Consider the following 57,671-nt stretch of genomic DNA (forward strand, 5'->3'; position numbering starts at 1 on the left):
CGATCACCGTGAGGACGACGACTACTACAGCCAGGCAGGCGCGCTTTTCCGTCTCTTCGACGAAGCGCAGCGCGAGCGGTTCTTCGGCAATATCGCGCGGCATATCTTCGGCGTACCGGATGAGATCGTCGCGCGTCAGATCGAACACTTCCGCCGCGCGGACCCGGCTTATGCGGCAGGCGTGATAGATGCTCTTATCAAGCTCGGACAGAAAGTAACCGTGAAGCAGGACGAGGAAGATACGGCGGCCGCGTGATCGGCCAGGGAGAAACGACCATGAATCAGGCATTCAACACCATCGAGCAGGCCATGAAACATATCGAAGCCACTAGCCGCAAAGTGCGCGTGACGCTTGCGTTTGGCGCCGTCGCGATGGGTTACGGGCTCGTCGTTGCCAGTGCATTGCATGGCGCGGGCGCGGGCGTTTTTGCCTGAGGCAGGACGTCTATCGACACGAAGACAGGCCGCTCTGTCAGCACCACGCGGCGGCCTGTCTTCCATGCATGCAAAGCCGCGCCATATAAAAAAGTGACCTTGTTTCTACGATAAACTAGCGGACGGTCTGTAGCTTCGCGCCTCGCTTGAGCAATAGGCGCACTCAACGTTCGAATCACACTTTCACGGAGTCAATATGGCGAACAAAGACGCTGCACCTCCCGTCAACATCGGCATCAACGACGAGGATCGCAAGAAGATCGCCGACGGGCTGTCCCGTCTGCTGGCCGACACGTACACGCTATACCTGAAGACGCATAATTTTCACTGGAACGTCACGGGGCCGATGTTCAACACGCTCCATCTGATGTTCGAGACGCAATACAACGAACTCGCACTCGCCGTGGATGCCATCGCCGAACGTATTCGCGCGCTGGGCGTGCATGCACCGGGCAGCTACAAAGACTTCGCGCGGCTGTCGACCATTCCGGAAGCGGATGGCGTGCCCTCGGCCGAAGAGATGATTCGCCAGTTGGTACAAGGTCAGGAAGCGGTGGTGCGCACGGCGCGCGAAATCTTCCCCGCGACGGACGCCGCCAACGACGAGCCGACCGCCGACTTGCTCACGCAGCGCATGCAGACGCATGAGAAGACCGCGTGGATGTTGCGCGCCATGCTGGCCTGACGTCTCGGCTTCAAACGCTTGGAAAGCTTCAAACGCTTCGATGAAAACCCCGTGCGCGGGGTTTTTTTGTGGGCGCAATGCGCGGGCTTGCGCCAGCACGCTGGTCTAAAATAGGCCATCGAACTTTCGCTGCCTTGCCATGCTCGCCCGCCTTCCGCTGTATATGCGCCTCGTGCGCCTGGATAAACCCATCGGCAGCCTGCTGCTGTTGTGGCCGACGCTCAACGCATTGTGGATCGCGTCCAACGGGCATCCTTCGCCAATGCTGCTCGTCATCTTCGTGATCGGCACCATTCTCATGCGCTCGGCGGGCTGCGCCATCAACGACTACGCCGACCGCGATTTCGACCGCTACGTGAAGCGTACGGCCGAGCGTCCGATCACGTCGGGCAAGATCAAGGCATGGGAAGCGGTGGCGCTCGCGGCGGCTTTATCGCTCCTTGCGTTTTTGCTGATACTGCCGCTCAACACACTCACGAAAGAACTGTCGGTGTTCGCGCTGTTCGTCGCGGGCAGCTATCCCTTCACCAAGCGATTCTTCGCCATACCGCAGGCGTATCTCGGCATTGCGTTCGGCTTCGGCATTCCCATGGCGTTTGCCGCCGTGCAGAATCACGTGCCCGCGCTCGCGTGGATCATGCTCGCGGCCAACGTGTTCTGGTCGGTGGCCTACGACACCGAATACGCCATGGTCGATCGCGACGACGACATCAAGATAGGCATCCGTACATCGGCGCTCACTTTCGGGCGATACGACGTGTTCGCCGTCATGCTTTGCTATGCCGTAACGCTCGCCATCTATGTGGGCATAGGCGTGGCGCTTGGCTTTGGCTGGGCGTACTGGCTTGGCTGGCTTGCCGCCGCGGCATGCGCCGTCTATCACTACGCGCTGATTCGCGAGCGCGACCGCATGGGATGTTTCGCTGCGTTCAAACATAACAACTGGCTCGGCGGCATGTTGTTCGTGGGAATTGCGCTGCATTACGCGCTGGCTTGATGCGCCGTTAATCTTGCCGACGCATCTTTATGACAGTTTTCGGGCCATCGACTGATTGCGCGAAGCCGTCCAATGGCTAGACTCTTGCGGATTTACTTACACGCTTAAAACCGCATGAGTCACATCGAGCGCCCCATCGCCTTCATTCTGGCCGCGTCAAACCATGGCACGCTGATCGTCAATCGCAACGACTTCAACGCCGTGCAGAACGCCGTATCGAACTACACCTACGGCGTCGGGCATCAGATCCTCAGCAAGTCCAGCTTCGATCCGCAAGAAGTGCAGTTCGTGCTCTCTCTTCTCGCGCTGCGTCGTCGTTATTTCGGTGACGGCGTATTCGCCATAGACGGCGGCGCGAATATCGGCGTGCATTCCGTGGAATGGGCGCGTCACATGAACGGCTGGGGACGGGTGCTGAGTTTCGAGGCGCAGGAGATCATCTACTACGCGCTGGCCGGCAATCTCGCGCTCAACAACTGCCTCAATGCGCGGGCCAGGCTGGCTGCATTGGGTGAGTCCGTGGGCGAGATCGGCATTCCGCAACCGGATTACTTCTCTTCGGCGAGCTTCGGCAGTCTGGAGATCAGGCCGCGTGAGCACACCGAGTTCATCGGCCAGGCTATCTCTTACGATGCCGCCGCAAGCACGACGGTGCCGATGATCAGTATCGACTCCCTGTAGCTCGAACGCGTCGATCTTCTGAAGATCGACGTCGAAGGCATGGAAATGGATGTGTTGAGAGGCGCGCGCGAGACCTTGCTTCGATGCAAGCCTGCGCTTTTGGTCGAATGGATCAAGGGCAGCGAGAACGATATTCGCGACTATCTGAGAGGCGTTGGCTACGAGACGTTTTATTCGGTCGAACCGAATGTGCTTGCCATCGCCAAGGGTGATCCGCTGCATGCTCATTTGAACGAGCGCGATGGCGTGCTCAATATCGGTTGAGCGAGCTCGCGCGGCGGCGGTGAGCGCGAGCGAATCCTTCAATGCGCGGGTGCGAAGCCCGCGCACCTCGAAAGATTTACGTGTTGCCGTGCCGCCAGTTCCTTTTGTGCGCATGCGAGTTGCCAGCGCACCGCGCACGATTCACGTTTTCACAAGCCGCCCAACTCGTCACCCATCTCCTTCGCGCGCGCCTGCGCCGCGAGCGCGCCACGCACGATGGCGTCCTTCACACCTTCAGCCTCGAACGATGCCAGCGCCGCCGCCGTCGTGCCGCCTTTCGATGTCACCCGTTCGCGCAGCACGCTCGCCGCTTCGCCCGATTGCGCGGCAAGCTGTGCCGCGCCGGTGAAGGTCGCCACCGCGAGTTCGCGGCCCTGGGCTTCGTCAAGGCCGAGTGCGCGCGCGGCTTCCTGCATCGCTTCGATGAAGTAGAACACGTAGGCCGGACCGCTGCCGGAAATAGCGGTGACGGCATCGAGTTTCGCTTCGTCGTCGAACCAGACGGAGGAGCCCACCGCTTCCAGAACTTGCGATGCCAGCGCCTTCGCGTCGTCGCTCACGCCCGGCAGCGCGGCGAGTCCGGTCACGCCCATGCCGATCAGCGCGGGCGTATTCGGCATGGTCCGCACGATCTGCGTATAGCCGTTCAGCCAGCGCGACAGATCCATCGCGCGAATGCCCGCCGCGATGCTGATGATGGTTTGCTTCGACAGATGCGGCGCGAGCGATTCGGCCACGCTCTTGAGCACTTGCGGCTTCACGGCCAGCAGGATCGCGTCGTAAGCCGCGAGTTTCTCGTCGATGGCCGCGCCCGTCGCAATGCCGAACTGCTTCGCGGTGCGTTCGCGCGCTTCGTCGTTGATATCGACGGCATAGATATCCGCCGGCGCGACGCCGCGCTTGACCAGACCGCCGATGAGCGCGGCAGCCATGTTGCCACCGCCGATGAATGCAATTTTCATGGTGAAGTAGTCGAGAGTGAAATCAATGCGAATAGTCGCGCGCGCCGAAGATCGCGGTGCCAATGCGCACCATGGTCGCGCCTTCGAGCACGGCGGCTTCGAGGTCGGCGGACATGCCCATGGAAAGCGTGTCGAGATCGAGACCGTCTGCGCGCAGCTTGTTCATGAGTTCGCGAAGGCGCGCGTGCGGCTCGCGTTGCGCGTCGAGTGTGTCGGCGGCTTCGGGAACGGCCATCAGGCCACGCAAGCGCAGGGCGGGGAGCGCCGCGACCGCATGCGCGAGCGCGGCGGCTTCTGCCGGTTCCACGCCGCTCTTCGAAGCCTCGCCGCTCACGTTGACCTGCACGCAGACATTGAGCGCGGGCGTGCCTTCGGGCCGTTGCGCGGACAGACGCTCGGCAATCTTCAGCCGGTCGATGGAATGCACCCAGTCGAACTGCTCGGCGACGAGCTTGGTCTTGTTCGATTGCAGCGGCCCGATGAAGTGCCACTCGATGTCGCTGCGTAGGTCGGCGAGCGAGGCAATCTTCGCGATGCCTTCCTGCACGTAGTTTTCGCCGAACGCGCGCTGGCCGGCAATGAACGCGGCGCGCACGTCTTCGGCGGGAAAGGTCTTGGAGACGGCGAGAAGCTGCACGAACGCGGCGTCGCGCGAGGCGTCCGCCGCGGCCTTCGCAATACGCTGCCGGACTTCTTCGAGATGTTGAGCGATAGACATGCTGGCCGCCTGAAAAGCAATCCAGCCATTATACGAAGCGCTCAACCGTAAAGCAGATGCTCGAGCAACTGAATCCAGTGCGCGACGGGCGTGGACGTGCCGCTTTGCAGATGCGCGATACACCCGACATTCGCCGACACGATCATCTGCGGCTCGGTCTTTTCCAGCCGGTCGAGCTTTTGATTACGCAGCGTGTATGAGAGCTTTGGCTGTAGCACCGAATACGTGCCCGCCGATCCGCAGCAGAGATGGCTATCCGCGGGCAAACGCACTTCGAGCCCGAGCGCGGTCAGCAGATGCTCGACGCGTCCGCGAATCTGCTGCCCGTGCTGCAAGGTACACGGCGGATGGTAGGCGACCGTATGCACGCTGCGGCGTCTTGCCAGCGCGATGAGTTCTTCCTCGTACATCGGCAGGATTTCGGCGAGGTCGCGCGTAAGCTCGACGATGCGCGCTGCCTTGTCCGCGTAGACCGGATCGTCGCGCAAAAGGTGCGCGTATTCCTTCACCGTCGCGCCGCAACCCGATGCGTTCATCACGATTGCCTCGACGCCGTTCTCCACAAACGGCCACCATGCGTCGATGTTGTTGCGCACGTCGTCGAGCGCTTCGTCGTTGTAGCCGAGATGCAGGCGGATCGCGCCGCAGCAGCCCGCATCCGGCGCGGTGACGATCTCGATGCCGAGCGCGTCGAATACGCGTGCGGTCGCCGTGTTGACGTTGGGCATCATGGCCGGTTGCACGCAGCCGGAAAGCATCAGCATCTTGCGCTCGTGTTTGCGCGTGGGCGCGGCGAGCGGCTTCTCCGGGACGGGAATCTTCGCGCGCAGATTGCGTGGCAGGATGCCGCGAAACTGCTGGCCGAGTTTCATCGCCGGCGTGAAGAGCGTGCTGTTCGGCAGAAAGCTCGCCAGCAAGCGCCGCTGCAAACGCTGGCGCATGGGGCGCTCGACTTTCTCTTCGACCACCTTGCGGCCGATCTCCACGAGCCGTCCGTACTGCACGCCCGACGGACACGTGCTCTCGCAATTGCGGCAGGTGAGGCAGCGATCCAGATGCAGTTGCGTGCTGCGCGTGACCGGCGCGCCTTCGAACATCTGCTTCATCAAATAGATGCGCCCGCGCGGTCCGTCGAGTTCGTCGCCGAGAATTTGATAGGTCGGGCAAGTCGCCGTGCAAAAGCCGCAATGGACGCATTTGCGCAGGATGGCGTCGGCTTCGTCGCCATCGGCCGTGCCGCGGATGAAATCGGCGAGATTGGTTTGCATCGAGGCGCCTAGAAATCGGGGTACAGCCGGGCGCGATTGAACACGCGCGCCGGATCGAACGCCGCCTTCAGCCCGCGATGGATTTTCATCAGCGGCGCGGGCAACGGCGTGAACACGCCTGCATTGCGGTCATACGCGGAACCGGCGCGGAAGATGGTCGCGTGCCCGCCTGCTTGTTTCGCGCTGATACGCACGGTCTGCGGGTCGGTGTCCGTGATCCACCAGCGCTGCGCACCGCCCCATTCCATGAGTTGCGCGCCCGGCAAATGCAGCGGCTCCGCAATGGACGGCAACGCGAGCCGCCAAAGCGCCGAGCGCGGCTGAATGACCGCGAAGAACGGATCGGTCTGCTCGCGCATGCCGATCCAGAAACGGTCGGCTTCGACGGCGTCGACCACCTCGCCGCCGAGCGTGTTGCGCGCGGATTTAACAGCAGCTTCCGCGCCCGCGAGACGTAGCGCGAGCGTGCCGTCGCGCCACGCGCTGCCGGTGATCGGCAAGGGATGACCGCCCCATTCGTTGAGCTTGCGCACGCCGTCCGTTGCATGCATGTCGAATTTGAGCGTGGCTTCGGCGACGGGGCGGGGCAGCACCTTGATCGACAGTTGCAGCATGAGGCCGAGCGTGCCGAGCGAGCCCGCGAGCAAGCGCGCGACGTCATAGCCCGCCACGTTTTTCACCACTTGGCCGCCGAAGTGCAGCACTTTTCCGTGCCCGTTCATCACCACCGCGCCGAGCACGAAATCGCGCGGCGCGCCGGTCCATGCGCGACGCGGGCCGGCAAGTCCCGCCGCGATGCAGCCGCCGAAGGTCGCGTTGCGGCCGAAGTGCGGCGGCTCGAAGGGCAGCATCTGCCCGTGCTCCCTGAGCGCTGCTTCGATTTCCGCGAGCGGCGTGCCGCTCTTCGCGGTGATCACGAGTTCCGCCGGATCGTATTCGACGATGCCGCGATGCGCGCGCGTGTCGAGAATCTCCCCTTGGAGCGTCTGTCCGTACCAGTCCTTCGTCCCGCCGCCGCGAATGCGCAGCGGCGTGCCGGTCTCGGTGGCGTGCGCGATCCGCTCCGACCAGCCGGCGACGATGTCGTCCTGTTCCATGGGTGTCCCGCTTGATTGATGCTTCTTCTATTCCGTCTCGTCCGGTCGATTGTACCGGGCGCTTAACGCAGCCACAGTCGGACAAACGTGGATAGCGGGATCGCGCACTCGTCAAAAGCGCGGAATCTCCGGGTGCGGCAAAAGCCCGCCGCGAATGTGCATCTTCCCGTATTCGGCGCAGCGCGCGCGCGTGGGAATGCCCTTGTCGGGATTGAGCAGGCCGGGCGGATCGAACGCGCGCTTGACCGCGTGAAAGGCGTCGCGTTCCTCGGGCGAGAACTGCACGCACATCGAATTGATCTTCTCGATGCCCACGCCGTGTTCGCCCGTCACCGTGCCGCCCAGTTCCACGCAGGTTTCGAGGATATCGCTGCCGAACGCCTCCGCGCGATGCCATTCGTCGAGATCGTTGCCATTGAAGAGAATGAGCGGGTGCATGTTGCCGTCGCCCGCATGGAACACGTTGATGCAGCGAAGCGCGTACTTCTGTTCCATCTCTTCGATCCGCTTGAGCAGCGGCCCGATGGAGCGGCGCGGCACCGTGCCGTCCATGCAGTAATAGTCGGGCGACATGCGGCCGGCGGCGGGAAAGGCGTTCTTGCGGCCCGACCAGAACTTGAGCCGCTCGCTTTCCGTGCGCGAAATCTGGATGCGCGATGCGCCGAACTCGCGCAGCACCGCCGTCATGCGGACGATTTCCTCGGCGACTTCGTCGTGCGTGCCATCGGATTCGCACAGCAGGATGGCGGCGGCGTCCAGGTCGTAGCCAGCGTTGACGAATTGCTCGACGGCGCGCGTCGCGGGCTTGTCCATCATTTCGAGGCCGGCCGGGATGATGCCTGCCGCGATGATCGCCGCGACCGCGTTACCGCCTTTGACCACGTCGTCGAAACTCGCCATGATGACTTGCGCTGTCTGCGGCTTCGGGATCAGCTTGACGGTGATCTCGGTGACGATGGCAAACATGCCTTCGCTGCCGATCAGCACGGCGAGCAGATCGAGGCCGGGCGCGTCGGGTCCGAGCGAGCCGAATTCGACGGCATCGCCGTCCATGGTGACGGCGCGCACGCGCAGCACGTTATGCACGGTAAGGCCGTATTTCAGGCAATGCACGCCGCCCGAATTTTCGGAGACGTTGCCGCCGATAGTGCACGCGATCTGCGACGATGGATCCGGCGCGTAGTAGAGCCCGTAAGGGGCGGCGGCCTCCGATATGGCGAGATTGCGCACGCCCGGCTGAACCGTCGCGGTGCGCGCGTACGGATCGACTTCGATGATCTTGCGAAAGCGCGCAAGCGACAACACGATGCCATGACGGATCGGCATCGCGCCGCCCGAGAGCCCCGTGCCCGCGCCGCGCGGCACGATCGGCACGTCGAGGCGCGCGCAAATCTGCACGACGCGCTGCACCTGCGCTTCGGTTTCCGGCAATGCGACCGCAAGCGGCAGACGGCGATACGCCGCGAGACCGTCGCATTCGTATGGCGCCGTGTCTTCCTCGCGAAACAGGAGGCAATGCGTGGGCAGCACGGCCATCAGCGCCTGCACGACATCGCGCTGACGCGCCGCGAGTTGTTCCTCGGAGAACCGCGGCGCGTCCGCGTGCGGCAGATTCGGCGAAGTGTCGGTCACGAGTGCGGTCTTGAGCTCGTCGGGTGCGTTCATGTCTCCTCCGGGCGCTCGGCGGCGCTTCGTTCGGTTTGATCGACGCAGATGCTCTTCGTCGACGAATGATTCGGATACCGCGGTCCATCTTGCCCGCTTGCGGCGACAGCGTCCATTGCCGTCGCCGTGTGCGCAAAATGAAGCGCAAACCGCGCGATTACTGCTCGAACGCGAAGATCTTGCCCGGATTCATGAGGTTTTTCGGGTCGAGCGCGTGTTTGATCGAGCGCATCACGGCGATCGCGTCCTCGCCGTGCTCCTCGATCATGAAGCCCATCTTGTGCAAGCCGACGCCGTGTTCGCCCGTGCAGGTGCCGCCGACCATCAGCGCGCGTTCGACGATGCGGTGATTCAGCCGTTCGGCTTCCGCTAGTTCCTCGGGCTTGGCCGGATCGAGCAGCATGGCGACGTGGAAGTTGCCGTCGCCGACATGGCCGACGATTGGGCAGGGAAGCGGCGAATCCACCAGGTCTTTTTCCGTTTCCTCGACGCATTCCGCGAGACGCGAGATCGGCACGCAGACATCCGTGGTGACGGCGCGGCAGCCGGGTTTCAGTTGCAGCATCGCAAAGTAGGCGTTGTGGCGCGCGTTCCAAAGACGACTGCGGTCTTCGGGACGGGTCGCCCATTCGAAACCGGTGCCGGCGTTCTCGGCGGCGATGTCCTGCACCGTTTGCGCTTGCTCCTTGACGCCGGCTTCCGTGCCGTGAAATTCGAAGAACAGCGTCGGCGATTCGGCGAGCGTCAGATTCGAATGACGATTGATTGCGCGCACGGCGAGCGAATCGACGAATTCGACGCGCGCAATCGGCACGCCCATCTGAATGGTTTCGATGACGGCGCGTACCGCATCGCCCATCGACGGGAAAGCGCAGATGGCGGCGGAAATGGCTTCGGGCTGCGGATAAAGCCGCACGGTGATTTCGGTGATGACACCGAGTGTGCCTTCCGAGCCGACGAAAAGACGCGTCAGGTCGTATCCCGCCGACGATTTGCGCGCGCGCGTGCCGGTTTTGATGACTCGGCCATCGGCGGTAACCACCGTGAGGCCGAGCACGTTTTCGCGCATCGTGCCGTAGCGCACGGCGTTGGTGCCGGAAGCGCGCGTTGCCGACATGCCGCCGATGCTCGCGTCCGCGCCGGGATCGATCGGGAAGAAGAGGCCGGTGTCTTTCAGCGCTTCGTTCAGTTGCTTGCGCGAAATGCCGGGTTCGACGGTGACCGTGAGGTCTTCGGCGTTGATCGAGATGACGTTTTTCATCTCCGACAAGTCGATGGAAACGCCGCCTTGCACTGCCAGCAGATGCCCTTCGAGCGACGAGCCGTTGCCGTAAGGGATGATCGGCGTGTCGTGTTCGGCGCAAAGTCTGACGATGGTCTGCACGTCATCTGTGCTGCGCGCGAAGACGACGGCGTCGGGCAGTTGCGGGTCGAACGGGGATTCGTCGCGGCCGTGGTGCTCGCGCACCGCTTGGGCGGTGGAGACGCGCTCGGCGAATCTTGAGCGCAGCGCATCGAGCAGGGCGGCGGGGAACGGGCGGCGGAAGGCGGTTCGTGCGGCTTCGGCGGGGTGGTTCACGGTGTCTCCGGGGCAGCTTGGGCGCTGCGATTGTTCGGTCGATTTTCGCGGCGGATTCGTCGCGCGTTGCTTATTCGTGTCACTAAACGCATCAGGCGACGGATCGAGCACGTTGCGTTTTGCGCGCCGGTGCTTAATCGTCGCGCTCGTTGGGCTGCTGCGCTCGGCGTGGTCGAGTGCTTGCTTCACGATTTCCATCTCATTTTACGCCGATGAGATGGAGGGCGGCAGGCGGGTAAAACCGTGGGACCGCGTGCCTATAATGGGTCGGAGTTTCGGCGCGGTTCAAAGCGTGAACGCGCGTTTCGAGCGATGAATCAACGAGCAAGGAGAAAACGATGGGCAACCGTCTGAGCAAGATCGCCACCCGTACCGGCGATGATGGCACCACGGGGCTCGGCGACGGCCGTCGCGTTTCCAAGGACGATGCGCGAATTGCCGCAATTGGCGATGTCGATGAATTGAATTCGACTTTGGGCGTATTGCTATGCGAACCGCTGCCAACGGACGTGCGCGATGCGTTGACGACGATTCAGCACGATCTCTTCGATTTAGGCGGCGAGTTATCGATTCCCGGGCATTCGATGATAGAGGAATCGCATTTGGCGCAGCTCGATGACTGGCTCGCGGAATACAACGGGACGTTGCCGCCGTTGGCTGAATTCATTCTGCCGGGCGGATCGAGAGCGGCGGCAGTGGCGCATGTGGCGCGGACGGTTTGCCGAAGAGCGGAGCGGTCGATCGTGGCGCTGGGGAAAATCGATAAAGCCGGAGTAAATGAAGCGCCGAGGCGGTATGTCAATCGGCTGTCGGATTTGCTTTTTGTACTGGCGCGGGCTTTGAATCGCGCGGATGGCCAGAACGATGTCTTATGGAAGCATCAGCGCAACGCGGCAACTGATTAACCGTGAACGAATAGACAGCGGCCGCTGAGTTAGCGGCCGCTGTCTATATCTTAATTACCACCGCCTCGCGCAATGCGCCGCTGTTTAACCGACGCTGCCAATCCTTCGAGTACAGTCACGCTCTCATCCCAGCCGATACAAGCATCCGTCACGCTTTGTCCGTAAGTCAGCTCGCATCCTGGCTTGAGGTCTTGCCGGCCGCCAACCAGATGCGATTCAATCATCACGCCGATAATTCGCTCATCGCCGGAAGCGAGTTGCTTGCCAATATCCTCGCAAACCGGAATCTGATTCTCGTGTTTCTTCGAGCTATTCGCGTGACTGGCATCGATCATCAAGCGCGCCGCTAATCCCGCCTTGCCGATATCGCTGCAAGCCGCATCGACACTAGCGGCATCGAAATTCGGCGATTTACCTCCACGTAAAATGATATGGCAATCCTCGTTGCCGGCGGTTGAAACGATCGCCGAATGTCCGCCCTTCGTGACCGACAGGAAATGATGCGGCTGCGAAGCGGCCTTGATAGCATCGACGGCAATCTTGACGTTTCCATCCGTGCCATTTTTAAAGCCCACCGGACAAGACAATCCCGATGCAAGCTCACGGTGAACCTGAGATTCGGTAGTCCGCGCCCCAATCGCGCCCCACGAAATCAGGTCCGCGATGTACTGCGGACTAATCATATCCAGATACTCGGTGCCGGCCGGCAAACCAAGCTCGTTGATATGCATGAGCAATTCCCGCGCAGCCCGCAATCCATCATTGATCTTGAAGCTGTTATCCATATACGGATCGTTGATCAGCCCTTTCCAGCCCACCGTGGTACGCGGCTTTTCGAAGTACACGCGCATCACGATTTCCAATTCGCCCGCGAAGCGCTTACGCTGCTCGATCAGTCGTCCCGCATATTCCATCGCCGCCTTGGGATCGTGAATGGAGCACGGTCCGACGATCACGATCAAGCGATCATCCATTCCGTGCAGTATGCGATGCATCGACTTGCGCGCGTTGTAGATCAGTTCCGACACGGGTTCGGCGCAAGGGAATTCGCGGATTAGATGCGCGGGAGGCGTCAGTTCTTTCAGCTCACGAATGCGGACATCGTCGGTATTGTGCGGGGGCATTTCTTTTCTCCTGCGTCTCTTTCAATCAAAACCAACGTGTGAAGGGCGAAAAAAAAACCGCCAGACTCGCTGGCGGTTTTTCGGGAATTTGGTTTTGCGTACTTACCGTACTTGCAACGACCCCTCTCCATCCGCCAGCGGCTTGAGATGCCAAAAGAAATAAAAATAAAACTTGGCGGTCATGGCTTAAGAGAGAAAAGTCTGTCGCAAAAAATCAGGTAGCTGCTTTTATAACCGCAAACACGCGGCGCTGGCAAGCCTTCCAATCGAAGAACGCGGGAATCCCGCATCGCCGGCCCGTGCAATCGCAAACCCAGCCCGAAGCGACGCGGAAAGCCCGCATCGAAAACATTAAACCGTGCCGCCCACCGTCATTTTTTCGATGCGCAACGTCGGTTGCCCAACGCCCACCGGCACGCTCTGGCCTTCCTTGCCGCACACGCCGACGCCCGTATCCAGCGACATGTCGTTACCGATCATCGTCACGTATTTGAGCGATTCCGGTCCGCTGCCGATCAAGGTCGCGCCCTTCACCGGATACGTGATCTTGCCGTCCTCGATCATGTACGCCTCGGACGCCGAAAACACGAACTTGCCGTTGGTGATATCCACCTGACCGCCGCCGAAATTCACCGCGTACAAGCCTTTCTTCACCGAAGCTAGAATCTCCTTCGGGTCCTTGTCGCCGTTGAGCATGTACGTGTTGGTCATGCGCGGCATCGGCAGGGCGGCGTAGGATTCGCGGCGCGCGTTGCCCGTCACGGGCATTTTCATCAAACGCGCGTTGAGCGAATCCTGAATGTAGCCCTTGAGAATGCCGTCCTCGATCAGCGTCGTGCACTGCGTCGGATTGCCTTCGTCGTCGATGTTGAGCGAGCCGCGCCGATTCGGCAGCGTGCCGTCATCGACCACGGTCACGCCCTTCGCCGCGACCTGTTCGCCGATACGACCCGCGAACGCCGACGATCCCTTGCGGTTGAAGTCGCCTTCGAGCCCGTGCCCGATCGCTTCGTGCAGAAGCACGCCCGGCCAGCCCGGCCCGAGCACAACGGTCATGGCGCCTGCGGGAGCCGGACGCGCTTCCAGGTTCACCAGCGCCGCGTGCACCGCGTCGTCGACGTAGCGGTTCAGGATGTCGTCGGTGAAATAGCCGTAGTCGAAGCGTCCGCCACCGCCGCCCGTGCCGATCTCGCGGCGTCCGTTTTGCTCGGCGATCACCGTGACCGATACGCGCACGAGCGGTCGCACGTCGGCGGCGAGCGCGCCGTCGCTGCGCGCCACCAGCACGACGTCGTATTCACCGGCGAGCCCGGCCATGACTTGCGTGATGCGCGGATCGCGGCCGCGCGCCATCTGCTCGACGCGCTCCAGCAGCTTCACCTTCGCGTCGGAATCGAGCGAATGCAGCGGATCGGCGGGCAAATACAGATCGCGGCCCGACACGCCCGTGAGCGTGCTCGCCGACTTGATTTTGTGCTTGCCGCCGCCCGCCTTGGCGATCGCGCGTGTTGCGTGCGCCGCCTGGCGAATCGATTCGGGCGAGAGATCGTCGGAGTAGGCGAAAGCCGTGCGCTCGCCCGAGACGGCGCGCACGCCGACGCCCTGATCGATGCTGAAGCTGCCCGATTTGACGATGCCTTCTTCCAGACTCCACGCTTCGCTGCGCGTGGACTGGAAATAGAGGTCGGCGTAATCGACGCGATGCGTGAAAATTTCCGCAAGCGTACGCGTGATAAGCCCCTCGTCGAGGCCATACGGCGTAAGCAAAACGTCCTTCGCCGTGACCAGATTCCTAATGCCGGGTTCGATGATGTTCATGCGGTGCCTGTTGCGAGTTCGGTGATATTTCAGACCATTCTAATGGCTGACGGGGTTCGGTCATGTGCGGAGAAAAAATCGCGCTTTCAAGACCGTCGGAAAACCTATTTTCAAGATACTTGGCGCGCGCGTCTCAGCCGATCACGCGATGCCGATACGCCGGCAAGCTCTGTCGCACTGACGCAATGCGCGCCGGATCGATCTGGCCGGCCACGACGCCCGCGCCTTCGTCGCGCACGTCGATGATTTCGCCCCAAGGGTCGATCAGGATGCTGTGGCCGAAAGTGCGCCGGCCGTTTTCATGTTTGCCGCCTTGTGCCGCGGCGAGGACGTAGCACTGGTTTTCAATGGCGCGGGCGCGTAGCAAGATTTCCCAATGTGCCTTGCCGGTCGTGTAGGTGAACGCGGAGGGGACGACCATCAACGCGCAGTCGCCCATTTTTCGGTACAGCTCCGGGAATCGCAGGTCGTAGCACACCGAAAGGCCGACTCGTCCGAATGGCGCGTCGAAAGTCCGCACTTCGCTGCCGGGGCAGATGGTGCGCGCTTCGTCGAACGATTCCTCGCCTTTCTCGAAATTGAAAAGATGAATCTTGTCGTAGCGCCCAACTTGCTTGCCGGCGGGGTCGAACACGAGCGTGGTGTTTAGCACGCGATCCGGCTCCGCCGACTGCAACGGCAAAGTCCCGCCGATCACCCACACGCGATGCTCGCGCGCTGCATCGGACAAGAATTGCTGGATCGGACCCGCGCCCGGCGTCTCGCGAATGGCGAGTTTGTCGGTGTCCTTGAAGCCCATGTAGCAGAAGTATTCGGGCAGGAGCACGAGTTGGGCGCCGTCGCGCGCGGCTTCCGCGATCAGCCGGCCGGCTTCGGTCAGGTTGCGATCGCGGTCCGGCGCGCTGACCATCTGCAGCGCGGCGACGCGGAAATTCGCGCTTTCGCTCGATTTATCGTTCATATTTTTGTGCGCGTTTGCCAAAAAAGGTGACGAAAATAGGGCGGAACCCTGCCGCCTTCACGGAGCGACTGCTGGTACGGCAGCAGGGACAGCGGCGGCGGCAGGTGTTTCGATCTTACCCTGATCGCCCCGCAGGCGCTGAACGACGGGTTTGGACCAGGGACCGGTGATCGAATAGTCGAGTTCGAACGCCTTTTGAATGGACTTCGACAATGCGAGATCGGCGGCCAGCGCGCCCAGACCGAGCAGCGGATTGATGACCGCCGCGCCGATTGCGACCGCGCCCGCGCCGACGGTCGGTATGACCTTAACGTGCAAATCCTGCGTGCGTTGCGGCAGGTCGACGAGTCCTTGCATCTGCACGCGCGCGGGCGATGTGATCATCACCAGATCGTCCGTCCTCGCGATGCCCTGTTCGATATGCGCGTCGCCCGTGACTTTCTCGAACGGCAGTCCCTTGCCGACGACATCCTGAAAATGCAGCGTGAGCAGATTCGCAAGGCTGCGCAAGCTGAAGATGCCGAGCCATTTCGCGGCGCCGGGCGCGCGCAGAATTTGGCCGTGACGCAAATCGACAGCGACGTTGCCATCGAGCGAATTTGGATCGACTGTCGTCGGGCCGCCGTTCCACGCCGCGTGACCGGACACCGTGCCCGCGCCGTGATTGACCGTGCGCGGCAGACCGAAGCGGTCGATCAACTGACCGGCGTCGTTCACGTCGAGCTTGAAGTCGAGTGCCGTGCGGCGCGGAAGGGTGTCGTCGTTCGCGGGTTTCACGGCGGTCGAGACCACGCCGCCCGGCAGCGTGCGCCACGTCGCGTTTGCGGTGAGCGTGGCGTCGGGGTTCGCGAGTTCGAGCTTGTCGAGCGTCCAGACGGGCTGATCGGCGACGACTTCGTTATGCGCATCGACCTGAAGCCGGCCGAGATCGTGCTCGCGATATACGAGCTCGTTCACGATGAGATCGATCGCGGGCATGTTGCGCGGCGGCTTGCTCACGATGCGTTCGTCCGGCGCGTTCGTCGCCGCTATCTTCTCGGGAATGACCACTTTGTCGAGGCGCGCCTGCAATGCGCCCGGACTTCCCTTGAGCGCGCCCGGCGTGAACGCGAGCGTGCCCGTCACCTGATTCGACGCCACGTTCGCCTGCCATTTGCGATTCGCCGGCTCTTCGTTCGCGCCGATCCGCACGTTGTCCCAGCGGCGGTCGAGCAGCTTGAGCGTGGTGAAGTGGATGTCGGCACGCGTCGGGATGAACTGCCTGACCATATCGTTCATCGGTGGCGAGGCGGGCGCGGCTGTATCGGCCACGGGTAAAGCGCTCGCGGATGCGTTGATATCGGCGATGAACTTGCGCCACGCGTCGGCATCGAGCGTGTCCATATCGACGGATGCCGACACGCCTTCGGCGGGCAACGCCGCCGGCTTGTTCACGGCGATCGCGCCGCGCGCGACCTTCAGCCGGGCGCGCATGTTCATCGGCTCGGCGGGGTTCTGCGGATCGACCGTGACCTGCGCGCGGCCGATTTGCTGCAGCGAGTAATGCGCCTGCACGGACCCGAACGTGAGTTGCGCGTCATGCAGATCCGAAGGCCCGCCAGGCGCGGGCTGAAAGGTGAACGCGAACGGCATGGGCGTGCCCTTCGCCTTCCCGAACGGCGCGGGCAGATCGAAGCCGATGCCCGTCAGATCCGAACTCGCCTGCACGACGGGCAACGCGTTCTTCACGCCATGCACGTGCGCCTGATACGGCGCGGAACCGTCGATGCGCTTCAGGAACTGCGCGACCTGCGGCGTTATACACGTGTCCAGACGCTGTGCCGCGTCCGCGCCAATGCGCCCGTTCACATCGAACGTGTAGCTGCCGTCCGGTTGCACGCCGCCTTTCGCGCGCACGTCGCCGCCAAGCAGTTGCGCGTTCAGTCCTTCGAGCGTCACGGTCTTCGCCGCGAAATTCGCCTTGCCGCGCAGATGTTCGAGCGGCGGCAGATTGCCATAAGCGACTTCGTTGTCCGCGAACGTGAGCGAGCCTTTGTATTCGGTGCGAAGCGGCGGCGCGGGCGGCGGCGGCCGGAATCGCGGAATGCCGAGCGTGAGCGCGAGCGCGGCATCGCCTTTAGCTTGCAGCTTGCGCGTGGCGTGCTTGGCCATCAGGCCGAGCGAACTGTCGTCGACATACTGAAGCATGTCCGAGAGCGGTCCGCGTGCTTGCCCGTCGATCCACAGTTTCGATTCGCGGTCGCCGGTATCGTCGATTCGCCCGCTCAGATTCGATACCTTCACGCCACGATAATGTCCGCGCTCGACATCGAAGCGCAGTTTGTTTTGCGCGAGCTTGAACGTGCCGTCGATCCCGTCGAAACCCGGCCAGATGCTCGGCATGCCGTTGGCGAGTTTGCGCGGCGGGAACGGCGTCGGATCGAAACGGCCGCCGGTGAACGGCGCCTCGATGCGAAACACGCCCGCGTCCGGCGCCTTCGCATACGGGAACTTGGTGAGGTCGCCATGCACTTCGAGCACGCTGTTGCGCGCCACGCCCGCTTGCAGCGCATGCCCGAGATAGACGCGCACGCGTTCGTTGAGACTCGTCGGCAGATAGCGCACGAGCCTTGTGACCTGCATGTGCGCGATCTTCGCCTTGAGATCGAGATTGCCGCGCCCGTGGCCTTGATTCCAATATGAAGCGGTGACGTCGCCTTCGGCATCGGCGTTCTTCACACGCAGCGTGTCGAGGTGAATGGTGAATGCGCGGCGCAATTCGCCGGGCGCGATTTCATCGGCGACGGTCCAGGTTGCGTGGCCTTGCAGCGTATCGAAGGTCAGACGCGGATCATCGAACGCGCCGGGAATGGTGATGGCCGCATTTTTCGTATCGATGTCGATAGCGCCTTGCGCCTCGTTGGCATCGACATGACCCCACAGGTTTTCGATGCCCGGAATGCCCGCACGCGGATGGTTGTTCACGGTAAGTCCCGGCGGCGGTTCCTGCGCCTGCACGCTGATGCCCTGCAAGTCGGCCTTGAGCGTGAAGTGCAAGAGCTTGGCGTCGCCTTTTTCGTGCTGCTGCTTTACCTCTTCTTCATTGCGCGGCGCCGCGCGCTCCGTGTAAATCGAGTAGTTCGCAATCTGCCCGCGCGGATTGAAGCGCACGAGTTCGTTGAGCACCCGCGGCGGCACGGGCAGCGCCCGCACGAAGTCCGCGAGGATGCCGAGATCGACGTGATCGCCCGCGACGCGAAACATCAATCCCTTGCCAACCGATGCCGGCCGGTACGTGCCCGTGAGCGTATGCGCCGCCAGAAGACGCGCGACCGGCGTGCCGTCCGAGAGCGCGGGCTGACCGAGTTCGGCATGGATGTCGGACAGATTCAGCGTGTAGGCCGTGTCGTTCTTGTCGATGGTCCAGTCGAAGCGCGCAATCGGCAATTCGAGGCGCGGCTGCGTGGCGCGCACGCGCAGCGCGACGTTGCCGCCGTTCAGATCGCCGCCTGCCTTTTGCAACTGGCCGCGCGCGAAGTCCACCCAGATACGGTTTTCGACGCGGCCATCGTAGATCTGAAAAGGCAGCTTCACGTAGCGGCCGAGCGTCGGCAGGTCGAGCGGCCCGGTGGAAACGTAGAGACGTCCGGTCCAGTTCGCGGGTGCACCCATCGCGGTGAACGGCTCGTGGCGAAAGTCCGCGCGCACATCGAGCGGACCGTGCAGCACGTCGCCGTCGGCGGGTGCATCGAGTGCGAGCCGATGCCGCAAGCCGTCGTTGAGGATGGTCAGTTGCAGGCGCTTGAACGCCACTTCGGGCGCGTCGCGTTCGGCATCGCGCCAACGCAGCGTGCCGTCGCGCAGACGAATGCGGTCTTGTCCGAGCAGCCAGTTCGTGAACGCGCCAGAACCCGTGCGATGCGTGGGAATAGGCACGCCCGCCACGGTCAGTTCACCCTTGGCATTGCGCGCGACGATGACATCGGGACCATCGACGGTGAGATCGGCAAGCTTCGGCCGAAGATGCAGCAGCGAGCCCCACGCAATGCTCGCGCGCGCATGCGGCACCGCCACGCCGGGCGATCCGTCGGCGGCGTCGATACGCAGATTGTCGATCAGAAAGGTGGGTTGCGCACCCGCCATGACCGCCGTGATCCGGCCGATATGTAGCTGCGCGTGAATGCGCGAGGAGACGAGTTGCTCGATGCGCGGCCGGAACGAATCGACCTGCGGCAACACGATATAGCGCAGCGCGAGATAGATGCCCGCAACCGCGAAGTACACCACGGCTGCGAACACGAGAACGATTTTGAAGACGCGTGAAAGCACGCGCTCGGCGTTGCCGCTGGGCTGGGCTTGTCCAACTTCGGTCGGGTCGACGGATCGTCTGCTGTCGGACATGCTGCGGCTAGTCGGCGATATGGTAGTTTTGCGTGTTTGACGCTGCAATGTAACACAGGGAAAAGCGGGCAAGGCTTGGCCGCGCCGCTCTGGAAAAGTCTCTCGGAGCCGCTTCGGACAAGCCTCGCGGACCGTTGGTTCAAACCGCTTCGCTGCCGGTGTACGATCAGCATCTGTACCAAGCAACGAGCGAGCCTACCCTTTCATGACCGACGCGAAACTCCTCAGTTCCAGCTATTCCAACTACGCGTCGCGCGCCTATTCGGCGCGTCCGGAACTAGCCTCCGATGTCGCCCAGTGGGCAAGGACGCCGATCACGCGGCAATGGATCGAAGCGCGCCTCGACGCTCATTGCGTGCCGTGCGTCGAGACCGGCACGCTCGATGAAGCCGCGCTCAAGACGGCGTTGCGCCGCTTACGCATGGAGGTTTTCTGCACGGCGATGGAGCGCGATCTAGCGGGCACGGCGGATGTCGCCGAAGTCACCGGCGCAATGACGGATCTCGCCGAAGTAACGATCCAACGCGCCATCGCGGTACTCGCGGCCGACCTCGAAGCGCTCTTCGGCGAGCCGCGCTCACCCGAAGGCGAACGGCTTACGCTCGGCGTCGTCGGCATGGGCAAGCTTGGCGGGCGCGAACTGAACGCGTCGTCGGATATCGATCTGATCTTCGTTTATGAAGACGATGGCGAAACCGCCGGCGGCAAGCGCTCGCCGCTCTCGGTGCAGGAATTCTTCACACGGCTCGGGCGGCGCGTGATCGGCGCGCTCGCGGAGATGACGCAAGACGGCTACGTGTTTCGCGTCGACATGCGGTTGCGTCCCAACGGCGATTCGGGTCCGCTCGTGTGCAGTCTCGGCATGCTCGAAGAGTATTTCTATGTGCAAGGGCGGGAATGGGAACGCTACGCGTGGATCAAGGGGCGCGTCGTCTCGGAGACGAAGAGCGATGCCGCGCGCCGTCTCGTCAAACAACTCGAAGCCATTGCGACGCCTTTCATCTATCGGCGATACCTCGACTACGGCGTGATCGCCGCGATTCGCTCGCTGCATCTGCAGATTCGGCAGGAAGCGCGGCGGCGCGCGTCCATGCGCCCCGACAAGGCCGACGACATCAAGCTCGGACGCGGCGGTATCCGCGAGATCGAGTTCAGCGCGCAGGTTTTCCAGTTGATTCGCGGCGGACAGGCGGCGGATTTTCGCATTCGTCCGACGCTCAAGGTGCTCGAACGCGCCGCCGCGCACGGGCTGATCGCGCAGAACGTGTGCGACTCGCTCACCGACGCGTATCTGTTTCTGCGCACGGTGGAGCATCGGCTGCAGTATCGCAACGACGCGCAGACGCATGCCATGCCGGTTGCCGACGACGAGCGCGCGTTGCTCGCGGCATCGCTCGGATTTGCGAACTACGCCGCGTTGATGGACAAGCTCGATGCGCATCGCGAATTCGTCGAACAACAGTTCGATGCCATCTTCGCCGACAAGATCGGCGGTGAAAACGGCTGCGGCGTGTCGGACGATTCGGCTGCATCGTGGATCTGGAGCAGCGCGCTCGCCGACGATTCCGCGCAGGAAGAACTCGCCGGCCGTCTGTCCGAACTCGGCTTCGCGGACCCGGCGCCGGTGCTCGCGCGTCTAACGGGCGTGTGGAATTCCACGCGTTACGCGAGCCTGAACGAGCACAGCCGCGAGCGCTTCGACGTGGTCGCGCAGCGCGCGCTCGAAGTCGTGCAGTCGATCGATGCCGCGCGTCGCGGCGATGTGATCGCGCGGCTTTTCGACTTGCTCGAAGCCATCGGCAAACGCGGCGCGTATCTCGCGCTTCTGACTGAATATCCGGCGGCGCTCGAACGCGTGCTGTCCGTGTTGTCCGGCTCGCGCTGGGCGGCGGGTTATCTCATTCGCCATCCGCAATTGCTGGACGAGTTGCTCGATGACGAAGCCATTGCCAGCCCGTTCGACTGGGACGGGTTCAAGCGATCGCTGCTCGCCCGGCTTGCGGCAGCGGAGGACGCGGAGCATCAGATGGACTTGCTGCGTCACGCGCATCAGGCCGAAGTGTTCCGCATCCTGCTGATCGATCTGGCGGGACATCTGTCGGTGGAACATGTGAGCGACCGTCTGTCCGAACTCGCCGATGCCGTGCTCGACGTAACCGTGCAGACGGTTTGGCGGCAGTTTCCGAAGCGGCATCGCGATACGCCGCGCTTCTCCGTCATCGCGTATGGAAAGCTCGGCGGCAAGGAACTGGGTTATGCGTCCGATCTCGATCTGATCTTTCTTTACGACGATCCCGACGATTCGAACGACAGCGCCGCCGACGTTTACGCGATGTTCGCGCGCCGTCTCATCACGTGGCTCACGGCGGCGACCGGCGCGGGCACGCTGTTCGATGTGGACTTGCGTCTACGGCCAAACGGCGAATCGGGTTTGCTGGTGACGAGTCTGGAGTCGTTTCGCCGCTATCAGATTCGTGAAGGCGATGCCGCGAATACCGCGTGGGTCTGGGAGCATCAGGCGCTTTCGCGCGCTCGCTACAGCGCCGCCGACGCCGAGATCGGCGCGCAATTCGAAGCCATTCGCGCGGACGTGCTGGTGATGGAGCGCGATGCGGCATCGCTTGCCCGCGAAATCGTCGCGATGCGCGAGCGTGTGGCGGCGGGGCATCCCAATCGCAGCGAATTGTTCGACCTGAAGCACGATCGCGGCGGGATGGTGGATATCGAGTTCATCGTGCAGTACTGGGTGTTGCTGCACTCGCGCGAGCATCGCGAGTTCGTGCGCAATGCGGGCAATATCACCTTGCTCAAGATCGCGGCGCAGAGCGGGTTGATCAGCGCGGACGAAGCGGAAACGATTGGCGCGGTGTACCGGCACTACCGCAAGCTGCAGCACACGCTGCGGCTCGATGGAATGGAGAAGGCGCGCGTCGCGCCGGATGCGGTAAAGGGCGAAAGGGAAGCGGTGACGGCGTTGTGGAGACGCGTGTTCTCGATTGCCGAGTAAGGTGGAAGGCGGCGCAGCGTTTTTGCGCCGCCTCGTTCGCTCGCGCCTCAAGCCGCGAGCATCTCCTTTGCATGCTTGCGTGTCGTCGCCGTGATTTCGATTCCTCCAAGCATCCGCGCCACTTCTTCGATGCGTTTCGACTTGTCGAGCGGCGTCACCGTGCTGACCGTGCCGCCGGCATCGTCGGAAGTTTTCGCCACCTGGAAATGCTGATCGCCGCGCGCCGCGACTTGCGGCAAGTGCGTGACGCACAGCACTTGCCGGTCGCGTCCGAGTTGATGCAAGAGCCGTCCGACCACTTCTGCCACGCCGCCGCCAATGCCCGTATCCACTTCGTCGAAGATCAGCGTGGGCGTCGGGCTCGCGGTGCTCGCGATCACGGCGAGCGCGAGGCTGATGCGCGCGAGTTCGCCGCCCGATGCGACCTTCGCGAGCGGCCGTAACGCGACGCCAGCGTGGCCCGCCACGCGAAACTCGATCTGTTCCAGCCCGTTTGCGCCGCCTTCCGCGAGCGGCACGAGCGCGACTTCGAAGCTGCCGCCCGCCATCGACAATTCCTGCATGCCTTCGGTGACTGCCTTCGACAAAGTCTTGGCCGCTTTCGCGCGCGCCTTCGACAGCGCTTTTGCATCCGCGAGATAAGCGTCCTTCGCTTTCTCGGCGACGGCGTTGAGCGCGTCGAGGTCCGCAGCGGCATCGAGTTCGGCTAACTGGCTGCGGCGCGCTTCATGTTCCTCGGGCAGCGCTTCGGGCTGAAGGCGGAACTTGCGCGCCGTCGAGTGAAGCTGATCCATGCGACGCTCGACCTGCGCGAGCCGGTCGGGATCGAGTTCGAGGCGCTGCGCGTAGTGCGAAAGCGAGTACGACGCTTCCTGCAACTGAATCTCGGCGGGTTCGAGCGAGGCGAGCACGTCGCTCAACGCAGGATCGATATCGGCCAGATCGCGCAGCTTCGTGATGATGGCTGCGAGTTGGGAAATCATGGCTTCGTCGGATTCGGACAATGCGGACAGCGCGCTTTGCACGCCGTCGATGAGACTTGCCGAGTGCGAGAGCCGATGATGCTCCGCGCTCACTTCCTCCCATTCGCCCGGCTGCGGCGCGAGCTTGTCGAACTCGCTCAACTGCCATGCGAGACGCTCGCGTTCCAGTTGCAGTTCGCGGTCGCGGCTTTGCGCGGCTTCTACGGCCTGCTGGGCCTCGCGATACGCACGCCACGCGCGATTCACGGTGCTCGCTGTGTCGACGAGACCGGCGTGCGTGTCGAACAGTTCGCGTTGCGCGTCGGGGCGCATCAGCAATTGATGCGCGTGCTGGCCGTGGATGTCGACGAGCATTTCGCCCACTTCGCGCAGTTGCGTGAGCGTGGCCGGCGTGCCGTTGATGAACGCGCGCGAGCGGCCGCCGGAATCGATCACGCGGCGCAACATGACGGTGTCGCTGTCTTGCGAGAGCGCGTGCTCGTCCAGCCAGCGCGCCACTTGCGCGTGCGTGGTGAATTCAGCGGTGATGTCGGCGCGCGCTTCGCCCGTGCGCACGACGCTCGCGTCGGCGCGGGCGCCGAGCGTGAGCGCGAGGGCGTCGATCAGGATGGATTTGCCTGCGCCGGTTTCACCCGAAAAAACCGTGAAGCCGGAGTCGAACTCGATATCCAGCGCGGCAACGATGACGAAGTCCCGAATGGAGAGATGACGGAGCATGGACGCTTGGAAAGGGCGTGGTGAGCGCTTCAGAGGGCGGAGTCTTGCGAGGGATGCTCGTTCCAGTGCAGCTTTTTGCGCAACGTGGCGTACGTGCTGTAGCCGACCGGATGCAGCACCGGCACCGTGTGCCGTGAGCGCCGCACTTCGATGGCGTCGTTCAGCTCGACGGCCGTGAACGACTGCATGTCGAAGTTCACGTTGACATCGCGCCCGCCGATGAACTGAATGGTCACCTTGGAGTCGTCGGGCAGCACGATCGGACGGTTCGAGAGCGAATGCGGCGCAATCGGCACGAGCACGAAGCCCTGCAACTGCGGATGAAGAATCGGCCCCGCCGACGAAAGCGCGTAGGCGGTCGAGCCAGTGGGCGTCGCGACGATCAGACCATCCGAGCGCTGGTTGTACATGAAGTGGCCATCCACCGACACGCGCAGTTCCGCCATGCCTGAAAAGCCGCTGCGATTGACCACGACATCGTTGAAGGCGAGCGCGTGATAAATGGGCTTGTCGTTGCGCACGATACGCGCTTCGAGCAGGCTGCGTTCCTCGCGCTCGAACTGTCCGGCGAGCATCTGAGGCACGATCTCGCGCATCTCGGTGAGCGGGATGTCCGTGATGAAGCCGAGCCGCCCGTGATTCACGCCGATGAGCGGCGTCTTGTACGGCGCAAGTTGGCGGCCCACGCCGAGCATGGTGCCGTCGCCGCCCAGCACGACCGCCACGTCCGCGCGCGCGCCGATTTCGGCGACCGAGAGCGCCGGGTAATCGGTCACGCCGACATCCTTCGCGGTGCCGGCCTCGAACACGACCTCGAAACCCTGCTTCGAGATCAGCTCCGCGAGCAGGCGCAGCGGCGTCTCGATGCCGGGCGTATTGGTGCGCCCGATGAGCGCGACAGTCTTGAATTGGCCAATTTCCATGCCGGCATTACACCATAGGTGGAAGGCGAAAAGAACCGTGCGCGAAGGGTGGTTGCGATGCCACCCGATCACGCCGGGGCACGCCCGTTGTTTATCGCTAGAATGGAGCGGACATTGAATCGCTCGACAAGCGATTCATCGCGGCGGGTACGTTCGCCGCGCCACGACACGTTAGGCTAAAATTTCCCCATGCTAGACCCACGTGCACAAACCCTCCTCAAAACGCTGATCGAGCGCTACATCGCCGAAGGTCAGCCGGTCGGTTCGCGCACGTTATCACGGCATTCCGGCCTGGAGCTGAGTCCGGCGACCATTCGCAACGTGATGTCGGACCTGGAAGACCTCGGTCTCGTCGTCAGCCCGCACACGTCGGCGGGACGCATTCCCACGCCGCGCGGCTATCGACTCTTCGTCGACACCATGCTCACCGTGGAAGCGCCGCAAGACGAAGCCATGACCACCGCCGTCAAGACGCGCCTGCAAGGCGAGGAGCCGCAGAAGATCGTCGCGGCGGCGGCGAGCGTGCTGTCGAGTCTCTCGTCGTTCGCGGGCGTGATCCTCACGCCGCGCCGCAGTCACATGTTCAAGCAGATCGAATTCATGCGGCTGTCGGACAAGCGCATTCTGCTTATCATCGTGACGCCCGAAGGCGACGTGCAGAACCGCATGATGGCGACGCAGCGCGACTATTCGCCGTCGCAACTCACGGAAGCCTCCAACTACATCAACGCGCATTTCGCGGGCCTGTCCTTCGACGAAGTGCGTCTGCGGCTGCGTCAGGAAATCGACGAATTGCGCGGCGACATGACCGCGCTCATGCAGGCCGCCGTGGTCGCGAGCACCGCCGAAACCGATCCGGGCGAGACCGTGCTGATTTCCGGCGAGCGCAACCTGCTCGAAGTGGCGGACCTTTCGTCCGACATGGCGCGGCTGCGCAAGCTGTTCGATTTGTTCGACCAAAAGACGAGCCTCCTGCAATTGCTGGATGTTTCGAGTCACGCGCAGGGCGTGCAGATTTTCATCGGCGGGGAATCTAATCTGGTGCCGATCGAGGAAATGAGCGTCGTGACCGCGCCGTATGAAGTCAACGGCAAGATCGTCGGCACGCTCGGCGTGATTGGACCCACGCGCATGGCCTACAACCGCGTGATTCCCATTGTCGATATCACCGCACGCCTGTTGTCCATGTCGCTCAGTTCTCAATAGCTTTTCCTTCAGCCCATCATGCCGGCCCGCGCGCCGCGCCGCCACTAGGCCGTTCGGCCAATGATGCGGCGTGAAACGCGCCGCTATAATGGGTTTCACCTTTCGACCACTTCCGGCCGCCTTGCCCTATGCGTTTCGATCTCGAGTTGCCTTCGCAGCCTAGCGCTTCGCATCGTGTCGCGGTGCTGCTGATCAATCTCGGCACGCCGGACGCGCCCACGCCGCGTGCCGTGCGCAAGTATCTGGCGCAGTTCCTGTCTGATCCGCGCGTGGTCGAGATTCCCTCCTTGCTCTGGCAGATCATTCTGCGGTTGATCATCTTGCCGTTTCGCGGGCGCGCGTCGGCAAAGAAATATGCGCAGGTCTGGATGGCGGAAGGCTCGCCCTTGCGTGTCTATACGGAGAAGCAGGTCGAGGGCTTGCGGCGCCTCTTTGCGGCAAACGACTACCACGTGCTCGTCGACTACGCGATGCGCTACGGCACGCCGGGCATCGGCGTCATGCTCAATCAACTCAAGCTCGAAGGCGCCGAGCGCATTCTCCTGGTGCCGATGTATCCGCAGTACTCGTCTTCGACCACCGCGACCGCTTTCGACGACGCCTTTACCGCGCTCAAGCGCGTGCGCAATCAGCCCGAGATTCGCACCATTCGTCATTACGCGGATCATCCGGCGTATATCTCCGCGCTTGCAGAGCAGGTGCGCGATTACTGGCGTCATCACGGCGTGCCGGATTTTGCCGCCGGCGACAAGCTCGTGCTGAGTTTTCACGGCGTCCCCAAGCGAACCATGGATCTTGGCGACCCATATCACGACCAGTGTCAGTTGACGGGCTCGCTGCTCGCCTCCGCGTTGGGGCTCACGCCGGTGGAATGCCGCGTCACGTTCCAGTCGCGCTTCGGCCGCGCGGAATGGCTGCAGCCATACACCGCGCCGACGCTCGCGGAACTCGGCGCGGCGGGTGTTGCGCGCGTGGACGTTTTTTGTCCGGGCTTCACGGCGGATTGTCTTGAGACGATCGAGGAAATCGGCATCGAGGTGCGCGACGAATTTCTGCACGCAGGCGGCAAGCAGTTTCACCGCATTCCTTGCCTGAATGCATCGCCGGCGTGGATCAAGGCGCTGGGAGAAATCGCGGCGCAGAATCTGCAAGGCTGGCCGGTGCAGGCCGTGCAGCCATTGACGGTTGCCGCCTGAACGAACGGTTATTCATGAACTACACGATTTCGACGGAACCGGGCGCGCGTCTGCGCATCGACAAATGGCTTTGGGCAGCGCGCTTCTTCAAGACGCGTTCGCTCGCGAGCGACGCGGTGGAAAAAGGCCGCGTGAAGATCGGCGGGGCGAACGTGAAGCCGTCGAAGGACGTGCGCGTCGGCGATCTCGTCGAGATCGATATCGAGCGGATCGTCTGGCAAGTGGAAGTAAAGGGCGTGTGCGACGTGCGCGGACCGGCAAGCGTGGCCCAGACGCTTTACGCGGAAACGGAAGAGGGCCGAGTGAAGCGGTTAGCCGAAGCCGAGCGGCGCAAGACGTTTCGCGAGCCGGCTGCCGGAATTCAGGGCAGGCCGACGAAGCGCGACCGGCGCATTATCGACAAACTGGCAGGTTCGGATTGAAGTAGTTTTCGATGGTCGCATGAACGCCGCCGTACTCGGTGTTACGGGCGGTGACAGCGCCGGACATACATATGGTGGTCGTTCCCGCAACCAGTACCAGAGCGACCACCGCGATAGCAAAGGTCAGTTTCATGGTACCCCCGGTGAGCGGGATAACCGGTTGCGAAAACCGGAAGGAAACGGGCAAGGGCTTGAGCGGTTACTGCATTCGTAGGATTAGGGTTAACGTGTTCCTGCGACGCATGTTCGAAGTGTAGGCGAACAACGCAATCGCCTCAATCTGATTTTTGCAGACTGCGACGAAACGCCCATTACGAAGTGTTTCTCGCACTCAAATGTGGCGAATTTGCACTTAACGCGTCATGCCGCCGACAAGCGTGGCCCGCCGTTGTCCGATGTTTGAAGCGCACGCGAAAAAAGCTGAATTTCGTCCGAAAAATCGCTTCTGGAGCCTTGAAAATCCCTCGGATGCCCCAAATTCCGCCGCTAGTGCGAAAAAGCCTGGCCTGGTTCTCGGCGGTAAGAGGACTCCCGGCCGATCGCATCCATTTCACTCACAGCAATACATTCAGCGACATGGAAAACACGCAAGAGAATCCAGCGAGCCAGAACCCCACGCCCGCAGACGAAACCGCGCGCCAGGCCGCCGACCCGACCCAAGCCGGCGCAACCGGAGCGCCGACGGGCGCCGATGCGCCGCAAGTCGCGCCGGACGCGAACGAAGCCGCGCTGGCCGAAGCGCAGGCGAAGATCGCCGCGCTCCAGGAAGAGTTCCTGCGCGCCAAGGCGGAAACGGAAAACGTGCGTCGCCGCGGTCAGGACGATGTGCAGAAGGCGCACAAGTTCGCCATCGAAAGCTTTGCCGAACATCTGCTGCCGGTACTCGACAGCCTCGAAGCCGCGCTTGCCGATCAATCGTCCGATCTCGTCAAGGTGCGGGAGGGCGTCGAACTCACGCTGCGTCAACTGACCGCCGCGCTGGAAAAGGGGCGCGTCACCGCGCTGAATCCGGTGGGCGAGAAGTTTGACCCGCATCGTCACCAGGCTATTTCCATGGTGCCGGCCGAGCAGGAAGCGAATACCGTCGTGTCCGTGCTGCAAAAGGGCTACGTGATTTCGGATCGCGTGCTGCGTCCGGCTCTCGTCACCGTCGCCGCACCGAAGTAACGCGCCGCGAGAACGCCATGGCCGCCTCGGAGAATCGCGTTCCCGTCGATGCCACCGCGTTTTCGGTCTTCGCCATGCAGGAGCTGGACGCCCCCGGTTTCGACGCCGGGCTGGCTTCGGCGGGCGATGATCTGGCCGTCGTGTTCTTCTGGGGCGTCGACTGCTTCAACTGCGAAATCGCCAAAAAAGCGATGCTCGCGAAGCCCGATGAAATCCGCGCGCTCGGACTGAAGTGGTTTCACAGCAATGTCTACGAGCATCGGGAACTGGGACGGCGCTTTTTGCTGCATGGCGTGCCGACGTGGTTTTTCTTTCATCGCGGCAAGCGTCTTGGGCGCGCCACCGGCTGGCATGGTCTCGCGCAATTCGAAGCGGCGGTCGCGGCGGCGCGGGAAAAGATCCGCGGCAAGGCTTCCGAGTGAAAAAAAGATATAGACCGCATCGCTTTCAGGGTCTTGAAAACGAAATCCGCGTTCTTATCTTGCGTACAGGTATAAATATTTGGGCGTTCGGCCCGGTAAATCGGCCGCAAAAGCCGGCGTTTTCCGGCCGCAGCGCTAAAGCGATCAAAGCTAGGAGAGTATAAAAAATGGGCAAAATCATTGGTATCGACCTCGGCACCACGAACTCGTGCGTGGCGCTGATGGAAGGCAATCAGGTCAAGGTCATCGAGAACTCGGAAGGCGCGCGCACCACGCCGTCGATCATCGCGTATGTCGACGACAACGAAATCCTGGTTGGCGCACCTGCCAAGCGTCAGTCGGTTACGAATCCGCGCAACACGCTTTATGCAGTGAAGCGCCTGATCGGCCGCCGCTTCGACGAGAAGGAAGTGCAGAAGGACATCAGCCTGATGCCCTACAAGATCGTCAAGCACGACAACGGCGACGCATGGGTCGAAGCGCACGGCAAGAGCCTCGCGCCGTCGCAGATTTCCGCTGAAGTGCTGCGCAAGATGAAGAAGACCGCTGAGGACTATCTCGGCGAGCCGGTCACGGAAGCCGTCATCACGGTCCCGGCGTACTTCAACGACAGCCAGCGTCAGGCAACGAAGGACGCAGGCCGCATCGCCGGTCTGGAAGTGAAGCGCATCATCAACGAACCGACGGCAGCCGCGCTCGCCTTCGGTCTCGACAAGGCCGAAAAGGGCGACCGCAAGATCGCCGTGTTCGACTTGGGCGGCGGCACGTTCGACATCTCGATCATCGAAATCGCGGACGTGGACGGCGAAATGCAGTTCGAAGTGCTCTCGACCAACGGCGACACGTTCCTCGGCGGTGAAGACTTCGACCAGCGCATCATCGATTACATCATCGGCGAGTTCAAGAAGGAACAAGGCGTCGATCTGTCGAAAGACGTGCTCGCGCTGCAACGCCTGAAGGAAGCGGCGGAAAAGGCGAAGATCGAACTGTCGTCGACGGCTCAGACCGACATCAACCTGCCGTACATCACGGCTGACGCGTCGGGTCCGAAGCACTTGAACCTCAAGTTCACCCGCGCCAAGCTCGAAGCGCTCGTCGAAGAGCTGATCGAGCGCACGATCGAACCGTGCCGCACCGCCATCAAGGATGCGGGTGTGAAGGTCGGCGATATCGACGACGTGATCCTCGTCGGCGGCATGACGCGTATGCCGAAGGTGCAGGAGAAGGTGAAGGAATTCTTCGGCAAGGAACCGCGCCGTGACGTGAACCCGGACGAAGCCGTGGCCGTTGGCGCCGCGATTCAAGGTCAGGTTCTGTCGGGCGACCGCAAGGACGTGCTCCTGCTCGACGTGACGCCTTTGTCGCTCGGCATCGAGACGCTCGGCGGCGTGATGACGAAGATGATCAACAAGAACACGACCATCCCGACGAAGCACGCGCAAGTGTATTCGACGGCGGACGACAACCAGGGCGCCGTGACCATCAAGGTGTTCCAGGGTGAGCGCGAGATGGCCGCGGGCAACAAGCTGCTCGGCGAGTTCAACCTCGAGGGCATTCCGCCTTCGCCGCGTGGCGTGCCGCAGATCGAAGTGACTTTCGACATCGACGCGAACGGCATTCTGCACGTCGGCGCGAAGGACAAGGCAACGGGCAAGGAAAACAAGATCACCATCAAGGCGAACTCGGGTCTGACGGACGCGGAAATCGACAAGATGGTGAAGGACGCCGAAGCCAACGCCGAGGAAGATCACAAGCTGCGTGAACTGGCCGATGCCCGCAACCAGGGCGACGCGCTGGTCCACAGCACGAAGAAGGCGGTTGCCGAGTACGGCGACAAGGTCGAAGCCGGCGAGAAGGAAAAGATCGAAGCTGCGTTGAAGGAACTCGAAGACGCGCTGAAGGACAACGCGAGCGACAAGGCGACCATCGAAGCGAAGGTCGAAGCACTGGCGGCGGCATCGCAGAAGCTCGGCGAAAAGATGTACGCCGACATGCAGGCGCAGCAAGGCGCGGCGGGCGCGGCGGCAGGTGCGGCCGGTGCGGCGGGCGCGGGTGCATCGGCGGAAGCGGGTGCGAGCCAGCAGCACGATGACGTGGTCGACGCCGACTTCAAGGAAGTGAAGAAGGACTAAGCCGAAGGGCGCGTGAGTGGCGACATTCATGCGCCCTTGGTCGTTTCGCGGCGCGTATGCGTCATGCGAAGACCGGCATCGGGACGCGTCTAGCGTCTGACGTGGAACGCGCCTGGCGAGCCTGACGGCTCTCCGGGCACGTTGTTTTTAGAGGCGTCTTGCTTCGAGCCGAGTTTTGGGGCGAGGCGTCAGAGGTTTCAAGCGCGGGTCGAATGGCCCGGAGCATCTCAGAGGAACCGTCGGGTTAGAAGCGCGGCGGAATCGAACCGACATGGCGAAACGGGATTACTACGACATTCTGGGCGTCGCGAAAAACGCGAGCGACGAAGAGATCAAGAAGGCGTATCGCAAGCTCGCGATGAAGTATCACCCTGACCGCAACCCGGACAACAAGAAGGCCGAGGAGAATTTCAAGGAGGCGAAGGAAGCCTACGAAATGCTCTCCGACCAGCAGAAGCGCGCGGCCTACGATCAATACGGCCACGCTGGCGTCGATCCGAACATGGGCGGCGCGGGCGCGCAGGGCTTTGGCGGTTTTGCCGATGCCTTCGGGGACATCTTCGGCGACATCTTCGGGCAAGCCGCAGGCGGCGCGGCGCGTGGCGGCCGCGCGGGTCCGCAGGTGTATCGCGGCGCGGATCTGCGCTACAGCATGGAGATCACGCTGGAGCAGGCGGCGCACGGCTACGACACGCAGATTCGCGTGCCGAGCTGGGCCAACTGCAATGTTTGTCACGGCTCGGGCGCGAAGCCCGGCACGAAGCCCGAGACTTGCCCGACTTGTCATGGTCAGGGCCAGGTGCGCATGTCGCAGGGCTTTTTCAGCATCCAGCAGACGTGCCCGAAGTGTCACGGCAGCGGCACCTATGTTCCGGACCCGTGCACGAACTGCCACGGCGCGGGCAAGGTGAAGGAAACGAAGACGCTGGAAGTGAAGATTCCGGCGGGCATCGACGACGGCATGCGTATCCGCTCCGCCGGCAACGGCGAGCCGGGTCTCAATGGCGGTCCGAGCGGCGACTTGTATGTGGAGATCCACATCAAGCAGCACTCGGTGTTCGAGCGTGACGGCGACGACCTGCATTGCCAGATGCCCATTCCGTTCACCACGGCGGCGCTGGGCGGTGAGATCGAAGTGCCGACGCTGGCGGGCCGCGCGAGCTTCACGGTGCCGGAAGGCACGCAGTCGGGCAAGACGTTCCGGTTGCGCGGCAAGGGGATCAAGGGTTTGCGTTCGAGCATCGCGGGCGACTTGTATGTGCATGTACAGGTCGAAACGCCCGTGAAACTCACCGATCAGCAGCGCGATCTGCTCAAGCAGTTCGAGAAGTCGCTGACGGAAGGCGGCGCGCGCCACAGCCCGCAAAGCAAGAGCTGGTTCGACCGCGTGAAAAGCTTCTTCGATTGATGTGTAAGACGTGGCACGACCGGCAGCGAGTGTTGCCATGAAGACTGAAGAGCGCGGCGCGGTGTTCGCGCTGCTCGACGACTGCGAAGCGACCGCCGAAAGGCGGTCGAGTCGTTTGTACACGGGATTCGTGCGCGCCCATGTCTGCGAAGACGGGCGCACGCTCGACGCCGTATGCGCGGCCATCGATGCCGATTTGCAGAGCGGCCTGCATGCGCTCGTCGTCGCGGATTACGAGTTCGGGCGCAATCTCCAGTTCGGCGGTATCGGGCGCGGCGCGGATCGTGCGTTGCGAGTGCTCATGTTCCGCGAGTGCGCGCCCATGTCTCGCGACGAAGCCAGCGCGTGGCTTGCATCGCGAGATGGCGGTTGTGAGACGCCCTCGGTGGCGGGCGTGGCGGGCATCGAGCCGAGCATCACGCGCGACGAATTCGATACCGCCATCGCCGCCGTTCATCACGCGCTGCGCGAAGGCGAGTCGTATCAGATCAACTTCACGTTCCGGTTGAATTTCGATGTATTCGGCACGCCGCTCGCGTTGTATCGGCGTTTGCGCGAGCGTCAGCCGGTGCGCTTTGGCGCGTTCATCTCCATGCCGGACGGCCGCGTGGTCGTCTCGTGTTCGCCGGAGTTGTTCGTCGAGAAGCAGGGAGCGCTTTTGCGCGCGCGGCCGATGAAAGGCACCGCGCCACGCGACTCCGATCCCGCCGCGCTCCACGACGACCCGAAGAATCGCGCGGAGAACGTGATGATCGTCGACCTGTTGCGCAACGACATGTCGCGCGTGGCGGCGACGGGCTCGGTGCATGTGCCGGCGTTGTTCTCGGTCGAGGCTTATGCGTCGGTGTGGCAGATGACGTCGACCATAGAGGCGCGCGTGAAACCGGGCGCTTCGTTCGCCGATATCGTCCGCGCGCTGTTTCCCTGCGGCTCGATCACGGGCGCGCCGAAATACCGCACGATGCAGCTCATCGACGAGATCGAGAGCACGCCGCGCGGTCTTTATACCGGCGCGATCGGCTGGCTCGATACGCGCGGCGACTTTTGTCTGTCGGTCGCGATCCGCACGCTCGTCGTGGATGCCGACGGCACGCGCGGCGTGATCGGTATCGGCGCGGGAATCGTGCTCGATAGCGATGCCGCGAGCGAGTACGAAGAGTGTCTGTTGAAGGCGCGCTTTCTGACGGGCGCGGACCCCGGCTTCGAGTTGTTCGAGACGACGCACGCCACGCGCGATGACGGCGTGCGCCACGCCGCGCGTCATCTTTCGCGTTTGAAGGCGAGCGCCGCGTGGCTTCGTTTTCCGTTCGATGAGCGCAAGCTGGACGCGCAACTCGCGCAACATCGTGCGGGCTTCGAGGCGGGCGCGCCGTATCGGTTGCGGATCGCGCTCGACAAGAGCGGACGCTTTGCATTGACGAGCGCGCAGCTTGCGCCGTTGGCGTCGGATAGCGTGGATGTGTTGCTCGCTTCGGATCGCGGGTTTGCGCCGCGATACTCCGGCGACGCGCTGTTGCGTCACAAGACGACGCATCGTGCCGACTACGATCGCGCGTGGAAAGCGGCGGAAGCGGAGGGCGCGTTCGACATGCTCTTTTGCAACGAACGCGGCGAGATTACGGAAGGCGGGCGGTCGAGCGTGTTTGCGCGCATCGACGGAAAGTGGTGGACGCCGCCCATCGAGGCGGGCGTGCTGCCGGGCGTGATGCGCGCGGTGTTGATCGAAGAACTTGAAGCCGCCGAGCGAGTCATGACGACCGAAGACCTCGAGGGCGCCGATGAGTTGCTCATCAGCAATGCGTTGCGCGGCGGGGTGAAGGCGCGTATGAGACGGTGACGGCTCGCGATCTCGACAAGCCGTCAGCGCGTCAGGAAATCACCACTCGGCCACGCTTCCATCCGCATGCCGCCAGACCGGATTGCGCCACCGGTGACCGATTTTCGCCATTTCGCGCACCTTCTCTTCATTGACCTCGATTCCCAGCCCCGGTCCTTGAGGAATCGCGACCATCCCGTCCGCATAAGCGAACACTTCGGGATTCTTGATGTAGTCGAGCAAGTCATTGCCCTTGTTGTAGTGAATGCCGAGGCTCTGTTCCTGAATGAACGCGTTGTAGCTCACGGCGTCGATCTGTAGACACGTGGCAAGCGCAATCGGCCCGAGCGGACAATGCAGCGCGAGCGCGACGTCGTACGCTTCGGCCATCGAGGCAATCTTGCGGCACTCGGTCAATCCGCCGGCATGCGACGCATCCGGCTGAATGATGTCCACATAACCGCCCGCCAGGATGTGCTTGAAGTCCCAGCGCGAATAGAGCCTTTCGCCGAGTGCGATGGGCGTGCTCGTCTGACTGACGATATCGCGCAACGCCTCGACGTTTTCCGACAGCACGGGTTCTTCGATAAACATCAGCTTGAACGGATCGAGTTCACGCGCGAGCACCTTCGCCATCGGCTTGTGCACGCGGCCATGAAAATCGACGCCGATGCCCACGTTCGGTCCCACCGCTTCACGCACGGCGCGCACGTTGTCGATGACGCCTTGCACCTTGTCGAAGGTATCGATCATCTGCAGCTCTTCCGAGCCGTTCATCTTCACGGCCTTGAACCCGCGTTCGACGACCGCGCGCGCGTTGTTCGCGACATCGCTCGGACGGTCGCCGCCGATCCACGAATACACCTTGATTTTGTCGCGCACTTGTCCGCCGAGCAGCGCGTGAACCGGCACGCCATGATGCTTGCCGAGAATGTCCCAGAGCGCCTGATCGACGCCTGCAATCGCGCTCATGCCGATAGGCCCGCCGCGATAGAAGCCCGAGCGATACATCACTTGCCACAAGTCTTCGATATGTCGCGGGTCTTTGCCGATGAGATAGTCGGCGAGTTCATCGACGGCGGCGGCGACGGTATGCGCGCGTCCTTCGACAACGGGTTCGCCCCAGCCGGTGATGCCCTCGTCGGTTTCGATCTTGAGGAAGCACCAGCGCGGTGGAACGATGAAGGTTTCCAGTTTCGTGATTTTCATGGACATCTCCTAAACGGGTTCGCTATCTTAGCAAAACGCGGCTTGAAGTAGTATTAATAGTACTATTGGCGGATTGGCGGATTGGCGGATTGGCGGATTGGCGGATTGGCGGATTGGCGGATTGGCGCATCGGCGCATCGGCCGATTGGCGATTGGCGATTGGCGGCAAGGCGGCAAGACGGCAAGGCGGAATGGCTGAAAGGCCGAAAGGCATTGGCGGAATGGCGGAATGGCGGAATGGCGGGTGGCGGAATGGCGGATTTGCCAATCTGCGGATTCGCAGATTCGCTAGATGTTCGGTGGTGAGTTGGTGTAGTGGGAGTCGTGGGAGTCGTGAGTGGCTTGATGGTTAAGTGACCAAGGTGCGAGGTGAAACAGCAGAGTGGCGAAGTCGCGGATCGGTGCACGAGCAGTCGGATGGTGGAGTGGTGGAGATATGGCGACACTCGCGCATGCCCCATCCGCTCCATGCAAAGCCGCTTCGTTCCAAGAAAACCGCTTCAGCACACCCGGCCGATGCCCGATAATCGTGCGCAAACGAGCAGGAGAACGAGATCATTCATCGCGATTTACACGGCCGCGTCGCTCACGAACTCGGCATGGCCATTTTGCGCGGCGATTTCGCGCCGCAGACTTCGTTGCCGCGCGAGGCCGAATTGATGGAGCGCTTCGGCGTGAGCCGCACGGTGCTGCGCGAGGCGCTACGCACGCTCACATCGAAAGGGCTGATCGAATCGCGGCCCAAGGTCGGCACGCGCGTGCGCGCAAGGGACGCGTGGAATTTGCTCGATGCCGACATGCTCGACTGGTACTCGCGCGTGGCGCCGCCGCTGCAATTCGCGCTCAAGCTGCAGGAGATGCGCGAGATGATCGAGCCATACGCAGCCGCGCTCGCCGCTGACAATCACGAAGCGCAGACGCGCGAGCGGCTCACGAACGCGCATCAGGCGATGGTCGGCGCGCAGAACGTCGACGAATGGGTACGCGCCGATCTGGATTTTCATTTGTGCGTGCTGGCCGCCTGCAGCAACGAGTTGCTGATTCCGCTTGGCGCGCTGATCGAACGCACGCTGGAAGGCCAGCTTCGGCTGAACGCGAAGCGCGCGGAGGTGTACAACGCGTCGCTTGCCGAACACACGGCGGTGTTCGATGCGATCATCGCGCGCAATGCTGGCGCCGCTCGCCGCGCAATGGCCGATCTGCTCGGCGTGACGCGGTCGCGGATCGAGAGTTGAGGCGTGCGTCGGTGGATCATCGTGCGCGATGCCGCACGACGCACGACGCACGACGCACGACGCACGACGCACGACGCACGACGCACGACGCACGACGCACGACGCACGACGCACGGCGCACGCCGCACGACGCACGACGCACGGCGCACGGCGCACGGCGCACGGCGCACGGCGCACGGCGCACGACGCGCGCCGGCCAATCGGCTTTGGCGTGACGCAATCGCAGATAGCAGACAGCAGTTTGAGGCGTACATCGGAGGCATGAACCATCTGTCCTGCGACCTCGGCATGTGTCGTCGCCAAACCGGCTGGCGTTCATCGGCAAGAAGGCAATGCGCGCCTTCTTCCTCGCACATCACACCGCAGTGACAGCGCCACGCACGCACGACCCAAACGCCCCGCTGACACCGCTACATTCAGGCAAACCATTCACGATCGCGATAAAGTGGAGCCCTTGCGCACCGCACCGAAAGCACGCCCGCATCGAAGAACCGTGCGCTAGCTCGTGAAGGAGTTTGAATGCCGCACGTCCCGACTTCGCTTGCGTCGTCGTGGGGCGCGTGGGCCGTGTTCGTCAGCGTCCTCGCGACGCAACTTGGCGTGCCGGTCCCCGCCGCGCCGATGCTGATTCTCGCCGGCTCGCTCGTCGCGTCCGGCGAGTCGTCCTTCTGGCCGATGCTCGGCGCGGCCGTGCTCGCGGTGCTCATCGCCGATTCGCTCTGGTTCGCGGCAGGCCGTCTCTACGGCCGACGCTTCCTCAACTCGCTGGTGCGCTTCTCCCTCTCGATCGACTCCACGCTGCGCACCGCGCGTCGCTGGTTCGAACGCTTCGGCGTGCCGCTGCTCGCGTTGTCCAAGTTCGTTCCCGGACTCGGGCTCGTGTCGGCGCCGCTGCTAGGCACCACGCAGATCGACGTGCGCGTGTTCGTGTTGTGGGACTTGATCGGCGCGACCGCCTGGGCCAGTTTCTGGATTCTGGGCGGCGCGGCGCTGCAGGAGCAGATCGCGCGCCTCGTCGTGCTGGTTCGCGCGAACGGCGCGACCGTGATCGATATTCTCGTGCTCGCGGGCGTCGGTTTCATCCTGTATCGATGGGTGCGGCGCGTGCAGTTTCACCAGTGGCTGGAGAAGTATCACATCACGCCCGACCAGCTCGACGCCATGATGCAAAGCGATACGCCGCCCGTCATCTACGATGCACGGCCAATCGACATACGCCGCAAGGAGCCGTATCGCATTCCGGGCGCGGTCGCGCTGGATCTCGATTCCCCCGGCCGCGTCGATCAGTTGCTGTCGGAGCACGAAGTCGTCGTGTATTGCGTCTGCCCGAACGAAGCGACGGCCAAGTCTATCTCGCGTCGGCTGCGCGCCAAGGGTTTCACCAACGTGCGTCCGCTCAAGGGCGGCCTGGACGCGTGGGAGAAGCACGGCTATCCGATCGAATCCATTCCGCCGGAAAAGCCGCACGTCGATACGCACGAAGACAGCGATATGGACGACATGGTCACGATCCGCGCGACGGCGCCCGAGTAATCGAAACTCGGGCGGTCCTGCCGCGCCGGCTTACTCGGGTGATAGCCGCAAGCGCCCATGCTCCAGGTCGGCGCTCGAATCGAAACTCAAGCGTTTCCGCCGCGCCGGTTGACGAGCGCGATGCCCGCAAGCACCATCGCTGCGGCGACCATGAAGCGCGCGGTGAAGTGCTCGCCGAGCAGCAACACGCCGAAGGTCACACCGAAGATCGGCGTCAGAAACGAAAATACGGAGAGCCGCGACGCCATATAGCGCGTGAGCAGCCAGAACCAGGTCAGATAGCTCACGAACGCCACCACCACGGCCTGATAAACGAGACTTGCGATAGCGAGCGGCGGCAGCGCGTCGACATGGGTTTGTCCAGTGACGGCCGCGAGCGCGAGCAGCATGACCGCGGATACCGCGAGCTGATAGAAGAGCGTCTTGCTCGCACTCGTTCGCGAGAGTGACGAGGCGCGCACGACCACCGTTGTCGCGGCCCAGAAAAGGCCCGCCATGACGCCGAGCGCATCGCCTGCGATGCCGCGCAAGGTCGATGCGCTTTGCGGCGCGCCGTGCAGAAAACCATCCGCAAAGGCAAGCGCCATGCCGCAAAACGCGAGCATGATGCCGTACCACTGCGTGCGCGCAAGCCGCTCGCCGGCGACGAACCAATGCAGGCCAAGTGCGGTGAAACAGGGCGCGGTATAGAGAAAGACGGCCATGCGCGAGGCTGTCGTTAGACTCAGGCCGAAGAAAATGCAGACGAATTCACCGCCGAACAATATGCCGGCAAGGATTCCGGCGGGCAGGGTATCGTCGCGCTGAAAGAGCGGCACGCCGCGCGTGCGCGTCCAGATCAACACCAGAAAAGTGGCGATGAGCGAGCGTACGCCCGCTTGCAGCATCGGCGGAATGAAGCTGTTTGCTTCCTTGATGGCGACTTGCTGAAAGCCCCACACGCCGCACAGCGCAATCATCACGGCGACGGCCGTGAGGTCGGGCGCGCGGCGCAGGGCGAAAGAGGATGTGCTCATGTTCACGCATCGACGTCGCACTGTTTTGGAGCGTCGATTGTGCCAGCGAAGTGGCGGCGCTGCGCGTGAAAAACCAGAAGTAGCACGACGGTGATGCGAAAGCGTGACCGGCCTTACGTTCGAGCGCGATGATTACGGCCGGCTTAGCCGTGGTCGGTCGTGCGTCCACAGCCTGACGTTCGAACACGCCAAGTTCGGCTTGACGACTAGCGCCGCTGTGCGCAAGCGCACGTCGTTTGGAAGCGGTAAGCACGGTCTGCTTGAGCAAAAGGCATCAGTTCGCCGCTTCCGATTTCCGCAATCGCCCTGAATCGAACGTCCAACGTCGGACGTCAATCAAGAATGTTTTTCGATCAACTCTACCTTGTACCCGTCCGGGTCTTCGACGAACGCGATCACCGTCGTGCCGCCCTTCACCGGGCCGGCTTCGCGCGTGACCTTGCCGCCGGCTTCGCGGATACGGTTGCACGCGTCGGCGGCGCTGTCCACTTCCAGCGCGATATGACCATATGCCGTGCCCATCTCGTACTTCTCAACGCCCCAGTTGTAGGTCAGCTCGAGCACGCTGGTCTCGCTCTCATCGCCGTAACCGACGAAGGCGAGCGTGTACTTGTACTCGGTGTTCTCGCTTTGACGCAGCACTTTCATGCCAAGAATGCGCGTATAGAAATCGATGGAACGTTGCAGATCGCCGACGCGCAGCATCGTGTGAAGGAGTCGCATGGTGGGGTTCCTGTTGTTTGATTGCGAAAAGACGACACGCCCGGTTCGTTTTTATCGATTGGTCGGGCCGCGCGGTTCTCGTCTCGAATTGTACCGGGCACCCGCGGCGCGCGCTGACGGGCGCTCAAAGCGCGGGCAGCAGATCCGGCGGATGATGCTTGAGCGTATGCCGGGCTTCGCGGAACTCGGGAAAGATGGATTCGACGGTCTGCCAGAAACGCGGACTGTGGTTCATCTCGCGCAGATGCGCAAGCTCGTGCGCGACCACATAGTCGATGATCGACATCGGAAAATGAATGAGCCGCCAGTTCAGGCGAATCTTGCCATCGCTCGAACAACTGCCCCAGCGCGTCGCCGCCGACGAAAGCGCATACGCCCGGTATTCCACGCCGAGCTTTCGTGCATAGACCGCGAGCTGCTCGCCGAAGATGCGCTTTGCTTCGCTTTGCAGCCAGCCTTGCACGCGGTCCTTGATCTGCTGCGCATCCGCGAGTGCGGGAAGCGGCACACGCAGCACGCCGGTCTCGTCATCGAACGAAAGCGATCCCGCGCCCGCGTTCAGCGCCACGCGTATGGTCTTGCCGAGATACGGAAACTGCGCGCCGTCTTTCCAGTCGATGCGCGGCAACGCGCGCTCTTCCACACGCGTCTGCCATTCGGTCAGCTTCTTGAAGATCCAGCTTTGCTTGCCGCCGATCGCGCTTTCGATATCGGCGATCGTCACCCAGCGCGGCGCGGTAATGGTGAGTCCGGTGCCATCGATGCAAAAGCCGATGGTGCGCCGCGCCGACCGCTTCAGCCGATAGTCGAGCGCGCGCGCACCCAGGACGATGCGGCGCTGACGCACGCCTTCCGGCAGTGGTGCGCTTGAAGGAGGAACTTCGCCGCGCAGAGGCGCGGGCGCCGTGGATGGCGCACAGAACTCGGGCGCATGCTCGAACGGTAGATCGAGTTGCAGGGTATCGAGCGCGACGGCGGGGCGCTGTCGCGAAGGTTGCTTCTGCATCGGCTCGGCTTTGCGCTCCCGGCGCAGGAATGACGAGAAGAACGAGAAAGGCACGCCGCGGCTCGATCGGATGCGAATGCGAACGACCGCGTCAGCGGCCAGCACCCGCCGCGCCAGGTTCACCCGGTCGCACGTCGGGCGTCGCATACGCGAGCGGATCGATGCGGCGCATTTCCATTTCGATCCAGCTCTCGACTCGCGTGTTCACTTCCTCGGGCGTGAGTCCGGCAGTGTCGATCGGCTGGCCAATCGACACCGTGACTATACCCGGATATTTGATGAACGAATTACGCGGCCAGAGCCGCCCCGCGTTATGCGCGATAGGCACGACCGGCGCGCCCGTCGCCACCGCGAAGCGCGCGCCGCCCGTCTTGTACTTGCCCTGCGTGCCGGTGCGTGTGCGCGTGCCTTCCGGAAACATGATGACCCACGCGCCTTCGTCCATGCGCGCACGGCCTTGCCGCGCGACGGAAACGAACGCATCGCGGCCTTGCTTGCGGTCGATATGCACCATCTTCAGGAGTCCGAGCGCCCAGCCGAAGAACGGCACATAGAGCAGCTCGCGCTTGAACACATAGCAGAGCGGACGCGGCATGAGCGCCGGAAACGCGAGCGTCTCCCAGGCCGATTGATGCTTCGACAACAGCACCGCCGGACCATGCGGCAGATTCTCCATGCCGACGATCTCGTAGCGAATGCCGACCAGATAGCGCAACACGACGATGGTCGACTTGCACCAGCCGGCCGCCATCCAGTAACGCTTGTCGGCCCGCATGAAGGGGAACGCGATGAAGCACGCGGTCGCGTACGGCACGGTGTACGCGACGAAGTAGAGCATCAACAGCAACGAACGGATGAAGCGCATGGAAGGTCAGTGATGCGGCGGCCGGTCAGTCACGATGCCGCGCGAGATAGTCGAGCGCAAAGGCGCGCAGATCCTTGTGAACGCTTAAGCCTTCGGGCAGATTGCCTTCCGCGAGCGTAATCGGTCCCTTGCCGGTCAGAACGAGATGCACGGGAAAGCCGAGCGCCGCGCCGGCTTGCAGGTCGCGCAGCGAGTCGCCGACGACCGGCGTGTCTTCCGGGTCGATCTCGAAGCGCTCGATGATCTGCTGCAACATGCCAGGCTTCGGCTTCCTGCAATCGCACTGGTCTTCGGCCGTATGCGGACAAAAGAAGATGGCGTCGATACGCCCGCCGACTGCCGCCGCCGCGCGATTCATCTTCTGATGCATGGCGTTGAGCGCGGCCATGTCGAACAGGCCGCGCCCGATCCCCGACTGATTCGATGCGATCGCCACGCGAAAACCGGCCTGATTCAGCCGCGCGATGGCTTCGAGACTGCCGGGAATAGCGACCCATTCGTCCGGCGACTTGATGAAGGCATCGGAGTCGACGTTGATGACGCCGTCGCGATCGAGAATGACCAGTTTGCGATTCATCGTCGTCATGCGGCCAGTTTGGAGATGTCCGCGACGCAGTTCATCTGCTGATGCAATGCGTTGAGGAGCGCGAGGCGGTTGTTACGCAACGCCGGGTCTTCCGCGTTCACCATCACGTCGTTGAAGAACGTGTCGACGGGAGCGCGAAGGGCGGCGAGCGCGGTCAGCGCTTCGGTGTAGTTGCGTGCGGCGAGCTGGCTCTGCACGCGCGGCGTGACACTTTCGATCTGCGCGTAAAGGTCTTTCTCCGCAGCCTCGACGAGCAGGTCGGGGTTGACCGCCGTCGGCACGCCTTGCTCGGACTTTCTGAGAATGTTCGAGATGCGCTTGTTGGCCGCCGCGAGCGATGCCGCCTCTGGCAACGAGGCGAATTCGCGCACGGCATCCAGACGCGCGACGATGTCGTCGAGACGCGTAGGATTCAGGCTCAGCACGGCGTCGATCTCGCTCGCGTTGAAGCCGCGTTCGCGCAGAAGACCACGCAGACGATCGAGGAAGAACGCGTAGATTGCTTCGGTCGAATCCGCGACTTGCGGCATGCCGGCGAATTGGCGTTGGGCCGCGTTGACGAGCTCGCGCAGGTCGATCGGCATCTTCTTTTCGAGCAGGATGCGCAGCACGCCGAGCGCATGACGGCGCAGCGCGAACGGATCTTTCTCGCCCGTCGGCGCAAGGCCGATGCCCCAGATGCCGACGATGGTTTCCAGCTTGTCCGCGAGCGCCACCGCGCAACCGACGCCGGTGGACGGCGTGTCGTCGCCCGAGAAACGCGGCTGATAGTGCTCCGAGCATGCGAGCGCCACTTCCTCCGGTTCGCCGTCGTGGCGTGCGTAGTACGTGCCCATCGTGCCCTGCAATTCGGGGAATTCGCCGACCATGTCGGTGAGCAAGTCCGCCTTCGCAAGACGCGCGGCGCGGCGCGTGAGCGCGGCATCGACACCGACGAGCGGCGCGATCTCGCCCGCGAGCGCTTCGAGACGCTCCACGCGCTGCAAGGCCGAGCCGAGCTTGTTGTGATAGACGACGTTCGCAAGTTGCGGCACGCGGTCTTCGAGGCGCTTCTTCTTGTCCTGCGTGAAGAAGAACTTGGCATCGGCGAGACGCGGACGCACCACGCGCTCGTTGCCTTCGATGATCTCGCCGGGCGTCTTCGTATCGATATTGGAGACGATCAGAAAGCGCGAGCGCAGCTTGCCGTCCTGGTCCGTGAGCGCGAAATATTTCTGGTTGGTCTGCATCGTGAGGATGAGACATTCCTGCGGCACTTGCAGGAACTCGTCGTCGAACCGGCACTGATACACGACCGGCCATTCGACCAGCGCGTTCACTTCGTCGAGCAGCGCTTCGGGCATCACGACGCGATCTTCACCCGCGAACGCCTGCAATTGCGTGCGAATGGATTCGCGGCGGTCGTCGAAATTGGCGACGACATGGCCCTTGGTGCGCAGCGTTTCGGCGTAGTCGTCCGCGCGAGCGATCGCAACGAAGCCTTCCGACATGAAGCGATGACCGATGGTCGTGTCGCCCGCATCGACGCCGAGCGCGCTGACCGGCACGATATCGCGGCCATGCAACGCGACCAGACGCTGCACCGGACGCACGAACTGCACGCTCGCGCCGTCCGGACGCTGATACGTCATGACCTTTGGAATCGGCAACTTGGCCAAGGTTTCGTCGAGCGCGGCTTGCAAGCCTTCGGTGAGCGTTGCGCCCGGCGCCGCGTAGCGCAGGAAGAACGCTTCGGCCTTGCCGTCCTGCGCGCGTTCGAGTTCGCCAATGGGGAAGCCGGGAAAGCCGAGCGCCGCGAGCTTCTTGGCGAGCGGCGGCGTGGGATTGCCGCTCGCGTCGAGCGCGACGGTCACGGGCAGCACCTTCTCGCGCACCTGCTTTTCCGGGGCGACGTTGCGCACGTTTTCGATCAGCACGGCGAGCCGGCGCGGCGTGGCGTATTTTTCGAACGATGCCGCGCCTTCGATCAGATCGCGCGCGGCCAGACGCTCGACGATGCCTTCGGCGAAAGCGGTGCCGAGACGCGCGAGCGCCTTCGGTGGCAGTTCTTCGGTCAACAGCTCGACGAGCAGAGAAGCGGAAGTGGATTGCGTCATTGTTCTGTCGTCTCTCGTCAAGCTTGTTCGGTGTTGCCGGGATTGCTTTCGACTTTCAACGCGGGCGCCCAGGCGGGACGCGCCGCTTCCTCGCTGTCGGTGATGAGCCCGGCTGCGGCGTGCACCGGATTGCCGAGCATCGGGAAGCCGAGCGCTTCGCGCGAATCGTAATACGCCTGCGCGACGAGTCGTGACAACGCGCGGATGCGGCCGATATACGCCGCGCGCTCCGTCACGGAAATGGCGCCGCGCGCGTCGAGCAGATTGAATGTGTGGCCGGCCTTGAGCACGAGTTCGTAGGCGGGCAGCGCGAGCTTCGCTTCGATCATCTTCTTCGCTTCGGCTTCATAGCTGTTGAAGAAGGTGAAAAGCAGATCGACGTTCGCGTGTTCGAAGTTATACGTGGACTGTTCGACTTCGTTCTGGTGATAGACGTCGCCATACGTAAGGCGCCGCAGTTCGCGGCCATTCGGGCCGTCTTCCTGCCATTCGGTCCAGATGAGGTCGTAGACGTTATCGACCTTTTGCAGATACATCGCGAGACGTTCCAGACCGTAAGTGATTTCGCCGAGCACCGGCTTGCAGTCGAGACCGCCTGCTTGCTGGAAGTACGTGAACTGCGTGACTTCCATGCCGTTCAGCCAGACTTCCCAGCCGAGACCCCAAGCACCGAGGGTGGGATTTTCCCAGTCGTCTTCGACGAAGCGCACGTCGTTTTGCTTCAGATCGAAGCCGAGCGCTTCGAGCGAGCCGAGGTAGAGATCGAGGATATTTTCCGGCGCGGGCTTGAGCACCACTTGATACTGATAGTAGTGCTGCAGGCGGTTCGGGTTCTCGCCATAGCGGCCGTCCTTGGGGCGGCGCGACGGCTGCACGTAGGCGGCACGCCACGGTTCCGGGCCGATGGCGCGCAAAAACGTATGAACGTGCGAGGTGCCGGCGCCGACTTCCATGTCGATCGGCTGAAGAAGCGCGCAGCCCTTGTCGTTCCAGTAGGACTGCAGCGTCAGGATGATTTGCTGAAAGGTGAGCATGATTGCCTTTGATGCGGACCGGACGCGGCCGTGGACGCAGACGTCATGGTGCTCGTGACGGCACGGACCCGAGGCTCGGCGGAATACCGAAACTCTCAATTCTAGCGTATGGCGGGGTGGGGGAGCTTGCGTATGGGTTGCCGAGCGCGGATAAGGTGTCGGACCGATCCCATGCGCGGTGAGCCTTCGCGTGACTCGGCAGCTTGGATCGATGCGGCGCGCGCACCGGCATGAGCGCACGCCGCAGTCGCATTTACGAGCGTTTTCTCCCCGGCGCAAACGCAAATGCCAACGCCAGCAACAACAGCGAAACGGCAATCACGGTGACGTTCCCGCTCGTCACATAAGGCGTGCGCCCCGACATTCCCTGCACTGTCGCCTCCAGCACGCCTGTCGTGAACGTCGGCAGACGCGAGACGATATCGCCGTTCGCCGCGATCACCGCGGTCATTCCCGTGTTGGTCGCGCGCAGCATTGGCCGGCCGCTTTCGATCGAACGCATGCGTGCGATCTGCAAGTGCTGGTCGAGCGCGATCGTATTGCCGAACCACGCGAGATTGGTCGAGTTCACCAGCACGCCCGCAGGCGCTTCCTGCTCGCGGATCGTATGCGCGATCTCTTCGCCGAAGATGTCCTCGTAACAGATATCGACGGCTACGGGCTGGTTATGCACGAAAAACGCCTTCTGCGCGATCGGCCCGCGCGCGAGATCGCCAAGCGGAATGCCCATCAGTTGCACGAACCAATGAAACCCGAGCGGCACGAACTCGCCGAACGGCACGAGATGATGCTTGTCGTAGCGATAGACATCGAGCGTTCCCGGCGTGATGCCAAAGAGACTGTTCGTGAAGTCGGTTACGCGGCCATCGGGCAGAACCGTTACGCCAATTGCACCGAACAGGATCGATGACTTCGTATTGTCGGCGAAGCCGCGAATCTTGACGGCGAAATCATGCGGCACCTGAACAGCCAGCACCGGCAGCGCGGTTTCGGGTGTCACGATGAGATCGGCGGGTTTCTCCGTGATGAGCCGCTCATAAAGCGCGAGCGATGCATCCACGCCCGCCTGTTCGAACTTCATCTCCTGTTTGACATTGCCTTGCAGGAGCCGCACGGTGAGCGGCGCGTTGGCGGGCGTCGTCCATTGCACGAGCGAGAGCAGCATGCCGGCGACGATCAGAGCGAGCGCAACCGCGCCCGGTACAAAACGCGCAGCGCGCGTTCGGCTGACTTGATAGATCGTTTGAACGATCAGCGCGGCGACGAGCGCCAGCACCCATGCGACGCCATATACACCGACGACCGAACCGAAGCCCGCGAGCGGTCCATCGACTTGCGCATAGCCGCTTGCGAGCCACGGAAAGCCCGTGAACACGAGCCCGCGCAACCACTCGCCGATAGCCCACGCGCTCGCGAAGGCGAACGCGCCGTGCCAGGTGGGCACGTAGCGCGACGCGGTTTCGATATCTTGCACGGTGGCCGCATCTTCATCGCCGAAACGCGCGCGCCCTGCGACGAGCGCCCAAAGCGCGCTCGATAACGCCGGATACATCGCGAGATACAGGCAAAAGAGCGCGACGGCGGCCGCCGCGAGCGGCGCGGCCATGCCGCCGTACACATGCATGCTGACATAGAGCCACCACACGCCCGTGACGAAATTGCCGAAACCGAAGGCCCAGCCGGTTGCCGCCGCGCTCTTCCAACTGGTCGTGCGTGAGAGCCACGCGAAGAACAGCGTGAAGAGCAGGAGCTCGATCCAGCCGCCATGCGGCGTCGGCGCGAACGAAAGCGTGTTGGCCGCGCCGAGCACGGCGGCCACGAGGTAATGCCAGAAGGGAAGAGCGCGGGGCGTATTGCCGGTTGCGGATTCAGATGCCGCGCGTCGGCGCGAGAGAAGACGGAACGATGAGTCGGTCATGGAATACGTTATTGACGGCGGAGCCGTGCGGGAGCGGAGGTGTGGTCGTGGTTTGCGATCGAGACTTTATCAATCGCGCACCCCTCAATCCCGCAGCTCATCCTCGTCATCGGCATCATGCCGGCGATGCTGCGCCACGCTCGGCACGCGCCTCACGAGCAGCACGTGAATCTGCCGCGCATCGCCACGCAGTATCTCGAACACGAAGTCGTCGATGCGCACCTTCTCGCCGCGATGCGGCACGCGCCCGAAACGATGCGTGACGAGCCCGCCGATGGTGTCCACTTCCTCGTCGGAGAAGTCGCTGCCGAATTGCTCGTTGAATTGTTCGATGCCCGTCAGCGCGCGCACCCGATACTTTCCGTCCGGCGACGCGATGATATTGCCCGCTTCCTCGTCGAAATCGTATTCGTCCTCGATATCGCCGACGATCTGCTCCAGCACGTCTTCGATGGTGATGAGGCCCGCGACGCCGCCGTATTCATCGACGACGATGGCAATGTGATTGCGGTTCACACGAAAGTCGTGCAGCAGCACGTTCAGACGTTTCGATTCCGGAATGAACACGGCGGGGCGCAGCATGCCGCGCACATCAAACTCTTCTTCCGCGTAATAACGTAGCAAATCCTTCGCGAGCAGGACGCCGATGATGTTGTCGCGATTGCCCTCGAACACCGGATAGCGCGAGTGTGCTTTTTCCAGCACGAACGGAATGAATTCCGCGGGCGTTTCGGCGATGTTGATGGCGTCCATCTGGGCGCGCGGCACCATGATGTCGCGCGCGCAGAGATCGGACACCTGAAAGACGCCTTCGATCATCGAAAGCGAATCGGCGTCGAGCAGGTTGCGTTCGTGCGCGTCCTGCAGCACTTCGAGAAGCTCGTCGCGCGACTCGGGTTCGTGCGAGATGAAGTCGGTCAGGCGTTCGAGCAACGAGCGCTTTTCCGGCGGTTTTTCGGAGTGTCGTCGACTGGGATAGGGTTCGTTCATAGCGGAGCGCCCGGGAATGCCCGGGCGCGTTTTAGCGGAAAGTTAAGCATACACCAAGGAAAATAGCGGCCGGGGTGAAGTGGCGCGCACGCTTCTCCTGCGAAGGAGATGCTAGCTGAGAATTATGCGAGATGTGTGTCTCGTGCGCGGATTGGCCATCCGGACGATCTTCGTACGATGCCCGAGCGCGCGCCTTCACTCCGCGTTTTGCCCCTTGCAGCGCCGCAACAGCGCTTCCAGCGCGCGGTCCGGCATGCCGCTTTCGCGCAGCGCCACGACCGTGCGGCTCACGTAATCGAGCGTCGTGCCATAACGGCCGCTCGCGCAGCCGAGCACGGTCCGAACGATCGGGTCCGCGAGCTTGCCCGTGTACGACACCACGTCGCGACGCATCACGAAGGCAAGCGCATCGACGCGCCGGCCGTCGATCAGCGTGCACGGCAGCCACGCGGGACGGTACGAGCCCATTGCCATTTCGCGTCGCCAGAGCACTTCGAGATGTTCGTGCGCCTCGGTTCCGGACAGGCGAAACGCCATGCCGGTGCACGAGCCGCCGCGATCGAGCGCGAGCACGAGGCCCGGCTGTTCCGGCGTGCCGCGATTCACACGCGACCACAAATAGAGCCCGCGATGATACCCATGCACCTTCCCGCGCACGGCTTCGAGCGTCGGCAAGCCGGGGTTCCAGATGAGCGATCCATAGCCGAAAAGCCAGATGTCGGATTTGCCGTCCCAATCGGCGAAAGTCACCGCGCGCGAGGCGGCGAGCTCCTCGTCGGTGAGAAGCGCGGAGTTGCCCAGCACCGGCGGATAGTCGGGGCACGGCGTGGCGGGTTCGTAAAAGGGCGTGGGTTCAGGCGTCTTGTCGTTCACGGCGCGTGGCAAGGCATCTCGATGAAGACCGGGGATCAGACGAGCGGCACGTAGGGATCGGTGAAACCCAGAGACTGCATGATATCCGTCTCGATCGATTCCATCTCTTCCGCCTCGCTTTCGACCTCGTGGTCATAGCCTTGCGCATGCAGCGTGCCATGCACGATGAGATGCGCGTAATGCGCGGCGAGCGGCTTGCCTTGCTCGGCGGCCTCGCGCTCGACGACCGGGCAGCAAAGAATGAGATCGCCGGCGACCGGATCTTCTTCCGACTCGGCATAGGCAAAGGTCAGCACATTGGTCGCGTAATCCTTTTGCCGATACGTCCGGTTCAGCATGCGGCCTTCTTCTTCATCGACGAAACGCACGGTCATTTCGGCGTCAGCGAAGAGCGAAGCCTTGATCCAGCGCGCAACCGTCGCACGCGGCAACAGCGCCTTGTGCGACGGATACGCTTTCGCGGCAGGAAACTGCAGCGTCAAAGTGAGGCGAGGCATGACTTCACTCGGACCTTTGCCGCGCTTCCGCGATTGCCGCATCTTTTTGCGATTGCGCGTCGTAAGCCTCGACGATACGCGCGACCAGCGGATGGCGCACCACGTCCGCCGACGTGAAGTGCGTGATCGCGATGCCGCGCACTTCCGCCAGCACATGCTGCGCTTCGATCAGGCCGCTCTTGTGTCCGCGCGGCAAATCGACTTGCGTGGTGTCGCCGGTTACGACCGCCTTCGAGCCGAAGCCGATACGCGTGAGGAACATCTTCATCTGTTCGGGCGTGGTGTTTTGCGCCTCGTCCAGAATGATGAACGCGTGGTTCAGCGTGCGCCCGCGCATGTAGGCGAGCGGCGCGATTTCGATCATCTGGCGCTCGAACATCTTGGCGGTCTTGTCGAAGCCGAGCAGGTCGTAGAGCGCGTCGTAGAGCGGACGCAGATACGGATCGACCTTTTGCGCGAGGTCGCCCGGCAGGAAGCCGAGCCGCTCGCCCGCTTCCACGGCGGGTCGCGTTAGCACGATGCGCTTGACCTGATCGCGTTCGAGCGCGTCCACCGCGCACGCAACCGCGAGATAAGTCTTGCCCGTGCCCGCCGGCCCGATGCCGAAGGTCACGTCGTGCGCGATGATCTGCTTCAGATAATCGCGTTGCGCGGGCGTGCGGCCACGCAAATCGGCGCGGCGCGTGTAGAGCTTGGGACCGTGGTCTTCTTCGTCGCCCAGGTCGATGGTGGCGCTGGGTTCGTCGAAGGGATGGTCCGGATCGCCGCGAAAACGCGGATCGATCGGCGCTTCTTCTTCCTTCGCCTTCGCGCGGCGCGTTGCGTGGCGCGCTTCGACCAGCGCGAGCTGGATATCGTCCACCGAGAGCGGATCGCGCGCGCGGTTGTAGAAGTTTTCGAGCGCGGTAAGCGCGACCTTTGCGCCACGGCCGCGAATGGCGATCTTGTGGCCGCGCCGCGAAAGCGTCACGTCGAGCGCCTGCTCGATTTGCCGCAGGTTCTCGTCGAGCGGACCGCAGAGGTTGGCGAGCCGCGCGTTGTCATCGCGCGGAGCGGTGAATTCCAGATGCTGCTGAGGAGCGTTCTTCAAGGCGAAGGGGGTGTCCTTAACTTAGTTGGCCAACTCGGGCGTCGCCGCCGTATCCGGCGCGAGCACCAGTGCGCCGCGCAACGAGTGCGGGTACGCGTGATTGATCTCGACGTCGATCATTTGGCCGATCAGGCGCTTGTGAGCCGAAAGCGGCGCCGGGAAATTGACCACGCGATTGTTCTGCGTGCGTCCGGCGAGCTCGCTCGGGTCCTTGCGCGACGGGCCTTCCACGAGAATACGCTGCACCGAGCCGAGCATGGAATTGCTGATCTTGACGACGTTTTCCTCGATAGTCGCCTGCAAATGTTGCAAGCGCTTGAGCTTGACTTCGCGCGGCGTGTCGTCGTGCAGATTCGCGGCGGGCGTGCCGGGACGCGGGCTGTAGATGAACGAGAAACTCGTGTCGTAGCTCATCTCGTGAATGAGCGCCATCATCTTGTTGAAATCGTCTTCGGTTTCGCCGGGGAAGCCGACGATGAAATCCGTCGACAGCGAAAGGTCCGGGCGAATGGCGCGCAGCTTGCGGATCACCGATTTGTACTCGAGCACGGTATAGCCGCGCTTCATCGCCATGAGAATGCGGTCGGAACCATGCTGCACCGGCAAATGCAAATGGCTCACGAGCTTCGGCACCTTGGCGTAGGTATCGATGAGGCGCTGCGTGAATTCCTTCGGATGCGACGTCGTATAGCGAATGCGCTCGATGCCCGGCACTTCCGCGACATACTCGATGAGCGTGGCGAAGTCGGCGATTTCCTGCGAACCGAGCGTCAGCGCGCCGCGATAAGCGTTCACGTTCTGGCCGAGCAGCGTGACTTCGCGCACGCCCTGGTCGGCCAGGCCGGCGATTTCGGTGAGCACGTCGTCGAGCGGGCGCGAGACTTCCTCGCCGCGCGTGTAGGGCACGACGCAATAGCTGCAATACTTGCTGCAGCCTTCCATGATCGATACGAACGCGCTCGGGCCTTCGACGCGCGCGGGCGGCAAGTGATCGAACTTTTCGATTTCCGGGAACGAAATGTCCACCTGCGCCCGGCCGGTCGAGCGGCGCTTGTCGATCATGGCGGGCAGGCGATGCAGCGTTTGCGGACCGAACACGAGATCCACGTAAGGTGCGCGCGAAACGATGGACGCGCCTTCCTGGCTCGCGACACAACCGCCTACGCCGATCAGCAGATTCGGGTTTGCTTCCTTCAATTCGCGCACGCGGCCGAGGTCGGAAAACACTTTTTCCTGGGCCTTCTCGCGCACCGAGCACGTGTTGAACAGGATGACGTCCGCATCTTCAGGCGTGTCGGTCTTGACGAGCCCTTCCGCCGCGCCGAGCACGTCGACCATCTTGTCGGAGTCGTACTCGTTCATCTGGCAGCCGAAGGTCTTTACATATACTTTCTTGGTCATGAATGGTCGCCGGTCGCAGTGGTTAACCTGGGGGCGCTAAAAGAGATTGAGAGGGTTTTGCGCGTGAGTGCCGCGCTTTTGCAGCAATCTGCACGGCTTCTACTTGTAATTAGGCCGATATTATAGCTCTGGCGACAAATCCTGACGAAGCCCGACGCGCTCGGGCGGATACGCCAGATCGCCAAGCAGTTCGCCCGTGGTCGTCTCGAAGCGTTCGATCAGAAAATCCAGCAGCACGCGCACGCGCGGCGCCATATATCGATTGGCGTGGAAGAGCGCGTGTACGGGCGCTTCGTGCGTGCACCAGTCGGGCAGAATCAACTGCAGCGCGCCCGAGCGCACGTCGGCGGCAATGTCCCAGATCGACTGATGCGCGATGCCATGTCCCGCTAGCGCCCACGCGCGCGCGATGGCGCCGTCGTTGGTTTCCCAGGCATCGGCGACGGGCAACGTGTAGGAATAGCGCTCCTCGCCGCGCACGAAAGCCAGTTCGTTGAGGGTTCCCGCAGCGGTGAAGATCACGACGAATTGGTGCCCGGTGAGTTGGGCGGGCGTTTGCGGCACGCCTTTGCGCGCGAGATAGTTCGGCGACGCGCACAGCACGCGCCGATTCGGCGCCAGCGAGCGTGCCGCGAGCCCGCTGTCCGGCGGCGCGCCGAAGCGAATCGCCAGATCGATTTCCTCCTGCAGCAGATTCGACACCGAGTCCGACAGCGTGAGCGCGAAGCTCACGTCCGGATGCAGGCGGCTGAAGTCGTCGAGCCAGCCGCGCAGCATGTGCCGGCCGAAATCCGACGTCGCGGAAATGCGGACTTTGCCGCGCACGCGATTTTGCCCGGCTTGCAGCGCCGCTTCGGCGTCGTCAATAGCCTGCAGCGCGATACGGCAATGCTGCAAGTACAGCCGCCCTTCGTCCGTCAGGCGCAATTGGCGCGTGGTGCGCTCGAAGAGCCGCGCGTGCAGCGCTTTTTCCAGCTTGATGAGCCGCGCGCTCGCCGCCGCTGGCGACAAGCCGAGTTTGCGTCCCGCCGCCGACAGGCTGCCGAGCGTGGCGGCTTCGGTGAAAAGGCGCATGTCGCCTAGCCGATCCATTGTCATCTTCAAATCCGGTTTGACAATGATTCAAAGGCTAGCCCAAATATCAACGGCGCGCCATGCGGTCACAATCCGTCCAACTCGTTTCAGGTTCAACGCCATGCAACTCGATCACGTGACTATCGTCGCGCCGGACTGCGATTCGATGATGCGTTTCTTCGTCGATGTCGCCGGGATGTCGGTGGGTCCGCGACCGCCATTCGGTGTGAGCGGCTACTGGCTGTATCTCGGCGCGCGGCCGGCCGTGCATCTGATCGCGACGGGCGATGCGTCGGTCGCCGCGCACCCCGATGCGACGCGCATCGACCATCTCGCGCTGCGTATCGACGACGAAGCCGAGTGGCGCACGCTCATCGACCGTCTCGAATGTCGCGGCTACGCCTATCGGATCGCGGAAGTGCCGCTTGCGCGCGAACGTCAGCTTTTCGTGCGGCTTGCGCCGGGCGTGGTTGTCGAGTTCGTGACCGCGCGCCATTGATCTATTTCGGAGCATGACCATGCCTTTACCTCTTCTCGCGCTGGCGATCAGCGCGTTCGCCATCGGCACGACCGAGTTCGTCATCATGGGCTTGCTGCCCAACGTCGCACGCGATCTTTCCGTGTCGATTCCATCGGCAGGGCTGCTCGTCACGGGCTATGCGCTCGGCGTGGCAGTCGGCGCGCCGCTGCTCGCCGTGCTTACGAGCAAAATGCCGCGCAAGCTCGCGCTGCAATTGCTGATGCTCGTGTTTATCGTCGGCAACGTGTTTTGCGCGCTCGCACCGAACTACGGTTTGCTGATGATCGCGCGCGTCGTGACCTCGTTCGCGCACGGTTCGTTCTTCGGCATCGGCGCGGTGGTCGCGGCGTCGCTCGTGCCCGCCGACAAGCGCGCGAGCGCCATTGCGCTCATGTTCACCGGCCTCACGCTCGCGAACGTGCTGGGCGTGCCGTTCGGGACGTTCGTCGGTCAGGAACTGGGCTGGCGCGCGACGTTCTGGATCGTCGCCGGTCTCGGCTTGCTGTCCGCGCTCGGCGTGACCGCGCTCGTGCCGAATCGTCACGATGCGGCACCAAGCGGACTCGGCCGCGAAGTACGCGTGTTGCGCGACCCGCAGGTCTGGCTCGCGCTGACGATGACCGTGCTCGGCTTCGGCGGCGTGTTCGTCGTGTTCACGTATATCGCGCCGATTCTCGAACAGGTCGGCGGCTTCTCGCCGCGCGGCGTGACGCTCGTGCTCGTGCTGTTCGGCATCGGGCTTACGGTCGGCAATACGATTGGCGGCAAGCTCGCGGACCGCGCGTTGATGCCTTCGCTGATGGGCATCTTGCTGGCGCTTGCCATCGTGATGGCCGTGTTCGCGAAGACGAGCCACAGTCAGGTCGGCACGATCGTGACGATCTTCGTCTGGGGCATCGCGGCGTTCGCGACGGTGCCGCCGTTGCAGACACGCGTGGTCGAGAAGGCGAAGGACGCGCCCAATCTTGCTTCGACGTTGAACATCGGCGCGTTCAATATCGGTAATGCGGGTGGCGCCTGGCTCGGCGGCGCGGTACTGACGCATGGTTATGGGCTCGATGTGTTGCCTTGGGCGGCGGCGATGGTCGCAGTGGCCGCTCTTGGGGTGACGTGGTTCGCGGCGCGCTTCGATGCGCCGCAGGTCAGGTCGGGGGTGAAAGCGGCGGATTCGAATGCTTAACCATCCGCCCACGCCTTCGCCGCCTTCACCGCCCGCTGCCATCCCGCGAGAGACGCCTCGACATCGGCGGCGGGCATCGTCGGTGTGAACTGCCGCTCGAGTTGCCACTGTGATTTCAGCTCGTCGATGTCCTTCCAATATCCAACCGCGAGCCCCGCGAGATAAGCCGCGCCAAGCGCGGTCGTCTCGGCGATGCGCGGTCGCACCGCATCCACACCCAGGATGTCCGCCTGAAACTGCATCAACAGATCGTTGGCGCAAGCACCGCCATCCACCCGCAATTGGGCGATGCGTATGCCCGAATCCGCTTCCATCGCGCGCAAGACATCGACCGATTGATAAGCGATCGAATCCAGCGCCGCCCGCGCGATATGGGCGGAAGTCGTCCCGCGCGTCACGCCGAACAGTGTGCCGCGAGCCCGCGCGTTCCAGTGCGGCGCGCCCAAGCCAGCGAAAGCGGGCACGAGATACACGCCATCGCTATGCGGCACGCCGCGCGCAAGGGCTTCGACGTCACTCGCGCGGCGAATCAGACCCAACCCGTCGCGCAGCCATTGCACGACCGCGCCTGCAATAAAAATACTGCCTTCGAGCGCGTAGTTCACCGTATCGCCGATTTGCCAGGCAATCGTCGTCACGAGATTGTTGCTCGACTCGATCGGCGTTTCGCCCGTGTTCATCACGAGGAAGCAGCCGGTGCCGTAAGTGTTCTTCACCATGCCGGTATCGATACACATCTGGCCGAACAACGCAGCATGCTGGTCGCCGGCAATGGACGCGAGTGGAAGATCGGCCGCGAACACGGTGCCCTCTGTCGTGCCATACACCTCGGATGAACTGCGTACTTCCGGCAGCATGCTGCGCGGTATCTCGAATGCTTCGAGCAGTTCGTCGTCCCAGCGGCGCGCGTGGATGTCGAACAGCATGGTGCGCGACGCATTGGTGATGTCGGTGACATGCAAACCGCGCCGCGTGAAATTCCACACGAGCCAGCTATCCACCGTGCCGAACGCGAGCCGTCCCTGCTTCGCCTTGTCGCGCGCGCCTGCGACGTTATCGAGAATCCAGCGGATCTTGCTCGCCGAGAAATACGCGTCGATGGGCAACCCCGTCTTCGCGCGCACCATGGTTTCGAGCCCGCGTGCCTTGAATTCGTCACACAGCGAGGCCGTGCGCCGGTCCTGCCAGACGATCGCGTTATAGATCGGCTTTCCCGTTTCCCGATCCCACACGATGGTCGTTTCGCGCTGATTCGTGATGCCCACCGCCGCAATCGACGACGCGCTCAAACCCGCCCGCGTCACGGCTTCGGCGGCGACGCCCGCCTGAGTCGACCAGATTTCCTGCGGATCGTGCTCGACCCAGCCCGCTTGCGGATAAATCTGCTGAAACTCCTTCTGCGCCACCGAAACGACATTGCCATTCCTGTCGAACAGCATGGCCCGCGAACTGGTCGTGCCCTGGTCGAGCGCGAGGACGTACTGATCCTGCATGGTCATCTCCCGAAAGTGCACGGATCGGCGTGCTTGTGAAATCGAGCGATGCCGTGCGAGGTCTGCATGCGCAATCTATCGGACGCGCGGCATGCGTACAACCTGGCCGGATGGCATAGGCCATTAGCACATAGCGCCGTAAGGAGCCGTTCGCGCCAAGGAAACCGTAAGAATGCCTATGCCATTTGGCCGAGTGGCGCGAACTCGCGGTTCATCCGATACTGGCAACTCGAAATCGGGCAACGGGTGAATGCAATGCGAATGCAGGTTCTGTCAGGCGTGCTGGGCGTGGCTGTTCTGGCCGGCTGTGTAGCGACGCCGAATATCGACGGATCGAGCGGTGCGCCGTCGTTCAGCGCATTGCAGGAGATGTGCGGGACCAAGCAGGCGGACT

Annotated in this window: 48 protein-coding genes and 1 pseudogene (2 of these 49 running past the window's edge); 21 read left to right on the forward strand and 28 right to left on the reverse strand. The window is 62.9% G+C overall.

The features are described 5' to 3' along the window. The 5 genes and pseudogenes from NCR40_RS01685 to NCR40_RS31255 all read left to right on the forward strand — a co-directional run. On the forward strand, window positions 1–256 hold the 3' portion of the coding sequence (locus NCR40_RS01685) for a catalase (RefSeq protein WP_250508567.1). The gene continues 1,229 nt to the left of window position 1, outside the view; 256 of the gene's 1,485 nt are visible here — the last part of the coding sequence; the start codon falls outside the window, past its left edge; the stop codon is at window positions 254–256. A 20-nt stretch (window positions 257–276) separates the two neighbouring features. Further along, window positions 277–435 carry a hypothetical protein gene (locus NCR40_RS01690; RefSeq protein WP_244827023.1) on the forward strand — a complete coding sequence of 53 codons (159 nt, stop codon included), beginning with the start codon at window positions 277–279 and terminating at the stop codon, window positions 433–435. Between the two features lie 196 nt (window positions 436–631). Next, window positions 632–1,120 (forward strand): Dps family protein, encoded by a 489-nt coding sequence (locus NCR40_RS01695; protein ID WP_244827024.1) that lies wholly within the window; start codon window positions 632–634, stop codon window positions 1,118–1,120. A 139-nt stretch (window positions 1,121–1,259) separates the two neighbouring features. Next, a complete protein-coding gene (gene ubiA, locus NCR40_RS01700; RefSeq protein ID WP_244827025.1) occupies window positions 1,260–2,117 on the forward strand; it encodes a 4-hydroxybenzoate octaprenyltransferase in 858 nt (285 codons plus the stop codon). A gap of 114 nt (window positions 2,118–2,231) precedes the next feature. After that, window positions 2,232–3,062, forward strand: a pseudogene (locus tag NCR40_RS31255) (FkbM family methyltransferase). A gap of 149 nt (window positions 3,063–3,211) precedes the next feature. On the opposite strand, the gene proC reads toward NCR40_RS31255, so the two are convergent. From proC to NCR40_RS01740, 6 genes are all read right to left on the reverse strand, one after another. Then, window positions 3,212–4,024: a pyrroline-5-carboxylate reductase gene (gene proC, locus NCR40_RS01715; RefSeq protein ID WP_250508568.1), complete on the reverse strand. Its 813-nt coding sequence runs from the start codon at window positions 4,022–4,024 to the stop codon at window positions 3,212–3,214. 22 nt (window positions 4,025–4,046) lie between these two features. Beyond that, window positions 4,047–4,742, reverse strand: coding sequence for a YggS family pyridoxal phosphate-dependent enzyme (locus tag NCR40_RS01720; protein ID WP_250508569.1), 696 nt, complete (start codon window positions 4,740–4,742; stop codon window positions 4,047–4,049). A 41-nt stretch (window positions 4,743–4,783) separates the two neighbouring features. Continuing rightward, complete coding sequence (gene glcF, locus NCR40_RS01725; protein WP_250508570.1) at window positions 4,784–6,010, reverse strand: glycolate oxidase subunit GlcF; 1,227 nt, start codon at window positions 6,008–6,010, stop codon at window positions 4,784–4,786. A gap of 8 nt (window positions 6,011–6,018) precedes the next feature. Continuing rightward, complete coding sequence (gene glcE, locus NCR40_RS01730) at window positions 6,019–7,107, reverse strand: glycolate oxidase subunit GlcE (protein WP_244827030.1); 1,089 nt, start codon at window positions 7,105–7,107, stop codon at window positions 6,019–6,021. Between the two features lie 111 nt (window positions 7,108–7,218). Beyond that, window positions 7,219–8,772, reverse strand: a complete 1,554-nt coding sequence (locus NCR40_RS01735; protein ID WP_244827031.1) for an FAD-linked oxidase C-terminal domain-containing protein — start codon at window positions 8,770–8,772, stop codon at window positions 7,219–7,221. Between the two features lie 157 nt (window positions 8,773–8,929). Further along, entirely contained in the window at window positions 8,930–10,351 is a 1,422-nt protein-coding gene (locus NCR40_RS01740; protein ID WP_250508571.1) for an FAD-binding oxidoreductase, read from the reverse strand. Between the two features lie 338 nt (window positions 10,352–10,689). Between NCR40_RS01740 and NCR40_RS01745 the strand changes: the two genes are divergently transcribed. Then, on the forward strand, window positions 10,690–11,256 hold the full coding sequence (locus NCR40_RS01745; RefSeq protein WP_250508572.1) for a cob(I)yrinic acid a,c-diamide adenosyltransferase: 567 nt from the start codon (window positions 10,690–10,692) through the stop codon (window positions 11,254–11,256). Window positions 11,257–11,306: 50 nt separating this feature from the next. Here the strand turns inward: NCR40_RS01745 and aroG are convergent, their stop codons facing one another. From aroG to NCR40_RS01765, 4 genes are all read right to left on the reverse strand, one after another. Further along, window positions 11,307–12,380, reverse strand: a complete 1,074-nt coding sequence (aroG, locus tag NCR40_RS01750; RefSeq protein ID WP_250463084.1) for a 3-deoxy-7-phosphoheptulonate synthase AroG — start codon at window positions 12,378–12,380, stop codon at window positions 11,307–11,309. Window positions 12,381–12,731: 351 nt separating this feature from the next. Then, a complete protein-coding gene (gene tldD, locus NCR40_RS01755; protein WP_244827035.1) occupies window positions 12,732–14,198 on the reverse strand; it encodes a metalloprotease TldD in 1,467 nt (488 codons plus the stop codon). Between the two features lie 133 nt (window positions 14,199–14,331). Beyond that, complete coding sequence (locus NCR40_RS01760; RefSeq protein ID WP_250508573.1) at window positions 14,332–15,159, reverse strand: carbon-nitrogen hydrolase family protein; 828 nt, start codon at window positions 15,157–15,159, stop codon at window positions 14,332–14,334. Between the two features lie 57 nt (window positions 15,160–15,216). Beyond that, the gene (locus NCR40_RS01765) at window positions 15,217–19,539 is read right to left on the reverse strand and encodes a YhdP family phospholipid transporter (protein ID WP_250508574.1); all 4,323 of its coding nucleotides are present in this window, start codon (window positions 19,537–19,539) and stop codon (window positions 15,217–15,219) included. A 205-nt stretch (window positions 19,540–19,744) separates the two neighbouring features. Between NCR40_RS01765 and glnE the strand changes: the two genes are divergently transcribed. Next, a complete protein-coding gene (gene glnE / locus NCR40_RS01770) occupies window positions 19,745–22,546 on the forward strand; it encodes a bifunctional [glutamate--ammonia ligase]-adenylyl-L-tyrosine phosphorylase/[glutamate--ammonia-ligase] adenylyltransferase (protein ID WP_250508575.1) in 2,802 nt (933 codons plus the stop codon). Between the two features lie 47 nt (window positions 22,547–22,593). Here the strand turns inward: glnE and recN are convergent, their stop codons facing one another. Both recN and NCR40_RS01780 read right to left on the reverse strand, forming a co-directional pair. After that, window positions 22,594–24,246 carry a DNA repair protein RecN gene (gene recN, locus NCR40_RS01775; RefSeq protein WP_250508576.1) on the reverse strand — a complete coding sequence of 551 codons (1,653 nt, stop codon included), beginning with the start codon at window positions 24,244–24,246 and terminating at the stop codon, window positions 22,594–22,596. A 29-nt stretch (window positions 24,247–24,275) separates the two neighbouring features. Further along, window positions 24,276–25,169, reverse strand: coding sequence for an NAD kinase (locus NCR40_RS01780; RefSeq protein WP_244827040.1), 894 nt, complete (start codon window positions 25,167–25,169; stop codon window positions 24,276–24,278). 189 nt (window positions 25,170–25,358) lie between these two features. Between NCR40_RS01780 and hrcA the strand changes: the two genes are divergently transcribed. The 8 genes from hrcA to pabB all read left to right on the forward strand — a co-directional run bounded on the left by hrcA (window position 25,359) and on the right by pabB (window position 34,959). Next, window positions 25,359–26,375, forward strand: coding sequence for a heat-inducible transcriptional repressor HrcA (gene hrcA / locus NCR40_RS01785; protein ID WP_244827041.1), 1,017 nt, complete (start codon window positions 25,359–25,361; stop codon window positions 26,373–26,375). A 128-nt stretch (window positions 26,376–26,503) separates the two neighbouring features. Beyond that, window positions 26,504–27,571, forward strand: coding sequence for a ferrochelatase (hemH, locus tag NCR40_RS01790; RefSeq protein WP_244827042.1), 1,068 nt, complete (start codon window positions 26,504–26,506; stop codon window positions 27,569–27,571). A gap of 14 nt (window positions 27,572–27,585) precedes the next feature. After that, the gene (locus NCR40_RS01795) at window positions 27,586–27,993 is read left to right on the forward strand and encodes an RNA-binding S4 domain-containing protein (RefSeq protein WP_244827043.1); all 408 of its coding nucleotides are present in this window, start codon (window positions 27,586–27,588) and stop codon (window positions 27,991–27,993) included. A 576-nt stretch (window positions 27,994–28,569) separates the two neighbouring features. Further along, window positions 28,570–29,160, forward strand: a complete 591-nt coding sequence (gene grpE, locus NCR40_RS01800; RefSeq protein ID WP_244827044.1) for a nucleotide exchange factor GrpE — start codon at window positions 28,570–28,572, stop codon at window positions 29,158–29,160. Between the two features lie 17 nt (window positions 29,161–29,177). Continuing rightward, window positions 29,178–29,582, forward strand: coding sequence for a thioredoxin family protein (locus NCR40_RS01805; protein WP_250491803.1), 405 nt, complete (start codon window positions 29,178–29,180; stop codon window positions 29,580–29,582). Window positions 29,583–29,749: 167 nt separating this feature from the next. Next, a complete protein-coding gene (dnaK, locus tag NCR40_RS01810) occupies window positions 29,750–31,714 on the forward strand; it encodes a molecular chaperone DnaK (RefSeq protein WP_250463099.1) in 1,965 nt (654 codons plus the stop codon). A gap of 271 nt (window positions 31,715–31,985) precedes the next feature. Further along, window positions 31,986–33,122 carry a molecular chaperone DnaJ gene (dnaJ, locus tag NCR40_RS01815; RefSeq protein WP_244827046.1) on the forward strand — a complete coding sequence of 379 codons (1,137 nt, stop codon included), beginning with the start codon at window positions 31,986–31,988 and terminating at the stop codon, window positions 33,120–33,122. Between the two features lie 37 nt (window positions 33,123–33,159). Then, entirely contained in the window at window positions 33,160–34,959 is a 1,800-nt protein-coding gene (gene pabB / locus NCR40_RS01820) for an aminodeoxychorismate synthase component I (protein WP_250508577.1), read from the forward strand. A 39-nt stretch (window positions 34,960–34,998) separates the two neighbouring features. Here the strand turns inward: pabB and dgoD are convergent, their stop codons facing one another. Continuing rightward, entirely contained in the window at window positions 34,999–36,147 is a 1,149-nt protein-coding gene (gene dgoD, locus NCR40_RS01825; RefSeq protein ID WP_244827048.1) for a galactonate dehydratase, read from the reverse strand. Window positions 36,148–36,701: 554 nt separating this feature from the next. Here dgoD and NCR40_RS01830 point away from each other — a divergent pair. From NCR40_RS01830 to NCR40_RS01840, 3 genes are all read left to right on the forward strand, one after another. Beyond that, on the forward strand, window positions 36,702–37,382 hold the full coding sequence (locus tag NCR40_RS01830) for a FadR/GntR family transcriptional regulator (RefSeq protein WP_250491806.1): 681 nt from the start codon (window positions 36,702–36,704) through the stop codon (window positions 37,380–37,382). Window positions 37,383–37,393: 11 nt separating this feature from the next. Continuing rightward, a complete protein-coding gene (locus NCR40_RS01835) occupies window positions 37,394–37,597 on the forward strand; it encodes a hypothetical protein (protein WP_250508578.1) in 204 nt (67 codons plus the stop codon). Between the two features lie 304 nt (window positions 37,598–37,901). Beyond that, window positions 37,902–38,915, forward strand: a complete 1,014-nt coding sequence (locus NCR40_RS01840; protein ID WP_244827051.1) for a DedA family protein/thiosulfate sulfurtransferase GlpE — start codon at window positions 37,902–37,904, stop codon at window positions 38,913–38,915. Between the two features lie 86 nt (window positions 38,916–39,001). Here the strand turns inward: NCR40_RS01840 and NCR40_RS01845 are convergent, their stop codons facing one another. The 14 genes from NCR40_RS01845 to NCR40_RS01910 all read right to left on the reverse strand — a co-directional run bounded on the left by NCR40_RS01845 (window position 39,002) and on the right by NCR40_RS01910 (window position 54,102). After that, window positions 39,002–39,931, reverse strand: coding sequence for a DMT family transporter (locus tag NCR40_RS01845; protein ID WP_250508579.1), 930 nt, complete (start codon window positions 39,929–39,931; stop codon window positions 39,002–39,004). A gap of 336 nt (window positions 39,932–40,267) precedes the next feature. After that, window positions 40,268–40,654, reverse strand: a complete 387-nt coding sequence (gene gloA / locus NCR40_RS01850; RefSeq protein WP_244827053.1) for a lactoylglutathione lyase — start codon at window positions 40,652–40,654, stop codon at window positions 40,268–40,270. 124 nt (window positions 40,655–40,778) lie between these two features. Continuing rightward, on the reverse strand, window positions 40,779–41,660 hold the full coding sequence (locus NCR40_RS01855) for a M48 family metallopeptidase (protein WP_244827054.1): 882 nt from the start codon (window positions 41,658–41,660) through the stop codon (window positions 40,779–40,781). Window positions 41,661–41,751: 91 nt separating this feature from the next. Continuing rightward, window positions 41,752–42,525, reverse strand: a complete 774-nt coding sequence (locus tag NCR40_RS01860; RefSeq protein WP_244827055.1) for a lysophospholipid acyltransferase family protein — start codon at window positions 42,523–42,525, stop codon at window positions 41,752–41,754. A 25-nt stretch (window positions 42,526–42,550) separates the two neighbouring features. Beyond that, window positions 42,551–43,111 (reverse strand): D-glycero-beta-D-manno-heptose 1,7-bisphosphate 7-phosphatase, encoded by a 561-nt coding sequence (gmhB, locus tag NCR40_RS01865; RefSeq protein WP_250463113.1) that lies wholly within the window; start codon window positions 43,109–43,111, stop codon window positions 42,551–42,553. Further along, entirely contained in the window at window positions 43,108–45,207 is a 2,100-nt protein-coding gene (gene glyS, locus NCR40_RS01870) for a glycine--tRNA ligase subunit beta (RefSeq protein WP_250508580.1), read from the reverse strand. The genes gmhB and glyS overlap by 4 nt, the downstream gene beginning before the upstream one ends. Window positions 45,208–45,224: 17 nt before the next feature. Continuing rightward, window positions 45,225–46,241, reverse strand: coding sequence for a glycine--tRNA ligase subunit alpha (gene glyQ, locus NCR40_RS01875; protein WP_244827058.1), 1,017 nt, complete (start codon window positions 46,239–46,241; stop codon window positions 45,225–45,227). A gap of 253 nt (window positions 46,242–46,494) precedes the next feature. Further along, window positions 46,495–48,159: an apolipoprotein N-acyltransferase gene (gene lnt, locus NCR40_RS01880; RefSeq protein WP_250508581.1), complete on the reverse strand. Its 1,665-nt coding sequence runs from the start codon at window positions 48,157–48,159 to the stop codon at window positions 46,495–46,497. An 84-nt stretch (window positions 48,160–48,243) separates the two neighbouring features. Continuing rightward, complete coding sequence (locus NCR40_RS01885) at window positions 48,244–49,149, reverse strand: CorC family transporter (protein WP_244827060.1); 906 nt, start codon at window positions 49,147–49,149, stop codon at window positions 48,244–48,246. 195 nt (window positions 49,150–49,344) lie between these two features. Further along, on the reverse strand, window positions 49,345–50,022 hold the full coding sequence (locus NCR40_RS01890; RefSeq protein ID WP_244827959.1) for a gamma-glutamylcyclotransferase: 678 nt from the start codon (window positions 50,020–50,022) through the stop codon (window positions 49,345–49,347). A gap of 35 nt (window positions 50,023–50,057) precedes the next feature. Next, window positions 50,058–50,519 (reverse strand): rRNA maturation RNase YbeY, encoded by a 462-nt coding sequence (gene ybeY / locus NCR40_RS01895; RefSeq protein WP_250508582.1) that lies wholly within the window; start codon window positions 50,517–50,519, stop codon window positions 50,058–50,060. Between the two features lie 4 nt (window positions 50,520–50,523). After that, window positions 50,524–51,609: a PhoH family protein gene (locus NCR40_RS01900; RefSeq protein ID WP_250463127.1), complete on the reverse strand. Its 1,086-nt coding sequence runs from the start codon at window positions 51,607–51,609 to the stop codon at window positions 50,524–50,526. Between the two features lie 21 nt (window positions 51,610–51,630). Beyond that, window positions 51,631–53,010, reverse strand: a complete 1,380-nt coding sequence (miaB, locus tag NCR40_RS01905) for a tRNA (N6-isopentenyl adenosine(37)-C2)-methylthiotransferase MiaB (protein WP_244827063.1) — start codon at window positions 53,008–53,010, stop codon at window positions 51,631–51,633. Window positions 53,011–53,130: 120 nt separating this feature from the next. Further along, window positions 53,131–54,102 carry a LysR family transcriptional regulator gene (locus NCR40_RS01910; RefSeq protein WP_502800964.1) on the reverse strand — a complete coding sequence of 324 codons (972 nt, stop codon included), beginning with the start codon at window positions 54,100–54,102 and terminating at the stop codon, window positions 53,131–53,133. A gap of 103 nt (window positions 54,103–54,205) precedes the next feature. Between NCR40_RS01910 and NCR40_RS01915 the strand changes: the two genes are divergently transcribed. Next, window positions 54,206–54,583, forward strand: coding sequence for a VOC family protein (locus NCR40_RS01915; protein WP_250491814.1), 378 nt, complete (start codon window positions 54,206–54,208; stop codon window positions 54,581–54,583). A gap of 19 nt (window positions 54,584–54,602) precedes the next feature. Then, window positions 54,603–55,784, forward strand: coding sequence for an MFS transporter (locus NCR40_RS01920; protein ID WP_250508584.1), 1,182 nt, complete (start codon window positions 54,603–54,605; stop codon window positions 55,782–55,784). Here NCR40_RS01920 and glpK read toward each other — a convergent pair. Continuing rightward, complete coding sequence (gene glpK, locus NCR40_RS01925) at window positions 55,781–57,277, reverse strand: glycerol kinase GlpK (RefSeq protein WP_250508585.1); 1,497 nt, start codon at window positions 57,275–57,277, stop codon at window positions 55,781–55,783. The two genes, NCR40_RS01920 and glpK, sit on opposite strands and share 4 nt — an antisense overlap. Window positions 57,278–57,538: 261 nt before the next feature. On the opposite strand from glpK, the gene NCR40_RS01930 reads away from it, so the two are divergent. Continuing rightward, window positions 57,539–57,671: the beginning of a hypothetical protein gene (locus tag NCR40_RS01930; RefSeq protein WP_250508586.1), read on the forward strand. The gene runs 242 nt beyond the window's last position; the window shows 133 of its 375 coding nt (coding positions 1–133); the start codon lies at window positions 57,539–57,541; its stop codon lies beyond the right edge, outside the window.

Origin of the sequence: Caballeronia sp. GACF4 (assembly GCF_023631025.1) — a bacterium.
Lineage (GTDB): Bacteria > Pseudomonadota > Gammaproteobacteria > Burkholderiales > Burkholderiaceae > Caballeronia.

Bases quoted from the DNA above. Each gene is read 5' to 3' on its own strand.
- gmhB (WP_250463113.1), bottom strand. From the start codon at position 43,111: ATGACGACGATGAATCGCAAACTGGTCATTCTCGATCGCGACGGCGTC.
- ybeY (WP_250508582.1), bottom strand. From the start codon at position 50,519: ATGCCTCGCCTCACTTTGACGCTGCAGTTTCCTGCCGCGAAAGCGTAT.
- dnaK (WP_250463099.1), top strand. From the start codon at position 29,750: ATGGGCAAAATCATTGGTATCGACCTCGGCACCACGAACTCGTGCGTG.
- glnE (WP_250508575.1), top strand. From the start codon at position 19,745: ATGACCGACGCGAAACTCCTCAGTTCCAGCTATTCCAACTACGCGTCG.
- dnaJ (WP_244827046.1), top strand. From the start codon at position 31,986: ATGGCGAAACGGGATTACTACGACATTCTGGGCGTCGCGAAAAACGCG.
- glyS (WP_250508580.1), bottom strand. From the start codon at position 45,207: ATGACGCAATCCACTTCCGCTTCTCTGCTCGTCGAGCTGTTGACCGAA.
- NCR40_RS01720 (WP_250508569.1), bottom strand. From the start codon at position 4,742: ATGTCTATCGCTCAACATCTCGAAGAAGTCCGGCAGCGTATTGCGAAG.
- NCR40_RS01745 (WP_250508572.1), top strand. From the start codon at position 10,690: ATGGGCAACCGTCTGAGCAAGATCGCCACCCGTACCGGCGATGATGGC.
- NCR40_RS01760 (WP_250508573.1), bottom strand. From the start codon at position 15,159: ATGAACGATAAATCGAGCGAAAGCGCGAATTTCCGCGTCGCCGCGCTG.
- NCR40_RS01920 (WP_250508584.1), top strand. From the start codon at position 54,603: ATGCCTTTACCTCTTCTCGCGCTGGCGATCAGCGCGTTCGCCATCGGC.
- NCR40_RS01735 (WP_244827031.1), bottom strand. From the start codon at position 8,772: ATGAACGCACCCGACGAGCTCAAGACCGCACTCGTGACCGACACTTCG.
- miaB (WP_244827063.1), bottom strand. From the start codon at position 53,010: ATGACCAAGAAAGTATATGTAAAGACCTTCGGCTGCCAGATGAACGAG.
- NCR40_RS01915 (WP_250491814.1), top strand. From the start codon at position 54,206: ATGCAACTCGATCACGTGACTATCGTCGCGCCGGACTGCGATTCGATG.
- NCR40_RS01780 (WP_244827040.1), bottom strand. From the start codon at position 25,169: ATGGAAATTGGCCAATTCAAGACTGTCGCGCTCATCGGGCGCACCAAT.
- glyQ (WP_244827058.1), bottom strand. From the start codon at position 46,241: ATGCTCACCTTTCAGCAAATCATCCTGACGCTGCAGTCCTACTGGAAC.
- NCR40_RS01805 (WP_250491803.1), top strand. From the start codon at position 29,178: ATGGCCGCCTCGGAGAATCGCGTTCCCGTCGATGCCACCGCGTTTTCG.
- tldD (WP_244827035.1), bottom strand. From the start codon at position 14,198: ATGAACATCATCGAACCCGGCATTAGGAATCTGGTCACGGCGAAGGAC.
- NCR40_RS01860 (WP_244827055.1), bottom strand. From the start codon at position 42,525: ATGCGCTTCATCCGTTCGTTGCTGTTGATGCTCTACTTCGTCGCGTAC.
- aroG (WP_250463084.1), bottom strand. From the start codon at position 12,380: ATGCCCCCGCACAATACCGACGATGTCCGCATTCGTGAGCTGAAAGAA.
- dgoD (WP_244827048.1), bottom strand. From the start codon at position 36,147: ATGAAAATCACGAAACTGGAAACCTTCATCGTTCCACCGCGCTGGTGC.
- NCR40_RS01840 (WP_244827051.1), top strand. From the start codon at position 37,902: ATGCCGCACGTCCCGACTTCGCTTGCGTCGTCGTGGGGCGCGTGGGCC.
- hemH (WP_244827042.1), top strand. From the start codon at position 26,504: ATGCGTTTCGATCTCGAGTTGCCTTCGCAGCCTAGCGCTTCGCATCGT.
- ubiA (WP_244827025.1), top strand. From the start codon at position 1,260: ATGCTCGCCCGCCTTCCGCTGTATATGCGCCTCGTGCGCCTGGATAAA.
- hrcA (WP_244827041.1), top strand. From the start codon at position 25,359: ATGCTAGACCCACGTGCACAAACCCTCCTCAAAACGCTGATCGAGCGC.
- NCR40_RS01910 (WP_502800964.1), bottom strand. From the start codon at position 54,102: ATGGATCGGCTAGGCGACATGCGCCTTTTCACCGAAGCCGCCACGCTC.
- recN (WP_250508576.1), bottom strand. From the start codon at position 24,246: ATGCTCCGTCATCTCTCCATTCGGGACTTCGTCATCGTTGCCGCGCTG.
- NCR40_RS01845 (WP_250508579.1), bottom strand. From the start codon at position 39,931: ATGAGCACATCCTCTTTCGCCCTGCGCCGCGCGCCCGACCTCACGGCC.
- gloA (WP_244827053.1), bottom strand. From the start codon at position 40,654: ATGCGACTCCTTCACACGATGCTGCGCGTCGGCGATCTGCAACGTTCC.
- grpE (WP_244827044.1), top strand. From the start codon at position 28,570: ATGGAAAACACGCAAGAGAATCCAGCGAGCCAGAACCCCACGCCCGCA.
- NCR40_RS01765 (WP_250508574.1), bottom strand. From the start codon at position 19,539: ATGTCCGACAGCAGACGATCCGTCGACCCGACCGAAGTTGGACAAGCC.
- NCR40_RS01695 (WP_244827024.1), top strand. From the start codon at position 632: ATGGCGAACAAAGACGCTGCACCTCCCGTCAACATCGGCATCAACGAC.
- lnt (WP_250508581.1), bottom strand. From the start codon at position 48,159: ATGACCGACTCATCGTTCCGTCTTCTCTCGCGCCGACGCGCGGCATCT.
- pabB (WP_250508577.1), top strand. From the start codon at position 33,160: ATGAAGACTGAAGAGCGCGGCGCGGTGTTCGCGCTGCTCGACGACTGC.
- glpK (WP_250508585.1), bottom strand. From the start codon at position 57,277: ATGCAGGATCAGTACGTCCTCGCGCTCGACCAGGGCACGACCAGTTCG.
- NCR40_RS01795 (WP_244827043.1), top strand. From the start codon at position 27,586: ATGAACTACACGATTTCGACGGAACCGGGCGCGCGTCTGCGCATCGAC.
- proC (WP_250508568.1), bottom strand. From the start codon at position 4,024: ATGAAAATTGCATTCATCGGCGGTGGCAACATGGCTGCCGCGCTCATC.
- NCR40_RS01885 (WP_244827060.1), bottom strand. From the start codon at position 49,149: ATGAACGAACCCTATCCCAGTCGACGACACTCCGAAAAACCGCCGGAA.
- glcF (WP_250508570.1), bottom strand. From the start codon at position 6,010: ATGCAAACCAATCTCGCCGATTTCATCCGCGGCACGGCCGATGGCGAC.
- NCR40_RS01855 (WP_244827054.1), bottom strand. From the start codon at position 41,660: ATGCAGAAGCAACCTTCGCGACAGCGCCCCGCCGTCGCGCTCGATACC.
- glcE (WP_244827030.1), bottom strand. From the start codon at position 7,107: ATGGAACAGGACGACATCGTCGCCGGCTGGTCGGAGCGGATCGCGCAC.
- NCR40_RS01690 (WP_244827023.1), top strand. From the start codon at position 277: ATGAATCAGGCATTCAACACCATCGAGCAGGCCATGAAACATATCGAA.